Below are 56294 nucleotides of genomic sequence, written 5' to 3'. Positions count from 1 at the left end.
CGCTGACGGCCGGCGTCGAGCCCGGCGAGCGCGTGGTGGTGGCCGGCACACATTCCCTGGGCGAGGGTCAGACGGTCCGGCTCGCCGACGAGGCCCTCTAGATGCACGCGCCGCGCGACGCCTCCGCTGCCCGCACGGGCAAGGGCTTCAACCTCTCCGATTGGGCGCTCGGCCACCGCTCCTTCGTCTGGTTCCTGATGGGCGTCTGCCTGCTCGCCGGCGCGCTCGCCTACGGCAAGCTCGGCCGCGAGGAGGACCCGCCCTTCGCGATCAAGACCATGGTGGTCCAGGCCGTCTGGCCCGGCGCCACGATCGGCGACACGCTGGAGCAGGTGACCGACCGGATCGAGAAGGAGCTGCAGCAGATCAACGCGCTCGACTACGTGCGCAGCTACACGACGCCCGGCAACGCGACCGTGTTCGTGCAGTTCCGCGACACGACCAAGAAGGCCGAGATCCAGCCGGCCTTCTATCAGGTGCGCAAGCGCCTGGGCGACATCCAGGGCAGCTTTCCGCAGGGCGTGCAGGGCCCGTTCTTCAACGACGAGTTCGGCGACGTCTACGGCAACGTCTACGCCTTCACGGCGGACGGGCTGACCCACCGGCAACTGCGGGACTATGTCGAGGGCGTGCGCACCGAGATCCTGAAGGTGCCCAACATCGGCAAGACCCTGCTGCTCGGCACCCAGAAGGAGACGATCTACCTCGATTTCGCCACCCGCAAGCTCGCCGGCTACGGCATCGACATCCAGTCGCTGATCCGCACGCTCCAGGCGCAGAACGCGGTCACCGCCTCGGGCGTGGTCCAGGCGGGTCCGGAGCGCGTTTCGGTGCGGGTGAGCGGCCAGTTCGCCTCGGAGGAGTCGCTGCTCGGCCTCAATCTCCGGGTCAACGACCGCTTCTTCCGCCTCTACGACGTGGCCGAGATCAGCCGCGGCTACGAGGATCCGCCGGCCGCGATGTTCCGGGTCGACGGCAAGCCCGCGATTGGCCTCGCGATCGCCATGCGCCCCTCGGCCAACCTCCTGCATTTCGGCGACGACCTGAAGGCGCGCATGCGGCTGATCGAGGCCAAGCTCCCGATCGGCGTCGGCGTGCACCTCGTCTCCGACCAGCCCAAGATCGTCGAGGAGGCGGTCGGCGGCTTCACCAAGGCGCTGGTCGAGGCGGTGGTGATCGTGCTGGGGGTCAGCTTCGTCAGCCTGGGCCTCAGGGCCGGCCTCGTGGTCAGCCTGTCGATCCCTCTGGTGCTCGCCATCACCTTCGTGGTGATGCAGGTGATGGACGTGACGCTCCAGCGCATCTCTCTCGGCGCCCTCATCATCGCGCTGGGCCTCTTGGTCGACGACGCGATGATCACCGTCGAGATGATGGTGGCGCGCCTCGAACTCGGCGAGAACCTGCGCAAGGCCGCGACCTACGCCTACACCTCGACCGCCTTCCCGATGCTCACCGGCACGCTGGTGACGGTGGCGGGCTTCCTGCCGATCGGCTTCAACGGCTCGTCGGCGGGCGAGTACACCTACTCGCTCTTCGTGGTGATCGCGGCCTCGCTCCTGGTCTCGTGGATCGTCGCGGTGCTGTTCGCGCCGCTCATCGGCGTGACCATCTTGCCCAAGACGATGAAGAAGCACGGCCATGAGGGGCCGCACGTGCCCGGCCGGCTCGGCCGCGCCTTCCTGGCCGTGCTGCGCGTGGCCATGCGCTTCCGCTGGATCACGGTCGCGACCTGCGTCGCGCTGATGGGGCTCGCCCTGTTCGGCATGACCCACGTCCAGCAGCAGTTCTTCCCGGCCTCGGACCGGACCGAGATCCTGGTCGACATGACGCTGCCGCAGAACGCCACCATCACCGAGACCCAGTCCCAGATGGACCGCTTCGAGGCGATGCTCCGGGGCGATTCCGACATCGAGCGCTGGTCGTCCTATGTCGGCCAGGGCGCGGTGCGCTTCTACCTCCCCCTCGACCAGCAGCTGAACAACGCCTTCTTCGGGCAGATCGTCATCGTGACGAAGTCGCTGGAGGCGCGAGACCGCGTGTTCAAGCGCCTGGAGGAGATCGGCAAGCGCGACTTCGTCGGCACCGACGTGTTCGTGAATCCGCTTTCCCTTGGCCCTCCGGTCGGGCGCCCGGTGCAGTACCGCCTGAGCGGGCCGGACCTGCAGGTGCTGCGCGAGCACGCGCTCGATCTCGCCAACGTGGTGGCGAGGAACCCGCACGTCGCGGTGCCGACCTTCGATTGGAACGAGCCCGGCAAGGTGCTGCGGGTGGAGATCCTGCAGGACAAGGCGCGCCAGCTCGGCGTGACGAGCCAGGACATCGCGGGCATCCTCAACGGGGTGGTCGGCGGCACCACGATCACGCAGGTGCGCGACTCGATCTACCTCGTGAACGTGGTGGGCCGGGCGCGCGCCGCCGAGCGCACCTCGCTCGACACGCTCCAGAGTCTGCAGGTGACGCTCGCCAACGGCACCGCGGTGCCGCTCCTGGCCTTCGCCAAGATCGACTACGACCTCGAGCAGCCGATCGTCTGGCGGCGCAACCGCGTGGCGACGATCACCGTTCGCGCGGCGATCACCGACACGACGCAGCCGCCAACCGTGGTGGCGGCGCTGCAGCCGGACATCGACGCCTTCGTGAAGGCCCTGCCCGAGGGCTACACGCTGGAGACCGGCGGCGCCGTCGAGGAGGCCGCCAAGGGCCAGGGCCCGATCGCCGCGGTGGTGCCGGTGATGCTGCTGACCATGGCGGTGTTTCTGATGATCCAGCTCCAGAGCTTCGGGAAGTTGCTCCTGGTCTTCTCCGTGGCCCCGCTCGGCCTGATCGGCGTGGTGCCGGCGTTGCTGCTCTTCGACAAGCCGATGGGCTTCGTGGCGATCCTCGGCATCCTGGCGCTGATCGGCATCATCGTGCGCAACGCCGTGATCTTGGTGAGCCAGATCGAGGAGTGCGAGGCCGAGGGCTTGGCGCCCTGGGACGCCGTGGTGGAGGCCACGCGCCACCGCATGCGGCCGATCCTGCTCACCGCGGCGGCAGCGAGCCTCGGCCTGATTCCGATCGCCCGCGAGGTGTTCTGGGGCCCGATGGCCTACGCGATGATCGGCGGCATCCTGGCGGCGACGGCGCTGACGCTCCTGTTCCTCCCCGCGCTTTATGTCGGCTGCTACCGCATCCGGCCGCCGGCGCGGGAGGCGTGAGGGCGTCTCACTGTCCCACCGGCCCGCAGATCTCGGCTTCGAGCGTCCGCATCGCCGGTCGATAGGCCGCGATGTGCAGCCCGTTGCCCATCGAGCCGGGCTTAGCGAAACCGGTTTCCCCGTCCCGCAGCGTCGCGTAGGGATCGGTGACACGGCAGCCCAGGCGAGAGCAGACGGCGCGCAGGAGCGCCGTGTAGGGCGCGACCGAGCCCGCATCGAGTCGCCCGCCGAGCTCGCGCCCGATCGGCGGCAGCGCCGCGACGACGACGCTGTCCGCGTGCCGCATGAGTACGGTCAGGATCCGTTCGCCCGCCGCCTCGAACTGCGCCCCCTGCGCGGCCGAACTCGGATGGTTCTTCGCGATGACATCGTTCGTCCCGATCGCCAGCACAGCGGCGCGGGCACGATGGGGAAAGCGCAGGCTCTCGAGGAATTCGGCATAGGCCGCGGCATTCGCGCCGCTCACCCCGCCATTGACGAGTTCGAGCCCGCATGGGCGCTGCGCGGGGCTCTGCAACTCGGCCTGGCTGTCGCCGGCCAGGAACACGAAGCCGGCGGGCGCCTCGTCGAGATGCTGCTGGACCGCGACACGGCGGCCCTGACCGTAGAGCCGCGCGTCCATGACGGGCCCGTGGAGGCCCCCTCCGAGGATCCATCCGAGTCCGACGAGGAGGCTGGCCGCCACGACGGCCAACGCAGCCCGCCTCACCGCGTGCCCGCGCGGTCGACGGTCGCCTGCGGCCGCGCATCGGTGGAGGCGTAGTACGGCTTGATGTCGAGGAGCGGCGTGCCGTCGAGGCAGTCGAGGCCGCGTACCCGCAGGGCGTCTCCCTCGCGCCCGAGCAGTTCCACCACCGCCAGCGCGATCGGGTTTGGGCGGGCCGGCGAGCGCAGCGAGAAGGTGCCGCGGCTGCCCTCCGCGTGGCGCGGCTGCTGGCGCACCAGCGTGCGGTCGGCCCGGTCCATCCAGTAGAGCAGGATCAGGTGGCTGGCGCCCGTGACGTTCTGGAGCGCGGGAGCGAAGAGCGGATCGACCACGGCGGTGCAGACCGCATCGCTCTGCGTCCCGTTCTTGGGGCAGTCGGCGCGCCGGGTCCAGGGCGTGCGCAGACGCCCGATGAAGTGGAGGCCCGCGTCGAAGCGCTCCGGCAGCGTCACGCTCTCCTCGCCGGGCCGGGGTCCGAAATCGTCGTGCTGGCTCACGGGAAACCTTTCCGAGTCATGCGTCGCGCCCGCCTTTCTGCCAAGAGCGGTCGCGCCGCAAGCCGCGCGCGGAGTGACCCCACGCGGTATAAGGGGTGCGGACGTGTTGGAAGGAGAGCGGCTTGGTCGAGGAATTGCGGCCGATGGAGGCCATTGCCGAGGTCGGCGTCGCGGTGGAGCGGCTGATCGCCCTGCACGCTGAGGCGACCCAGGCCCTTCAGGCCGCGCTGGCGCGCTACCTCGATGGCGGGCCTCCGCCGGACGCGGCCGAGCGGCTGAAGTTCCGCTACCCCGAGATCCGCGTCACCTACCAGCCGAGCGGGCCGATGCCGCGGATCAGCCGGGCGACCGGCAAGCTCCAGGCGCCCGGCACCTACGCCACCACGGTGACCCAGCCGGCGCACTTTCGCGAGTACCTGATCCAGCAGCTGCGTCCCCTGGTGGAGGATTACGGCGTCTCCCTGGAGGTCGGTCTGAGCGCCCAGGAGATCCCGTACCCCTATGTGCTGGAGGCCGGGATCGGCTCGAGCCGGCGCGCCCCGGACGGGGCGGATCTCGCGGCGTGGTTCCCGGTGCCGCTGCTCTCCGTCGTCGGCGACGAGGTGGCGGACGGGCTCTGGGAGCAGCGCGGCGACGCCCCGCGCCCGCTCGCGCTCTTCGACGCCGTGCGGGTGGACTACTCGCTCCGCCGCCTCGTGCACTACACCGGCAGCGACTGGGCCTGCGTGCAGCCCTGGATCCTGCTGACCAACTACCATCGCTACGTCGATCAGTTCGTGCGGCACGGGCTGGAGCGGCTGGCCTCGGGCGCGGAGGGGTTCGAGGAACTGATCCTGCCCGGCGGCGTGCGGGTGACGCGGGGCGAGGCGGCCTCGGCCGACCCGGCCGCCCTCATCGCGGCCTCGCCCTGGCACCGCTTCCAGATGCCGGCCTACCACCTCGTGGCGCGGGGGCCGGACGGCGCGATGCAGGGCACGACGCTCGTCAATATCGGCGTCGGCCCCTCCAACGCGAAGACGATCACCGATCATCTCGCGGTGCTGCGTCCGCATTGCTGGCTGATGGTCGGCCATTGCGGCGGCCTGCGGCAGTCGCAGCGCATGGGCGACTACGTGCTGGCCCACGGCTATCTCCGGCGCGACCGCATCCTCGACGCGCTGGTGCCGCCGGACGTGCCGGTGCCGGCGCTGGCCGAGGTGCAGCTCGCCCTCCAGGCCGCCGCCGCCGAGGTCACGGGCGAGGACGGCGACGCCCTCAAGCGGCGCCTGCGCACCGGTACGGTGGTCACCTACGACGACCGCAACTGGGAGCTGCGCTTCACCCAGGAGCGACGGGTGATCAACCTCAGCCGCGCCATCGGCGTCGACATGGAGAGCGGTACGATCGCCGCGCAGGGCTACCGCCTGCGCGTGCCCTACGGCACGCTGCTCTGCATCTCGGACAAGCCGCTCCACGGCGAGATCAAGCTGCCGGGCGCCGCCAACGCCTTCTACGAGCGGGCGGTCGGCGAGCACCTGCGCATCGGCCTCGCCGCCCTCGACGTGCTGCGCGCCGACCGGAATGGCCTGCACTCGCGCAAGCTCCGCAGCTTCGACGAGCCGCCGTTCCGGTAGGGCTCAGACCAGCGCCGCGCCCCGCCGGTTGACGTAGATCGCCATCAGGCTGTGCGAGACGCAGAGGAACAGGCGGCTGCGGTAGCGCCCGCCGAAGCAGAGGTTCGACACCGTGGCCGGCGTCCGGATCTTGCCGATCAGGTCGCCGCCCGGGTCGATGACGTGCACGCCGTCGCCCGCGCTCGACCAGACATTGCCCTCCTCGTCGCAGCGGAAGCCGTCCGCCATCCCGGGCGCGACCGTGTGGAAGATCCGCGGGTTCGACAGCCGCCCGTCGTCGCCGACGTCGAAGACCCGGATGTAGCGCGTCGGATTCTCAGCGAACTGCAGGCCCGTCTCGGCCACGTAGAGCCTGCGCTCGTCGGGCGAGAAGCAGAGCCCGTTCGGCCCCTCGAAATCGCCCGCCGCGACCGTGAGCGAGCCGTCGCGCGGGTCGAAGCGGTAGAGGTTGGCCGGCAGCTCCGATTCCTGCTTGCCGCCCTCGTAGTCGGTCTGGATGCCGTAGGGCGGGTCGGAGAACCAGATCGTGCCGTCCGACTTGCAGACGATGTCGTTCGGCGAATTCAGGCGCTTGCCCTCATAGGAGTCGACCAGCACCGTGACGCTGCCGTCGAGCTCCGTCCGGCTGATCCGGCGCAGCCGATGCGAGCAGGAGAGAAGCCGCCCCTGCCGGTCGCGGGCATGGCCGTTCTCGAACCCGACATGCGCTCGGTAGACGCTCAGGCCTCCGCCCTCGCTCCAGCGCATCACCCGATCGTTCGGCAGGTCGGAGAACAGCAACTCGTCCCGGTCCGCGAACCAGACCGGCCCCTCGCACCAGCGGAAGCCCTCGGCCAGCGTCTCGAGAGGCGCGTTGGGCAGGACGAAGCTCTTGAAGCGCGCCTGCGTGACCTCGAAACCGTCCATGCGGACCGCTCCTACGTGAAGCGGCCCGGCCGGTTCACCGTCGGCTCCACGTCGAGTCCGGTGACGATCATGGTGCAGGGCTCGTCCCCCACCGTTCCCGAGAGATGGCCTTTCCGGCCGTCGCGCGCGCGCGTGTTCTGGTCCTCGCCGAACATCAGCTCTCCGGGGCCCATCTCGACCCGCTTGCCGTCCATCGTCTCGACGAACCAGCGGCCCGAGAGGATCGCGATCCACTGGGGCTTGGGGTTCTCGTGCCAGTCGCCGATCCAGCCGACCGGGAGCACCGTGAAGGTGACGCCGGCCTGCGACGGATCCATCTTGTCGTTCCACTGCGGCGCCACACCGGGGCCGATGCCCTGGAACTGGAACGCCGTGAGTTCGAACCGCGCCTGGCGGCTCACGCCCTCGTCGTCGGTGTAGACGTGCCAGTAGGGCATGGCCGGGGGCTTCGGGTCGGCTTTGGGCTCGGACATTGTCGGATCCTTCAGGGCTTGGCGGGCGCGTCGGCCGCGTAGGGACCGGAGGAGAGCGGGTGGCGCGCGACATCCGAGGCCGGCGCGTAGCTGCCGCCGATCACCACGAGCAGCAGTCCGCCCACGAGGCCGAAATTCTTGAGGAAGTCCCAGAAATGGGCCCGGCCCGCGCCGTTGCGCGACCAGAAGCCCGGATATTCCCAGAACCGGTGGAACAGCACGGCGGTGACCGCGCAGAAGCCCATCAGAACGAAGGCGGCGGCACGATCGTACCAGCCGATCACGATCAGCACGGGCGTGACGGTCTCGACCACGATGCCGAGCACGAGGAGGAGGGCCGGGAAGGGCAGGGGGCCGGAGCGCGCCTGCTCCATCGCCTCGTCCCAGTGCACGATCTTGTCGAGCGCGCTCGGTGGGAACATGCCGACGAGGCAGATCTTCGCCACGAGCGGTACCGCCACGAGGTTGAGCCAGGTCGAGAGGTCCATCGCGGCGGGCGGGCTCCGGTACGGCGGGTGCGGGGTGTCCGCACGCCGTGGCGGCAACGTCCGCACCGGTCGGCGGTTGCGGACGCGTACCCCACCGGGCGGCTTTCATCGCGCGGCCACGTGCACGATTCCGTGACGCACCCGGCCGGAACGGCTGCGGACAGGCTACGTTGCCGCGCTGTTCTCCCATGCTGCGCCGCGGAATCACCCGATGCAGGACCATTACGACATCATCGTCATCGGCTCCGGCCCGGGTGGCGGCTCGCTGACCGCGCGGCTCGCCGAGACCGGCAAGCGCATCCTGCTTCTGGAGCGCGGGGATTACCTGCCGCGCAGCCAGGACAACTGGAATGCCCGGACGGTCTTCGTGGAAGGCAAGTACCAGGCGACCGAGACGTGGTACGGCGGTGACGGCCGCGCCTTCCATCCGGGCCTGCACTACTATGTGGGCGGCAACTCGAAGGTCTACGGCGCGGCCCTGCTGCGCCTGCGCGAGCGCGACTTCGAGGCGGTGCGGCACGTCGACGGCATCTCGCCGGCCTGGCCGGTCTCCTACGCCGAGTTCGAGCCCTACTACGCTCAGGCCGAGCGCCTGTTTGCCGTCCACGGCAACCGGGGCGAGGATCCGACCGAGCCCTGGGCGAGCGGTCCCTACGACCACCCGGCGGTCAGCCACGAGCCGCGCATCCAGAAGCTCTCCGACGACTGGGCGCGGCACGGCCTGCACCCCTACCACCTGCCGCTCGGCATCAAGCTCGACGAGCGCAACGGGCGTCCGACGCCCACCAGCATCTGCATCCGCTGCGACGCCTTCGACGGCTTCCCCTGCCTCCTCAACGGCAAGGCCGACGCGCAGGTGATGACGGTGGACCCGACGCTCGCCGCCCACGACAACGTCACCCTCCTCGTCAACGCCTACGTGTCGCGGCTGGAGACCGATCCGTCGGGCAAGAGCGTGACGGGCGTGCGCGTGACCCGCGAGGGCCGGGAAGAGCGCTACAGCGCCGATATCGTGGTGGTGGCCTGCGGGGCGCTGTCCTCGGCCCTGCTCTTTCTGCGCTCGGCCAGCGACACGCACCCGAACGGGCTCGCCAACGGCTCGGATCAGGTCGGGCGCAACTACATGCGCCACAACATGTCGGTGCTGATGGCGCTTTCGAAGGAGGCCAACGACACCGTCTTCCAGAAGACGCTCGCGCTCTCGGACTTCTACTTCGAGTCGAAGGCGTGGGAATACCCGATGGGCCTCATCCAGATGTGCGCCAAGACCCATCCGGACCAGATCCGCGGCGAGGAGTTCCCGAAATGGACCGGCTTCCTGCCGGACGCGCCCTTCAACATGGTGGCGCGCCATGCGATGGACTTCTGGCTTCAGAGCGAGGACCTGCCGCACCCGGACAACCGGATCAGCATCGACCGCGACGGGCACACCATCCTCGACATCCGGGAGAACAACCGCGAGGCGCACGACCGCCTCCGCGCCAAGCTCTCCGACCTCCTGGAGCCGGCCGGCGCCTACACGTACCTCTTCGAGCGCTCTCTCTATCTCGGCAAGAATATCCCGCTCAGCGGCACGGCACATCAGGCCGGCACCCTGCGCTTCGGCACCGATCCGCGCGCCAGCGTGCTCGACCTCGACTGCAAGGCTCACGAGCTCGACAACCTCTACGTCACAGACGCGAGCTTCTTCCCCTCGATCGGCGCTGTGAACCCGACGCTGACCATCGTCGCCAACGCCCTCAGGGTGGCCGACCGCATCGCCGAGCGGATCGGCTGAGCGCGATACGGCGTCGCAGTCTCCGGCTTGCCTGTTCGGGGCGAATCCTGTTACAGGGGCCGCCTTTCCGCGATGCGTTGCGCCGCCATCGCAGGGGGCCCTTCGGGCTTCCCGCCCCCGAAACCCGTGCATGGACGGCAGGCACGAGCCCGCCGAAGCAGAACATGAAGATCCGCAACTCCCTCAAGTCGCTCCGCGGCCGTCACCGCGACAACCAGCTCGTGCGCCGCAAGGGCCGGGTCTACGTCATCAACAAGACCCAGAAGCGCTTCAAGGCCCGTCAGGGCTGAGGCCCACCGCCCGCGGCGGCGGGCATCCGATCGGACATTCGAGAGGCAGGTACCGAGCGCGGTGCCTGCCTTTTCGTTTTGGCGCGGCGCTCCGGCGCGTTGACGGGGCGCGCGGGCGCGTACAGGCTCGCGCCATGCTGCGCTCCGTCGTCTCCGGCCTGCTCGCCGCCCTGATCGCGGGCCACGCGCTCGCCGCGCCGCCCGGTCTTGCTGGACGGAGCGAGGGGGAGCCGCCGACCGAGCGCAAGAAGCCCGCGCCCCCCGCCAGTCTGGACGAGCTCTTCGGACGCCTGCGCGAAGCCGAGGACGATGAGGAGGCCAAGGGCATCGCCAAGCTGATTGAGCGGCGCCTCGACCGCTCGGGCAGCGCCACGGCGGATCTCCTCACAGACCGGGCCCGGCAGGCGATGAGCGCGAAGGATTTCGCTCTCGCGGCCGAGTTGATGGACCGGGTCACCGCTCTGGAGCCGGCTTGGTCCGAGGGCTGGAACCGGCGCGCCACGGTGTTCTGGCTGCTCTCCGACAAGCAGGGTGCGGTGGCCGACCTGCAGCGCGCGCTGGTGCTCGAGCCGCGCCATTTCGAGGCCTGGGCGGCACTCGGGCGAATCTACCTGTCGATGGACGACAAGACGCGGGCGCTGAGCGCCTTCCGGCGCGCCGCCGCGCTCTATCCGCGCATGGCCAAGGTGAAGGACGCGATCGATCGTCTCGCCCCCGACGTCGACGGCCGCGACCTGTGAGATTCGTCCTGGTGGTGCTCGCCGTTCTGGCCGGAGCGCCTCTCGTGCTCGCGTTCTGTCTCCTGGCCATCGGTGCGGTCGCGAGCTTGCTGATCGGGTGGCGGGCCGGTGCTGCCTACCCGCCGGCGGGTCCCTTCGTGTCCGTCGAGGGCGGCCGGCTCGCCACGCTGCAGGCCGGGCCAGAGACGGGAGCCCGCGGCACGGTGGTGCTGATCCATGGCGCTTCGGCCAATGCCGCCGACCCGATGGAAGGCATTGGTCGCACGCTCGCGGCGCAAGGTTTTCGCGTGATCGCCTTCGACCGGCCGGGCCACGGCTGGAGCGACCGGCTCGGCGCCGGAACGCCCGCGTCGCAGGCAGACCGGATCGCCACGGCGCTGGCCATCCTTGATCTCGGGCCGGTGATCGTGCTCGGGCATTCCTGGGGCGGCGCCGCAGCCCTGGCACTGGCGCTCGACCATCCGGAGCGCGTCTCGGCGCTCGCCCTGGTGGCGCCCGTGGCGCTGCCCTTTCCCCAGCGGATGACGCTGCCCTGGTACTGGCGGCTCGCCGCGAAGCCGCCCGTCGCGTGGCTGCTCAGCCGGACGCTCGGGCCGCCCCTCGCCCTCTATCACCTTCGCGGCGCGGCCGCCCACGCCTTTCGGCCCCAGCCCGAGGCGGCGGATTACCTCGACCGGGCCCGGGTGCCGCTGGCGCTCCGGCCCGGCGCGCTGTTCGCGAATGTCGAGGATCTGATGGGGCTGCCCGCCGCGCTCGAGCGGCAGAACCCGCGCTACGGTGACTTGCGCCTGCCCGTGCTGGTCGTCTCAGGGGACGCAGACCCCTTGGTGCGGATCGATGCCCAGGCCGGGCCGCTGGCAGAGCGTATCCCCGGCGCGCGGCTCGTGCGCCTGCCCGGCATCGGCCATATGGTGCCTTGGGTGGCAGGCGATCGCCTTGCGGAGGCGGTCGCCGATCTCGTGCCCGTCGCGGCGACGACGCGCTGAGCCCTCAGTGCTGCAGGGCGGTGGTGAAGGCGCCGCCGCGGATGCGCTCGGGAAAACCTTCAGCGTAGCGCGCGGTCGCTTCCTCACCGTAGGTCGTGACGAGTTCCTGGAAGGCCGCGAAGAGGGCGGCCTGGGCCATGCAGTCGGCGTCCAGACCGTCGAGACATCCTTCGGCGAAGGCTTCGGAGACGTAGCTCAACGCGACGCGCTTCTCGTCCACATCGGCCTCGATGGGAGCGGCGGTGTGAGTCGGATTGAGCATGGCGTTAAACATCCTTCGCGCCCGGCCGGAGGCCGGGCGTTCCCCAGGATGATAGGCGGCTCGACCCCGGGCGGCCAGCCAGGAATTGCGAAGCGGTTAACGCGACCGGTCGATTTGAAGGGATTCTTGAACTCGCCTCCCGCTGTTGCCCGCCTGCATCAGCCCCCGAAACGGCCGGCCAGCGCCTGCGACAGCCGCTCGCCCTCGGCGACGAACCGTGAGGCGGCCTCCCGGGCAGAGGGGGTGCAGATCCGGTAGGTCACCGCGTAGCTGCGGTAGCCACGGTTGAACGCTCCGGCAAGGCGATCGCGCCGCGCCTGCGTGATGCCCTCAGCATCGATCAGGGCCTGCATCCGTTTCTGCCACTCGCCCGCGTCCGGCTCCGCGCAGAGACCGCGCAGAAGGGCGAGCGAGCCGATGATTTCGGCGAGGCGCATCAAGTCCCGGTCGTAGGGGGCGGGCTGTTCCGGAGGTGGTGCGGGCTCCTTCTCCTTCTCGGGCGCCTTCGGTGCCGCGCGGGAGGGCGCCCGCTGCTGAGCGAGGGTGGACGCGGGGGCGAGCGGCGCGCAGGCGGCGAATAGGCAGAGCGCCAGGGCCACACGGCGCAAGCTGCCGCCGCTCTCTATGGAACGTCCTCCAGGCCGATCCATGCCGACGCAGAGATCAGCCTTCGCCGCGGAGGGGTATGGGAGGAGCGCGCGCGAAGACCGCTTTGGCCTGTCAAGAAAAACCTTCACAGTACCGGCTCCAGGGCGCTCACCCGTGCGAAGGCCTCGGTCAGGGTACCGACCAGACCGGGCGTGGTCGCGAGTCCCGGCACCTCGTCGAGACGGGCCCAGCGCACGGCGAGCGCTTCGGGGCCTGCCGTCGGCTCGCCGCCCTGCCAGAGCGCCGCGTGCGGGTGCACCACGTAATGGTGCCGGGCGCGGCCCTCGGCGTCCCGGTCGATGATCTCGGTCGGCGAGAGTACGCCGACGACCCGGGCCTCCAGGCCGACCTCCTCGCGCAGCTCGCGGAGCGCCGCTTCGGCCAGGGTCTCGCCGGCCTCCACGAGGCCGCCCGGCAGGGTCCAGACGCCCCGCATCGGCGCGTTGGCGCGCGCGGCGAGCAGGACCCGGTCGCCACGGATCACCGCGATCGAGGCGCCGACGAAAGGGCGCGCCGGGAACAGGCGGCTCTCGGTCTCGCTCACGGCCTCGCGCCCTCCGGTGCCACCACGGCCACGCGCCCGTCGGCGAGGCCGACGAGGATCCGCGCGCCCGCTCCGCGCCCCAGCACCGCGACGCCGTGCTCGGCCGGGGCCGGCAGTGCCGCCCGCAAACGCTCGGAGACGCCGCCCTTCAGCGACACCAGCGCGAGCGCCTGCCCACCCGCGATCGGCAGCGCGAGCTCGGCCGGGCCGTCGCCCTCCGGTTCGACCGGTGCGGCGATGTCGGCGTCGGCTGCGCCTGCACCATAGCCTGAGGCCTCCGCAGCGAGCGTCAGCGCATCCGGTCCAAGTGTCCAGAGCTGGAGCACGCCGTCGCCCCGAACGGTCGCCGCCTGCGGCGCGCCGGAGCGGGTGAAGTCCGCCACCGCGGCGATCCGCGTCGGCGCTACGGGCTGGATTGGCGCGCGCGCGCGCACGCTCCAGTCGGCGCTTCCGTCGCGGTGGCCGATCAGCGCGAGACCCGAGCCCGAGGCACCATCGAGCGTGGCGGCGAGGAAGGCCGGGCTGCCAGAGAGGCGCAGGGCCCGAGGACGTGCGACCGCGAAGACGGAATCTGCCCCGGCCGAGACCGTGGCGGTCGCCACCGGGACAGCTTTCGGTTCGGCCGTCACACCCAGCGGCTGCCGCTCGCGGATGGTGAGGCCGGCCGCTCCCGGGACGCCTGCCGCGCGGGTCGGCCCGGTCAGGTAGGCCGAGAGCCCCCCGGAGACGGCCCGGCGCGAGCCGGGCAGCGACCCGCGCGGCGTCTCGGCGGCGGCCAAGCCCTCGATCGCATCGGCGCCGAGCAGGGTGGTGCGGATCGCCCCGTCCGCGAGCCCGAGCGCGGCGCCGCCGCCCTCGCCCCAGACCACGACGAGGGGCGCGCTGTCCTCTTCGCCGGTCTCCAGCGCCGGCCCACCCGCGCGGGGCCTGGCCATCGGCAGCAATCCGGACGTGGCGACCGAGACCGCGACCTCACTCGCCGGGCCGCGCACAGCGGTGACCCGGAAGGGCAGGTCGAGCACCGTGACGGCGGGCTGGGCCGTGGCCGGCGCGGCAGCCAGCGCGGCGAGCAGACCGAGCAGCGGGCCGGCCCTAGACTCACGAACCCCGCAGGGGCCGTCAGACATGCTGGCCGCCGTTGATGTGCAGTTCGGCGCCGTTCACGTAGGACGAGGCCTCGGTGCACAGGAAGTAGATCGCCTTGGCCACCTCGTCCGGGGTGCCGAGGCGGCGCTGCGGGATCTGCTCGACGAGCTTCTCGGTGCCGGGCGAGAGGATCGATGTGTCGATCTCGCCGGGCGAGATCGCGTTCACCCGCACGCCGAGGGGGCCGAAATCCGCCGCCATCTCGCGGGTCAGCCCGGCGAGCGCCGCCTTCGAGGTGCCGTAGGCCGCACCCGCGAAGGGGTGGACCCGCGAGCCCGCGATCGACGTGACGTTGACGATCGAGCCCCGGGCGCGGGCGAGCTCGTCGCACAGGCCCCGTGCCAGCAGGATGGGGGCGAAGAAATTGACTTGGAACACCCGCTGCCAGTCGGCCCAACCGGTAGCGATCGCCCCGAGCCGCTCGCCCTCGGGGCCCTTCGGCGAGATGCCCGCATTGTTGACGAGCGCGTGCAGCACCCCGCCCTCGGACCGCAGGCGCTCGGCCACCTCGCGCACGCCGCGCATCGTGTCCTCGGCGTCGGAGAGATCGACCTGCAGGTGGTCCTCGGGGCCCATCTCCCAGGGGCAGTTCTCCGGGAAGGGATGGCGCGAGCAGGTGATGACCCGCCAGCCGGCGGCGGAGAACCGCTTCACCGTGGCGTGGCCGATGCCGCGGCTCGCGCCCGTGAGGAGCATGATCCGGCGACGTTCGTTGTGGATTGGGGCCACGGCCATGCCTCGCTGAGCGGCCCGGCGCGGGCCTGCCGCCCTGTCGGCGACCGCCCTGCTGACGGACTGACCTCTGGGTCTAAGCGCTGCGGCGGCGGAAATCCAGGGTTGCCGCCGCGGCGCAGCACGGACGCGGCAGCCTCACGGTACGCTCAGCTGAGGCCCGGACAAGCAGCCTTCACGGATAGAGGCGCGAGCGCGTCCAGCCGTCCTCCGTCCGGGTGAAGCGCACCCGGTCGTGCAGGCGGAAGTCGCCGTTCTGCCAGAACTCCAGACTGACGGGCTCGATCCGGAAGCCGGTCCAGTGCTCCGGCCGCGGCACCGGCGCGTTCTCGTAGCGTGCGGCGAGGTCGGCCACCGCCGCCATAAGGGTCGCTCTATCCGCGAGCGGGCGCGACTGGCGGCTTGCATGGGCGCCGAGGCGGCTCTGCGGGTGGCGGCTGGCGAAATAGGCGTCGGCCTCCTCGGGGGTGACGGGCGTCACCGGGCCGCGGGCGCGCACCTGCCGGCGCAGGCTCTTCCAGTGCAGCACGAGGGCGGCCTGTGGATTCTGGGCAAGCTCCTCCCCCTTGGCCGATTCCGCGTTCGTGTAGAAGACGAAGCCGCGCGCGTCGAAGCCCTTCAGCAGCACGATGCGCACGTCCGGCAACCCGTCCGAGCCGGCGGTTGCCAGCGCCATCGCGTTCGGATCCTCGGGCTCGGCGGCCTCCGCCTCCTTCATCCACGCCGCGAACAGGGCGAACGGATCCTCGGCAAGAGTGAAGTCGGCCGGCACCGCCCCCGGCGCGTGAGCGGAATCACCGATCGTTAACGGCTCCACGGCTTAGTCCTCTCTCATGGCATCCGGTCGGGGGCACCGATGGGGCGCTTCAGCGTTGGGCCTCACGCGGTGGCGGAGAGTTCAGGTGTAATGCGGCAGGGCGTGTGTAAAGACCCCCGGGGCACTCCCGTCGGCAGGGTGGGCGGGCTCGTGCTTGGTGCCGGACTCCTTGCGATCCTGTGCGGGTGCAGCCAGCCGCTCCTGGTCTTCCGTCAGAAGGCCGAGGAGCCCGCCCGCGCGGAAAGCGTGGAGGCTGTCTCCGACCCGGTCGTGACCGGCAGCATCTCGAAGCGCCCGGCGAGCTTCGGCCCCGATCTCGGCGAAGAGGATTGGCGCCGCGCCCGTGCCGCGCTCGGCGTCGCCCTCGATCCCCAGGGGAACGGCCGCCCGGTGAAGTGGGATAACCCGGAATCGGGTCTGCGCGGCTCGATCAACCCGACGGGTCTGCCATACGTCTCCAACGACCTGATCTGTCGCGACTTCCTGGCCTCTGTGATCGCGCCCGAGCGAAGCCGTTTCGTGCGCGGGACCGGCTGCAAACCGTCGGGTGGTTCCTGGGAGCTGCGCCACCTGCGGGCCTCGAAGCAGGCCTGACGGACCGCCGCGCGCAACCATGACCCGGGCCGCTTGACGGCACGCGGAAAGGAGCCGACTTTCGTCGGTCAGGTCGTTGCGAAAAAGCAACACAGGTCCCACATGCGGGCCGAGATCGCCGGGCTGGCGCATAGCGCTGGCCCGACAACCGTGCACGACAGCAAGTCTCCAGAGGCCATGCGCAATCCCTACGACGTGCTGGGCGTTCCCAAGAACGCGAGCGAGGCCGACATCAAGAAGGCCTATCGCAAGCTGGCGAAGGCCTACCATCCCGACCGCAACAAGGACGACGCCAAGGCGAAAGACCGCTTCGCCGAGGCGAACAGCGCCTACGAGATCATCGGCGACTCCGACAAGCGCAAGCAGTTCGACCGCGGTGAGATCGACGCCGACGGCAAGCCGCGCGCGACCGGCTTCGAAGGGTTCGGCGGTGGCTTCGGCGGTGGACGTGGGGGCGGCTACGACTTCGACTTCTCCAGCCGCGGCGGGCGCGGCGGCATGGGCGGTGGCGGTGGAATGGGCGAGGACATCTTCTCGCACATCTTCGGCGAGGCCTTCCGGGCGGGCGGTGCCGGCCCGGGTGGCGGTGGCCAGCGCCAGGCCGCGCGCGGCGAGGACGTCGCCGCGGAACTCAGCGTGACCCTCGAGCAGGTCGGCGGCGAGGAGAAGCTGCGCCTCGTGCTCCCTACCGGCCGCGAGGTCGACGTGGTGATCCCGAAGGGCGTGGTCGATGGCCAGACCATCCGGTTGCGCGGCCTCGGCCAGCCCGCGATGCGCGGGGAGCCCGGCGACGCGCTCCTGACGATCCGCGTGTTGCCGCACCCGCGCTTCACGCCGGAAGGCGCGGACCTGCGCGTCAGCGTCGACGTGCCGCTGGAGGACGCGATCCTCGGCGGCACGATCCGGGTTCCCACGCTGACCGGTGCCGTCGAGATGAAGATCCCGGCGATGACGAGTTCGGGCCGCACCTTCCGCCTGCGCGGCAAGGGCCTGCCCAAGAAGGACGGCACCCGCGGGGACCTGCTCGCCACCAGCGCCATCGTTCTGCCGACAGCCGACGAGGCGGCGCTGACCGAGTTCGCGCAGGCGCGCCGCGCCGCCAAGGCGGTCTGAGACCGCCGGGGCCCGGCCCGCGCCGTCATCCCTCAGGCTTCCGTCCCCGGTCCGCCTCCGCTAAGGAGACCCGCGGCGCAACGGGCCGCCCGGTTCCCGGACCGGGCGCCCGGCAGGCGTCGGCGGCATTCTTCTCGGGTGGGTCATGGCGGATATCGGCGCGGGTGAGGATCGCGGGGCACGCACCGGGACCGGTCTCCTCGCCGGCAAGCGCGGCGTGGTGCTGGGCGTCGCCAACAACCGCTCGATCGCCTGGGGCATCGCCAAGAGCCTGCATCAGCACGGCGCCAAGCTCGCCTTCACCTACCAGGGCGAGGCCCTGAAGAAGCGCGTCGAGCCGCTGGCCCGCGAGGTCGAGGCCCACGTCGTCGGCCACTGCGACGTCACCGACCCGGCCTCGATCGACGCCGTCTTCGCCGAGACCGCGCGCGTCTTTCCCGAGGGCATCGACTTCGTGGTCCACTGCATCGCCTTCTCGGACAAGGACGAGCTGACGGGCCGCTACATCGAGACCTCAGAGGGCAACTTCAGCAAGTCGCTCCTGATCTCGTGCTACTCCTTCACGGCGATCGCCCAGCGGGCCGAGAAGCAGATGCGCGAGGGCGGATCGCTCCTCACGCTGACCTATTACGGCGCCGAGAAGTGGATGCCGCACTACAACGTCATGGGCGTGGCCAAGGCGGCGCTCGAGGCCTCCGTGCGCTACCTCGCGGCCGATCTCGGCCCCTCGAACATCCGCGTCAACGCGATCTCGGCCGGACCGATCAAGACGCTGGCCGCCTCCGGCATCGGCGATTTCCGCTACATCCTGAAGTGGAACGAGTACAACGCGCCGCTGCGCCGGACCGTGACCATCGGCGAGGTCGGCGAGACGGCGGCCTATCTCGTCTCCGACATGAGCAAGGGCATGACCGGCGAGATCCTGCACGTCGATGCGGGCTACCACGTCGTCGGCATGAAGAACCCGGACGCGCCGGACCTCAGCCTCGACAAGGATTGATCGTCCGGGCTCGACGTTCCGGCACAGCGCCACAGTTTCGGCTCCCGACGCCCAATCGCGGAGCGGGAGCCCGGATCCTTGCCCTCACAGGTCGTGTTCTACCTCGCTGCGGCACTCGCCGGCTGCGCCTTCGTCGTGCAGCAGGCGGTCAATGCAGGCCTGCGCGGCGCGCTCGGCTCCGGCATCTGGGCCGGGATGACGAACTTCGTGGTCGGCGGCGTCGCGATCGGTCTCGTTGCCCTGGCGCTGCGCGAGCCGCTGCCCGCCTGGGAGGCCGCTGCGAAGGCACCCTGGTACGCTTGGGCTGGGGGCATGCTCGGCGCGCTCTACATCGTCGGCTCGGTCTTCATCCTGCCGCGCATCGGCGCCGCCTCAATGGTGGCGCTCATCATCCTCGGCCAGATGCTGACCGCGCTCGCCTTCGATCATTTCGGACTGTTCGGCGTTCCCCTCCACGTGGCGAACTGGCCGCGTCTGGCGGGTGCGGCCCTGCTCGTCGTCGGCGTGGGACTGCTCTGCGCGTTCTGAGCGCCCTAATCGGGCACCTTCAGGTCGGCGATGCCCTTCGGGGCCGCAGGGAACTGCGGATCCATCGCCTCCAGGGTGTCGGCGACGGTGCGGGCGATCACGAGATTGCGGAACCATTTCCGGTTCGCCGGCACCACGTGCCAGGGGGCGTGCGGCGTCGAGCAATGGTTCAGCGCGTCGTTGAAGGCGGACTGATACGCATCCCAGGATTTGCGCTCGACAAGGTCGGCCGGGTCGAACTTCCAGTGCTTCTGCGGGTCGGCGATGCGCGCCTCCAGCCGCTCCCGCTGCTCGTCCTTCGAGATGTGCAGGAAGAACTTGAGGATGGTTGTGCCGGACGCCGCGAGAAGCCGCTCGAAATCGTTGATCAGGTCGTAGCGCATCCGCCAGACCGGCTCGGGCACGAGGCCCTTCACCCGCACCACGAGCACGTCCTCGTAGTGGCTGCGGTTGAACACTCCGATCATGCCACGGCCCGGCGTGCGGGCGTGATAGCGCCAGAGGAAGTCGTGATCGAGCTCCTCCGCGCTCGGCACCTTGAAGGAGGCGACCGCGCAGCCCTGCGGGTTCACGCCCTCGAGCACGGCGCGGATCGTGCCGTCCTTGCCGCCGGTGTCGATCGCCTGCAGCACGATGAGCAAGCTGCGCCGGCGCTCCGCGTAGAGCCGCTCCTGCAGGTCCTGGATGCGGGCACGCTCGGCGGCGAGCATGGCCTTCGCCTCCTGCTTGTCGAGGCCGCCATCGGCATCCGGATCGACCGCGGCGAGGCTGAAGGGGCGCCCCGGCTCGACCGTTGCGATGCCCGCTGCGGCCCGGATCGTCGGCAACGCGATCTCCGGACCCTGGCGCTGCTCGATCCGCTCCGCCGCGCCCACCCAGTCGGCGGAGGTTGGCGGGTGCGGGTCGGGAGCGGACGAAACGCGCAGCTTTGTTGCGGGCGCGGGCTCGTTGCGGGATGCGCGGCGGTGCGGTCCGTGCTTCTTCGGCATGAAATTCTCGTCGTTCGGACAAAGACCGTCGGGGCAGGCATTTGAGGTGGATTCGTGAGCTTGGCAACGACCGGCGCGCCACCGCGTTCCGAAACCGGCGAGGACGCAGCCTCTCCGTCCATCCGGGCTTCCATGCGGACCATCTACTTCATTCGGCACGGCCAGACTCCGTGGAACGCGGAAGGGCGGCTCCAGGGGCAGCGTGACATCGACCTCAACCCGACCGGCGAGGCGCAGGCCCGCGAGGTCGCCGACCGCCTTGCGGCGGTGGCCGGCGGCGACCTCGCGGGCGCCGACTTCGTCGCGAGCCCGCTGACGCGCACCCGCCGCACCATGGAAATCCTGCGGGCGCGCCTAGGCCAGGATCCCGTCGCCTACCGGATGGATGATCGGCTCCGGGAGATCAGCTTCGGCGCCTGGGAGGGCTCGACCTGGTCGGAGATCCGGCGGCGCGATCCGGGCGGGGCGCATGCGCGCGACCGCGACCGCTGGGGCTACCGGCCGCCAGGGATCACGGGCGAGAGCTACGCCATGCTGACCGAGCGTGTCGCTCCGGTCCTGGCCGACCTCGGCCCCACGACCGTGATGGTGGCCCATGGCGGGGTCGCCCGCGCGGTGCTGGTGGCGCTCGGCCACCTCGACAGCTACGGCGCGCCGCGCATCGGCATCCGCCAGGGGTCGGTTCTCGTGTTGGATGCCAAGGGCTGGCGGTGGGCCTGAGCCTGGGTATGCATGTCGGAACCTCGGCGTTCCACCCGGATTCATCCGCGCCGCCCTATGGTGCAGGAGGATAGGCGGATCTATCTCCGGCCCCGCCCTGATCTCGGCGCGATCCGGGGCTAGAGCGCGGCCGCGCCTCGCATCGTGCGTTCCCGACGCGCGTGCGGCGCCTCACCGGGCACATCTGACAGGGTCTCCGGCCGATCGGGGCCGGAAGCGGAGCAGCGTATGAGCAGTCTCGCCGAGGGGATCCGGATCGAGACGGGCGGAGGCGAGGCGGACCGGCGCGAGCGCGACCGGGCCGTCCTGCGCGGCCCGTCGCGGCCCGACCTGATCCGCGACGAGGTCCTCCCCGAGATCTTTCGCGATACGGCGCGTCTGCGGAGCGGTCATCCCGCGCTGATCGATGGTACGACCATCGTCGCCGGCGGGCGTCATCCCCGCCTGACCTACGCCGAGGTTTTGGCGCGCGCCGAGCGTATCGCCGCCGGCCTCGCCCATCGCGGAATCGGGCCCGGCGACGTCGTCGGGCTCTGGATGGCCCGCGGGCCGGACCTGCTCGTCGCCCAGATCGGCATCACCCTCTCGGGCGCGGCGTGGTTGCCCTTCGACGCAGAGGCGCCGTCCGACCGCGTCGGCGTCTGCCTCGGCGATGCCGCCGCCAAGGCCCTGCTCGTTTCGGAGGCGCTCGCGCCGCAGGCGCCGGACGCGGCGCCCGCCTTCACGCCTGCCGCCCTCGACGCGGGCACGCCCGCGAAGGCGCACGTGCCCGACCCACGCGCCGCCGGCCTGACGCCGGAGCACCCCGCCTACCTGATCTACACCTCGGGCACGACCGGCATGCCGAAGGGCATCGTCATCAGCCACGCCAACATCTGCCACTTCCTGCGCGCGGCCAACGCCCTCTACGGGATGCGGGCCGACGACGTGGTCTTCCAGGGCGCCTCCGTCGCCTTCGATCTCTCGATGGAGGAGATCTGGGTGCCCTACCTCGTCGGGGCGACGCTCTTCGTCGCCTCGCCGACCATGATGGGCGACGTCGAATCGCTGCCGGGCATCCTGGAGGCGGAAGGCGTCACGGTGCTCGACACCGTGCCGACGCTGCTCGCCATGATCGCGGGCAACCTGCCGAAGCTCCGGCTCGTTCTGCTCGGCGGCGAGGCTCTGCCAGAGCCGCTGGTCGCGCGCTGGGCCACCCCGGGCCGCCAGCTCTTCAACACCTACGGGCCGACCGAGGCGACCGTGGTTGCGACCGCTGCCGAGATGCGTCGGGGCGAGCCCGTCACCATCGGCGGGCCGATCGCGAACTACACCGTCTACGTCGCCGACGAGGCGCTAAACCTGCTCGGCCCCGGCGAACAGGGCGAGTTGCTGATCGGCGGCCCAGGCGTCGCGGCGGGGTACCTCAAGCGGCCCGAGCTGACGGCGGAGAAGTTCGTCCCGAACCCCTACGACCCGGACGGCATCGACCCAGTGCTCTACCGCTCGGGCGACGCGGTCTCGCTGGACGCGGCCGGCAACATCCTGTTCCACGGCCGCATCGACGATCAGGTCAAGGTCCGGGGCTTCCGGGTGGAGCTCGGCGAGATCGAGGCGCGCATCCGGGCCGAGGCCGGCATCAACCAGGCCGCGGTGGTGCTGCGCGCCGACGACGGCGTCGACCGCCTCGTCGCCTTCCTGGTGCCCGAGCGCGGCGCTGAGATCGACCGCGCGGCCCTGCGGCGTGCGCTCTCCGAGCAGATGCCGCCCTACATGGTGCCGGCCCATTACGAGGTGACCGAGACGCTGCCGAGGCTCACCTCCGGCAAGGTCGACCGCAAGGCGCTCCGCGTCGCCCCGCTGACGGTCGTGGCGGCCGAGGCCGACCAGGAGCCGCCACGCAACGACACCGAGGCGGCCCTGCTGGCCGCCGCCCGGCAGGTCTTCGGCAACCAGCCGATCGACCTCGCCGGCGACTTCTTCGCTGATCTCGGTGGCCACTCGCTGCTCGCGGCCCGCTTCGTCTCGGCGGTGCGCGAGGTGCCGGCGCTCGCCGGCATCACGCTTCAGGACGTCTACCGGGAGCGGACGCTCCGGGCGATGTCGGACGCGCTGATCGCCCGTAACGGTGGCGTCGGTGCCGAGGCAGCGATCCGGGACCTCGCCTTCGCGCCCCCGCCGCTGCTGCGCCGGGCGCTGTGCGGCCTCGCCCAGGCCGCGGCCCTGCCGTTCGTGATCGCCCTCGCCACATCGCAGTGGCTCGGCATCTTCGTGACCTACCTGCTGCTCACCGGCGGCGGCCTCGGCTTCTTCGGCGAGATCGCGGTACTGCTCGCCGTCTATGTCGGCATCAACGCCATCACCGCGACGATCGCGGTCACGGCCAAGTGGCTGGTGCTCGGCCGGACCCGGCCCGGGCGCTACCCGCTCTGGGGCGTCTACTATTACCGCTGGTGGCTGGCCCAGCGCCTCGCGCCCCTCGTCCACGTGAAGTGGCTCCAGGGCTCGCCCGCCATCGCGATCTACCTGCGCCTGATGGGAGCCAGGATCGGGCGCGACGTACTGATCTCGGACATCGAGATTGGGGCGCCGGACCTTCTCAGCATCGGCGACCGCGCCTCGCTCGGCGGTCGCCTGGTCGTCGCCAATGCCGAGATCGTGGGCAGCGAACTGGTGATCGGTCGCGTGGCGATCGGCGCGGAGGCCGCCATCGGCACCTCCTGCGTGCTCAGCCACGACACGGTGATCGGCGAGTTCGCCGAGATCGCCGACCTCACCACGGTCCCGACCGGCACCCGCGTGGGCCGGGCCGAGCGCTGGGACGGCTCGCCCGGTCGCAAGGTCGGGATGACGGACCCCACGGCGCTGCCCGATCAGGCGGAGGCTACGCCCGGGCGGCGCGGCCTGTTCCTAACCCTCTACGTCGCCCTGCTCGCGGCGATCCCCGCGGTCGGCCTGCTGCCGATCTTCCCGGCCTTCTACATCTTCGACCAGATCTCGGATTCGCTGAGCGACCTCACTGACATCGACTACCACTTCTACCTGCCGCTGCTGACTTGGCCGACCGCCATGCTGATGACGGCCGGCACGGTGCTGCTGATCACCGGGATCCGCTGGCTCGCCCTGCCGCGAACGCGCTCGGGCACGCACTCGGTCCATTCCTGGTTCTACTTGCGCAAATGGTCACTGGCGCTCGCCGTCGAGGTGACCCTGGAGACGCTCTCCTCGCTCTTCGCCACGGTCTACATGCGGGCGTGGTACCGGCTGATGGGTGCCCGGATGGGGCAGGGGGCCGAGATCTCCACGAACCTCGCCGGGCGCTACGATCTCGCCGAGATCGGCGCGAAGAACTTCGTCGCGGACGAGGTGGTCTACGGCGAGGAGGAGATCCGCCGCGGCTGGATGCATCTCGCCGAGACCCGCACGGGCGCGCGCGTCTTCGTCGGCAACGACGCCGTGGTGCCGCCGGGCGCGGTGATCCCGGACGACGTGCTGATCGGCATCAAGTCGAAGCCGCCGGAGAACGCCGCGATGGCGCCGGGCGAGACGTGGTTCGGCTCGCCCCCGATCCGGCTGCCAGCCCGCCAGAAGGTCGATCTCGGCTCGACGGCCCAGACCTACGAGCCGGGCCTGTGGCCGAAGCTGCGCCGCGGTATCTTCGAGGCCTTCGCGACCTCGTTCTCGCCGATGCTCTACATCACCCTCGCGATCACCGCGATCGACTGGTACTTCTACCCAGCGATTCTGGAGCGCGACTGGTGGGGGCTGGCCGCTTCCTTCGTCGTGGTGAGCGTCGTCATCGCGCTGATCCAGTCCTCGGCCGTCATCGCGATGAAATGGCTGCTGATGGGCGTCTACAAGCCCGGCATGCGGCCGATGTGGTCGTGGTGGGCGATGCGCACCGAGGCGATCGCCGTGGCCTACTGGGGCTTGGCCGGCAAAGTGCTGCTGGAGCACCTGCAGGGCACGCCGTTCCTGCCATGGGTGCTGCGGCTCTTCGGCGTGAAGGTCGGGCAGGGCGTCTGCATGCTCACCACCGACGTCACCGAGTTCGACTGCGTGGAGATCGGCGATTTCTCGGTGATCAACCGGACCTCGGCCCTGCAGACGCACCTCTACGAGGACCGCATCATGAAGATCGGCCGGGTGAAGCTCGGCCGCGGTGTTTCCGTCGGCGCCTTCGCGACGGTGCTCTACGACACCAAGGTCGGCGACTACGCGCGGCTGCGCCCGCTCACCATCGTGATGAAGGGCGAGTCGATTCCGGGCAGCACGGAGTGGGAAGGTGCGCCGGCGGTGCCGGTGGTGCACGCCCCGGAGGCGCAGAAGGCGGCGTGATGGGCAGCCGTCACCGAGCGGGGTGCATCGGACGAGCGAGTCAGTCAGGATCGGGCTGAAACCGCGACCGGCCCCCTCTCCTCTCGGAGAGGGGGCCTGCGCACATCCGGCGTCGGGTCCGCAGAGCGCTTCGCGCTACGCCACCTCGTCCCGCGCACCCAGGCGCTTGTCGAGATAGGTGTCGACGGTCTGGGTCAGCTCGTCGACCTTGCCGTCGAAGAAGTGGTTGGCGCCCTCGACCATCTGGTGCTCGATGATGACGCCCTTCTGGGTCTTCACCTTCTCGATCACCGGCATCACCTCGCGGGCCGGGGCCACACGATCCTCCGAGCCGTGCACGAACAGGCCCGAGGACGGGCAGGGCGCCAGGAAGGTGAAGTCGTAGCGGTTGGCCATCGCGGCAATCGAGATGAATCCCTCGATCTCGGGACGGCGCATCAGCAGCTGCATGCCGATCCACGAGCCGAACGACACGCCCGCGATCCAGCAGGATTTCGCTTCGGGGTTCACCGACTGCACCCAGTCGAGCGCGGCCGCCGCGTCGGAGAGCTCGCCCGAGCCGTGGTCGAACGAGCCCTGGCTCCGCCCGACCCCGCGGAAATTGAAGCGCAGGGCTGCAAATCCGCGATTGGCAAAGGTGTAAAAAAGATTGTACACAATTTGATTGTTCATCGTACCCCCGAACTGGGGGTGCGGGTGCAGGATGATCGCGATCGGGGCGCCGCGCTTCTTCGGCGCCTGATAACGGCCTTCCAGGCGGCCGGCCGGACCGGTGAAGATGACCTCGGGCATACGCGTCTCTGACTCCTGTGGCCGACGCCGGATCGAGCCTGCGTCACGCCGTACGACGTCCAGTCACCGCCTTGACTCGGCTCGCGCCCGACTTACAAGCGCTCTTAGAATGGTTCTAGGTGATTAGAACACTTCTAAATTGGGATTGGGTGAATCGCCGCGCCAGTGCGCGGTTCCTGCCAAATCCCTCGTGCGTCGTCGTTCTCAGCCGTAATCATGCGGGTTCCGCGGGGGCTTAGCACGAGGCCTGGGGCGAAAAGCAAGGAAATGTCACACCCGAGGATGACGGAGTGCCGATGAGCCTGGAGCGCGCCTATCTCGACCACAACGCCACCTCCCCGGTTCGGCCCGAGGTTGCGGCGGCGGTCGCGCGCGCGCTGGCGCTGCCCGGCAACCCCTCCTCGGTCCACGCAGAGGGGCGCGCCGCCCGCGCCGCGCTGGACGAGGCCCGCGCCCGGCTCGCCCGGCTCGTCGGGGCGCCGGCCTCGCGCGTCGTGTTTACCAGCGGCGGGACCGAGGCGGCCAACGCCGTTCTGTCTGGCGCGCTGCGCCGGGTCGGCTCTCCGGCGCCGACCCGCCTCCTGATCGGTGCGACCGAGCATCCCTGCGTCTCGGCCGGCCACCGCTTTCCGGAAGCGGCGATCGAGGTCTTGCCGGTGACGGCTGCGGGCGTGCTCGACCTCGACGTGCTCGGTTCCCGCCTCAATGCCCTACGTGGCGAGGCGGTGCTGATCTCCGTCCACGCGGCCAACAACGAGACCGGCGTCGTGCAGCCGCTCGGCGAGATCGTCGCCCTGGCCCGTCGGCACGGCGTCGCCCTGGTGCACAGCGATGCCGTGCAGGCGGTGGGCAAGATTCCGTTGGATTTCACCGCCCTCGGCCTCGACGCCCTGACGCTCTCCGGACACAAGTTCGCCGCGCCGAAGGGCGTCGGCGCTCTGGTGCTTGCCGAGGGCGTGACGCTGGACGCGGCCTTTGTCCGCGGCGGCGGCCAGGAGGCACGGCTGCGCTGCGGCACCGAGGCCCTGCCGTCCCTCGTGGGGATGGGCGAGGCGGCTGTGGTCGTGGAGCAGGCCCTTGCTGAAGAAGGCGTGCGATTGGCAGGCCTGCGCGATACGTTGGAGGCCGACGTTCTGGCGCGGGCGCCCGACGCCGTGGTGTTCGGGGCCGCCGGGCCACGCCTCCCGAATACGCTGAGCTTCGCCGTGCCGGGCCTCGATGCGCCGACCGCCCTGATCGCCCTCGATCTCGCCGGGGTCGCGGTCTCCTCGGGCTCGGCCTGCGCCTCGGGCAAAGTGGCGCGCTCGCCCGTGCTCGCGGCCATGGGCGTGAGCCCTGCGCTCGCCGCGGGGGCGTTGCGCGTGAGTTTCGGCTGGAATTCGGGCGCCGAGGACGCATCGCGCTTCCTCGGTGCCTTCGAACGGGTGATTCACACCCTATATAAGCGGCGAGGGGTAGCGGCCTGAGCCGCGTAGAACCCAAGCCATCCGTGAGACAGCCCCGGTCCTTGAAACCGGTGATGCTTAGGAGACGCTGATGCCTGCTGTGCAGGAAACCATCGACCGGGTCCGTTCGATTGACCTGGACCAGTACAAGTACGGGTTCGAGACCGTGATCGAGATGGAGAAGTCCGAGAAGGGCCTCTCCGAGGACGTGGTCCGCTTCATCTCGGCCAAGAAGAACGAGCCCGAATGGATGCTGCAGTGGCGTCTCGACGCCTACAAGCGCTGGCTCACCATGAAGGAGCCGGAGTGGGCGCGCGTCTCCTATGACCGGGTCGACTACGACAACATCTACTACTACGCCGCGCCGAAGCGGAAGGGTCCCGAGTCGCTCGACGAGATCGACCCGGAGATCCTGAAGACCTACGAGAAGCTCGGTATCCCGCTGCGCGAGGTCGAGGTGCTGGAGGGCATCGCGCCGGAGCGCCGCGTCGCGGTCGACGCCGTGTTCGACTCGGTCTCGGTCGCCACGACCTTCAAGAAGGAGCTCGAGAAGGCCGGCGTGATCTTCATGCCGATCTCCGAGGCGATCCGCGAGTACCCGGATCTGGTGCGGAAGTACCTCGGCTCGGTCGTGCCGGTGACGGACAACTTCTTCGCCACCCTGAACTCGGCCGTCTTCTCGGACGGCTCGTTCGTCTACATCCCGCCGGGCGTGCGCTGCCCGATGGAGCTGTCGACCTACTTCCGCATCAACGAGCGCGATACCGGCCAGTTCGAGCGCACGCTGATCATCGCCGACAAGGGCAGCTACGTCTCCTATCTCGAGGGCTGCACCGCCCCGAAGCGCGACGACAATCAGCTCCACGCCGCCGTGGTCGAGCTCGTGGCGCTCGATGATGCCGAGATCAAGTACTCGACCGTCCAGAACTGGTACCCGGGCGACAACGAGGGCAAGGGCGGCATCTACAACTTCGTGACGAAGCGCGGCGATTGCCGCGGCGCCCGCTCGAAGATCTCGTGGACGCAGGTTGAGACCGGTTCGGCCATCACCTGGAAGTACCCGTCCTGCATCCTGCGCGGCGACGAGTCCCGCGGCGAGTTCTACTCGATCGCGGTGTCGAACGGCATGCAGCAGGTCGATTCCGGCACCAAGATGATCCATCTGGGCAAGAACACGACCAGCCGGATCATCTCGAAGGGCATCTCGGCCGGGCGCTCGCAGAACACCTACCGGGGCCTCGTCTCGGCCCACAAGAAGGCCAAGGGCGCGCGCAACTTCACGAATTGCGACTCGCTCCTGATCGGCGACCAGTGCGGCGCGCACACCGTGCCCTACATCGAGTCGAAGAACGCCTCCGCGGTCTTCGAGCACGAGGCCACCACCTCCAAGATCTCCGAGGAGCAGAAGTTCTACTGCCAGCAGCGCGGCCTCTCCGAGGAGGAGGCGACCGCGCTCATCGTCAACGGCTTCGTCCGCGACGTGCTGCAGCAGCTGCCCATGGAGTTCGCGGTCGAGGCCCAGAAGCTGATCTCGATCAGCCTGGAAGGCTCGGTGGGCTGATCGCCTGAACGATCCTTACGACGAAGGCGTGCTGCGGGCGGCCCATCGGCACGGCGCGCGGCACGCCGACGAGGTGAGAAGCGGCACCGCGTGCGGCTGCTTCTACTGCCTGGAGATCTTCGCGCCGGACGAGATCGAGGAGTGGATCGCCCCTGAAGGCACCGCCCTCTGCCCCCGGTGCGGCATCGATGCGGTGATCGGCGACCTCTCCGGCTTTCCGGTGGCGCGCCGGGCCTTCCTGCAGGCGATGCATCGGCTATAGTTTTGAAGGACTTGGACTAGAATGCTTGAGATCAAGAACCTCGTCGTGCAGATCGAGGACAACCGCATCCTGAACGGCCTGAACCTCACCGTGAAGGACGGCGAGGTCGCCGCCATCATGGGCCCGAACGGCTCGGGCAAGTCGACGCTCTCCTACGTCATCGCCGGCAAGGAGGATTACGAGGTCCTCGACGGCGAGATCCTGCTCGACGGCCACAACCTGCTCGAGATGGAGCCCGACGAGCGCGCCGCCGCCGGCGTGTTCCTGGCCTTCCAGTACCCGCTGGAGATCCCGGGTGTCGGCACGATGACCTTCCTGAAGGCCTGCCTCAACGCGCAGCGCCGAGCCCGGGGCGAGGGCGAGATCTCGACCCCCGACTTCATCCGCGCGGTCAACGCCGCCGCCGACCGGCTCGAGATCAACAAGGAGATGCTCAAGCGCGCGCTCAACGTCGGCTTTTCCGGCGGCGAGAAGAAGCGCATGGAGATCCTCCAGATGGCGCTGCTCTCTCCGAAGTTCTGCGTCCTCGACGAGACCGATTCGGGCCTCGACATCGACGCGCTGCGCATCGTCTCGGAGGGCGTGAACGCGCTGCGCGCCGAGGGCCGCTCCTTCCTCGTCATCACGCACTACCAGCGGCTCCTCAACCACATCGTGCCCGACACCGTGCACGTCATGTCGAAGGGCCAGATCGTGAAGACCGGCGGCAAGGAGCTGGCGCTGGAGCTCGAGGCCTCCGGCTACGCCGAGTACCGCACGAGCGAGGCCGCCTGAACCATGGCCGAGATCGCAAACCTCCGCTCCCCCGCCGAGGCCGGCCTCTCGAAGCTGTTCGAGTCGGCCCGCCGGAGCTTCGCCGCCGAAGAGGCAATCAGCCGCGAGGAAGCCTTCCGCTTCTTCGAGGCGACCGGCCTGCCGAGCCGCCGGGTCGAGGCCTTCAAGTACACGGACCTGCGCGCTGCGATCGCCGAGGCCGCGCCGCCTGCCGAGGCGCCGTCCCTCGACGCCGCCAAAGCGGCGGTCGGCGTAGCCCGGGGCTTTGCCGGCATCGAGGCCGCGCGCCTCACCTTCGTCAACGGCCATCTCGTGCGCGAGCTGTCCGACCTCGACCGGATCCCCGAGGGCGTCACGGTCGTGCCGATGGGCGAGGCCCTGGCCAAGGGCGATGCGGCCCTGAAGCGGCTCGCCCCCGTCGAGCAGGCGCGCGAGAACCCGGTCTACCAGCTCAACACCGCCTTCCTGGCGGACGGCGCGCTGATCACGGTGGCGCCCGGCGTCAAGCCGCAGACGCCGGTGCACCTGCGCTTCGTCGGTACCGGCGAGACGCCGTTCTCGACCGCGACCCGCGTGCTGGTGCAGCTCGGTGCCGATGCCGAGTTCTCGCTGCTGGAGAGCCACGAGGGCCCGAACGGCGTCACCATCCAGCCGAACGACGCGCTCGACGTGGTCGTCGGTGAGCGGGCCGCTTTCCGGCACACCCGCCTCAACATCGAGGGCGATGCCACGATCGCGCTCTCGACGCTGTCGCTGAAGCTCGAGACCGAGGCGAGCGTCGAGACGGTGAATCTGGTCACCGGCGCGGTGCTGTCGCGTCACCAGATCTACGTGCACATCGCGGGCGACGACACCAACGTGGTCGTCAACGGTGCCGCCATGCTGCGCGCCGGCCAGCTCGCCGACTCGACGCTGCTGGCCGACCACGCGGCGGTGGGCGGCGTCGGCCGCGAGCAGTTCAAGACGGTGATCGACGGCGACGCCACCGGCGTGTTCCAGGGCAAGATCATCGTCCGGCAGGTCGCGCAGAAGACCGACGGCAAGATGAAGTCCGACTGTCTGCTCCTCACCGACGAGGGGCAGATGATGAACAAGCCTGAGCTCGAGATCTTCGCCGACGACGTCGCCTGCGGCCATGGGGCCACCTGCGGCGCGCCGGACGAGGATCTGCTCTTCTACCTGATGGCCCGCGGCCTGCCGCGTGCCGCCGCCCAGAGCCTGCTTGTGCAGGCCTTCGTCGGCGAGTCGGTTGAGGCGGTCACGCACGAGGGTGCCCGCGCAGCGCTGATCGGCGAGATCGAGGCTTGGCTGAAGGCGCGGGGCTGACGCGCTACACAAACCCTCCCCCCTTTGCGGGGGAGGGCGCCGAACGGAGTGAGGCGGGAGAGGGGACACCGCTTCAGCTACGAGCGGAGCAGATGTGCAGGCCAAAGCCTCGCCTGCGCCGTCGCTCCCCTCTCCCGACCCCTGCTGACCCAGGGGCCACCCTCCCCCGCAAAGGGGGGAGGGAGATTTGCGAGCGTGACCCGATGAACGCACCCGTCCTCACCCAAGGCTACGACATCGAGGCGATCCGCCGGGATTTCCCGATCCTCGCGCAGCAGGTCTACGGCAAACCGCTCGTCTATCTCGACAACGCGGCCTCCGCCCAGAAGCCGCGCCAGGTCATCGACGCGATGGTCTCCTGCATGGAGACCGGCTACGCCAACGTCCATCGCGGCCTGCACTACATGGCCAACGCCGCGACCGAGGGGTTCGAGGGCGCGCGCGAGACCACGCGCCAGTTCCTCAACGCGGCCTCCACCGACGAGATCATCTTCACCCGTAACGCCACGGAGGCCTACAACCTCGTGGCCTCGTCCATGGGCTGGGCCGGGCTGATCGGGGAGGGGGACGAGATCATCCTCTCGATCATGGAGCACCACTCCAACATCGTGCCCTGGCACTTCCTGCGCGAGCGCCGCGGCGCCGTGATCAAGTGGGCGCCGGTGGACGACCAGGGCAACTTCCTGGTCGAGGAGTACGAGAAGCTCTTCTCGGCGCGTACCAAGATGGTGGCGATCACCCACATGTCGAACGTGCTGGGCACCGTGACGCCCGCCGCCGAGATCGTGCGCATCGCCCATGCCCACGGCGTGCCGGTGCTGCTCGACGGAGCGCAGAGCGCTGTGCACCAGCCGGTGGACGTGCGCGCGCTCGATTGCGACTTCTTCGTCTTCACCGGCCACAAGGTCTACGGCCCGACCGGGATCGGCGTGCTCTACGGCAAGAAGGAATGGCTGGAGCGCCTGCCGCCCTACCAGGGCGGCGGCGAGATGATCCGCACCGTCAGCCAGGACGCGATCACCTACAACGACCCACCGCACCGCTTCGAGGCCGGCACGCCGGCGATCGTCGAGGCGGTCGGCCTCGGCGCGGCGCTGGAATACATGATGGCGCTGGGGCGCGAGAACATCGCGGCGCACGAGGCCCGGCTCACCGCCTACGCGCAGGAGCGCCTCGGCGCGATGAATTCCGTCCGGCTGATCGGCACGGCGCGGGGCAAGGGCGGTGTCGTCGCCTTCGAGATGAAGGGCGCGCACGCCCACGACATCGCTACCGTGATCGACCGGCAGGGCGTGGCCGTGCGGGCCGGCACCCACTGCGCCATGCCGCTGCTCGAGCGGTTCGGCGTGACCTCGACCTGCCGGGCCTCGTTCGGCCTCTACAACACCACGGCCGAGATCGACGCGCTTGCGGAGGCGCTCGCGAAGGCCGAGATGCTGTTCGCCTGAGTTTCTTGATTCGGCCGGAACGCCCGTGGGGCGCGACCGGAGGAGGTTTCGATGAGTACCGATGCGACGATCACCGGCGGTGCCAACACCCCCAAGGTCGAGGGCGCCTCGGCGATCCCCCCGGCTGAGCTCGACCGGCTGACCGACGAGATCGTGGTCGCCCTGAAGAGCGTCTACGATCCCGAGATCCCGGCCGACATCTACGAGCTCGGCCTGATCTACCGGGTGGATATCGGCGATGACCGCGCCGTGGCGATCGACATGACCCTGACCGCGCCGGGCTGCCCGGTGGCCGGCGAGATGCCGGGTTGGGTCGAGAACGCGGTCTCGGCGGTGCCGGGCGTGCAATCCTGTACGGTCACCATGGTGTTCGACCCGCCGTGGGACCAGAGCCGGATGTCTGATGAGGCCCGTGTCGCTCTGGACATGTGGTAGCGTCCCGGCCTCGTCGGTCCAGGAACGGTGGACCCGTGCGCGGCGGATGCTTATCTGTCTGGCGTACCGAACACGCACCCGCCCGGGCCTTGAACCCGGAGGCAGGAGAGCGAGAACGATGTCAGGTTTCAAGGTGATGTCGCTGACCGATGCGGCGGCGACCCGGATCAAGGCCATCATGGCTGATGCCGACCGGCCCATCGCGGGTCTGCGGGTCGGCGTGAAGAACGGCGGCTGCGCCGGCATGTCCTACACGATGGAGTATGCCGAGGCGCGCAACCCCGGCGAGGACATGGTCGAGGACAAGGGCGTCAGCGTCTTCATCGATCCGAAGGCGGTGCTTTTCCTGCTCGGCACCGAGATGGATTTTCAGACGACGAAGCTCGCCTCGCAGTTCGTGTTCAACAACCCGAACCAGACGTCGGCCTGCGGATGCGGTGAGTCGGTCGCGATCACGCCCGCGAGCCCGGAGCGCCTTGGCGCTCCGGCTTGAGGCACCCGCTCAGGCGACGTGCTGGAGGGCGTCCGCGCCGACGGAATCGTCGATGGTCCGGTTGCGGCCCGCGCGCTTGGCCGCGAACATGCAGAGGTCGGCCCGTTCCAGGAGCGAGACAGGCGAATCGCCGGCCTTGTAGGCGGCGACACCGACCGAGACGGAGACCCGGCCGAGCGACTCGCCGGTCGAGCGCTTGACGAGGTCGCGGCCCATCACGTTCTGACGGACGGCTTCCGCGATCCCCCGCGCCTCTGTGCGATCGAGACCCGGCAGGACGATGCCGAATTCCTCGCCGCCGAAGCGGGAGAGCGTGGCGTGGTTGCCGGCCGATTCGCGCATCACGATCGCCACGAGGCGCAGGACCTGATCGCCCGTGAGATGGCCGTAGAGGTCGTTGAAGCGCTTGAAGAAGTCGATGTCGAGGACGATGAGGCTCATCGCCGTCCCGGTCTGGGTGGCGGCGTCGACGCAGGCGCGCAGCATCTCCTCGAAATGTTTGCGGTTCGACAGTCCGGTGAGCGGGTCGGTCAGGCTCTCGAGCCGGGTCGCCTCCAGCTTCTCGCGCAGCATTTCGATCTCGGCACGGCTCTCGCGCATCCGGGCCTCGAGGACGCGGTTGCTGGTGGCGACCTCGCGAGTCTTGGCGACGACGCTGCCCACGATCTCGCGCACGCGCTCACGGGTGACCGCGTTGTGCGTCAGGTCCTGGCTGATGCTCGACAGTGAGGCGTTGTAGGCAGCGGCCGAGTCGACGGAGAGATCGAGCATCTCCATCACGCCAGCGATCTCGCTCAGCATGGTCGCGCTGGTCTCGCCCGCCATGTGGGCGAGGCGGCCGCCTGCGAGGTGCTGCTCGAACAGCGTGTCCGTATCGGTCTCGGTGAGGGTCTGCTTCTGCGTGATCAGCCGCTTGATCGCGTCGTTCATCAGCGGATGCTCGCCCGCGACGTAGCTGTACCAGACCGTGTAGGCGCGCGGCGTGGCCGATGGCCCGTAATCGCGCATCAGCTCCTGCACCCTCTGCGCGAGGGCGAAGCTGTAATCGCGATCCGCGTGGCGCTCCTGGTTCATCCGAGTCCTGTCGCTGCCCGGGCTTGCGCCGCGTCGGCACCTGCCAGCCCAAAGGCACCGTAGAGACGATGGATGGATGGAGTGTTAAGGCCCGCGCGCCGAGAACTAACTTATGTCTAAGACTCGACGGTCGGAAGGTTGCACATCCAGCCGCGATCGAGGCGCGAATGCAGAACCGGCTTCAAGAGGACAGTCGAGCGCAGAAATATCGGCCGTCAAGCGGCCTGCGGCCTTCAAGCTGGTCTCACGACTCCCGCTTGACGGGTACCGGCCGCAGAAGGAAGGCCGGGACGTGTGAGCCGAGGCCGATCGGCGTGTCGCCGTCCGCTTCGGGCCGGCGAGGCGGGCGACGCTCGTCGCGCACGCGCTCCGGCGCGGCGGCGCGGGCGGCAGGCTCAGGCGCGCGCGGAGGGGTTTCGCCGCGCTCGCGCTGCGGCGTGGCCCGGCGACCTCCGCGCCCGTCGGCGCGTCCCTCGCCGCGCGTCTCCGCGCTCTTGCTGCGGCTCCGGCGCTCCGTGCCGGAGCGGGAGCCGCGATGGCGCGTGCGGGTCTCCTCAGCGCCTGCCTCGTCCTCTGTGACAGAATTGAGATCGCCGTCGAGCCAGGGGATCGGCTGACCGATCAAGGCCTCGATCGCCTGGAGCGAGCGGTCGTCGCCGCGGCCCACCAGCGTGAAGGCGGCGCCTGCGCGCCCGGCCCGGCCGGTGCGGCCGATCCGATGCACGTAATCCTCGGGATGGTGCGGAACGTCGAAGTTGAAGACGTGGCTCACAGCCGGGATGTCGAGGCCGCGGGCGGCGACGTCCGAGGCGACGAGGAGCGGCGTCTCGCCGTTGCGGAAGCCGTCGAGCGCGGCCATGCGGGCGCGCTGATCCATATCGCCGTGGAGCGCGGCAGCGCCGAAGCCGTGCTTGACCAGAGATTTCTGCAGAAGCGCCACGTCGCGCTTGCGGTTGCAGAAGATGATGCCGTTCTTCAGTTCCTCCGCCCCGCGGATCAGCCGGCGCAACCGGTCGCGCTTGGCGTGGCCCTCGGAGCCCGTGGCGACGAGGCGCTGCACGATGGTCTCGGCAGTCGAGGCAGGGCGGGCCACCTCGATGCGCTGCGGATTGTGCAGGAACACGTCGGCCAGACGCTCGATCTCCGGCGGCATGGTCGCCGAGAAGAACAGCGTCTGCCGCGTGAAGGGCACCATCTTCACGATGCGCTCGATGTCGGGGATGAAGCCCATGTCGAGCATGCGGTCGGCCTCGTCGATGACGAGGAGCTCGACGCCGGTCAGCAACAGCTTGCCGCGCTCGAAATGGTCCAGGAGCCGGCCCGGGGTCGCGATCAGAACGTCCGTGCCGCGGGTCAGCTTCGCGTCCTGGTCGGCGAAGGAGACGCCGCCGATGATCAGGGCAACGTTGAGCTTGTGGTTGGTGCCGTAACGCTCGAAATTCTCCTCGACCTGCGCGGCGAGTTCGCGCGTCGGTTCGAGGATGAGCGTACGGGGCATCCGGGCGCGGGCGCGTCCGGTCTCGAGCAGGGTGAGCATCGGCAGGGTGAAGGCCGCGGTCTTGCCGGTCCCGGTCTGGGCGATGCCGAGCACGTCGCGGCGGGCAAGCACGTGCGGAATGGCCTGGGCCTGGATCGGGGTCGGTTCGGTATAGCCGGCGGCCGAGACGGCCTGCAGGACCTTGTCGCTCAATCCGAGGTCGGAGAAGGGCATCAGATATGTGAACCGTTGCGCGCGGGATCGGACCAGCCGGCGCGGAGGGGTCGGTCGCGGCAACGGCTAGCGGGTCGGCACCGGCCTGAAGTGAAGCACTGTCAGCTGACTCGTCGGGAACCTGGTCGGGAACCCACCTTGCACGCGAGTGTGTCGGACACTTAGGACGTTGCTGCGTCTTGTCAATCTAGCGCCCGCGTGACGGCTCTGTTTTCCGTAGGGAATTCGCCCTGCGTCCCATTCGGCCACGCGGATCCGCGGCTCCCAACCGAGGGCTGCCCTATCGGACGCGTTCGGCTGCCGGCCGCTGGGTTGGACCAGAATTAGAAGTAAAACGCCGGTCTCCGGATATTCTGCCGGTCGTGAACGCGGCTGCGAGTGTCGCCAGCAGGTCTGCCGCGTTTCCGCCATCATTGAGCCGACGCGTGATCGCAGAGTAATCAGCTTCCCGCTTGCTATATCCTCGGTGTGCGCCGGAACACATCGGCTCCAGCTCTCGGCTGCGGGCAGCGTAAACTTCACCTTTCGTTGAGAGCTTGGGTTTTATCTGGCCGAGCTTGTTGCAGGAAAGCGACAGACCCCTCGGCCAACAGGACCTACAAGCGGCCCGGCTTTGCCACACAGGACCCAGGACCCAATGAAAAAGCTTCTCCTCGCTTCGACCGTGCTCGCCGGCCTGACCGCTGCCGCTTCGGCCGCCGACCTTCCGCGTCGCGCTGCCCCGCCGCCGGTCTTCACCCCGGTTCCGGTCTTCACCTGGACGGGCTTCTACGCCGGTTTCAACGCGGGCTACGGCTTCGGCACCGGTGACGACCGTCAGGCGCCGACCGTGGTGGTGGTCAACGGCGCCAGCGGCCTCGTCGCCCCCGGCACCTCGGCCGCTCTGGGCTTCAGCAACAACCGCTCGAACACCGACGGCTTCGTCGGCGGTGGCCAGATCGGCTACAACTGGCAGCTGACCCCCGGCTCGGGCGTGGTGTTCGGTGTCGAGGCCGACGCCCAGTACGTCGATTTCGGCCGTGAGCGGAACCGCTTCGCCCAGGCCGGCGCCGGCCTGCTGCCGGGCGTGGGCGTGTTCAACCCGAACGGCCTGTCGAGCCTCGACTACTTCGGCACCGTGCGCGGTCGCCTCGGCTACGCCTTCGACCGCACCCTCGTGTACGCCACCGGCGGCTTCGCCTACGGCTCGGGCGGCGGCCGCGAGTTCGGCCTGCCGAACTCCTCGCGTGACGAGTTCCAGACCGGCTACGCGGTCGGCGGCGGTATCGAGTACGCCCTGCCCACCGACTCGTTCCTGAACTTCTTCCGCTCCTCGGCCGTGACGCTGAAGGTGGAAGGTCTCTACGTGAACCTCGACCAGGGCAACCGCAACAACGGCTTCTTCGCCACCACCCCGGCCGGCGCCCCCGTCAGCGTCACCTCCCCGGGCGTCGCCCTCGTCTCCGGCGTCACCAACAGCCGCCGCGACACCGAGTTCGCCGTCGTCCGCGCCGGCCTGAACTACAAGTTCGGCTCGTACTAAGATCGACCAACCGGGTCGCGCCAGCGACCCGGTCCGGTCATCGCGGAAGCCCGGCCTCACGGCCGGGCTTTCTGCGTTTCGGGGCCGCCACTCATGGGACCCGACCCGAGACGCGGTCGCCCGCCTGCCGGTCTGCGGAGAGGTGAAGGCCGCCCCAAAAAGAAAGCCCGGCCGTTCGGCCGGGCTTTGTCGCCTCGGAGCACCGCGGCCGGGCGTCAGATGTCGAGATCCGCCCCTTCGGCGAAGGCCGCCCGCTCGGTGATGAAGGCGAAGCGGGCCTCGGGCTTGTTGCCCATCAGCCGGTCCACGGTGTCGCCGGTCGATTCCCGCGCCTCGTCGAGCACCGCGACCCGGAGCAGCGTGCGCTTCTTCGGATCCATGGTGGTCTCCTTTAACTGGCCCGGCATCATCTCGCCCAAGCCCTTGAAGCGGCCGATCTCGACCTTGCCGTTCTTGAACTGCGTCTTGATCAGCTGGTCCTTGTGCGCGTCGTCGCGCGCATAGGCGATCTTCGTGCCCTGCTGCAGCCGGTAGAGCGGCGGGATCGCGAGGTAGAGGTGCCCGCGGTCGATGAGCTTCGGCATCTGCCGGTAGAAGAAGGTGATCAGTAGCGAGGCGATATGGGCGCCGTCCACGTCGGCGTCCGTCATGATGATCACCTTGTCGTAGCGCAGGTCCGCCTCGCGGAAGTTCGCGCCCGTGCCGCAGCCGAGCGCCAGTGTCAGGTCCGAGATCAGCTGATTGGCACCGAGCTTGTCCCGGCTCGCCGAGGCCACGTTCAGGATCTTGCCGCGCAACGGCAGGATCGCCTGGGTCGCGCGGTCGCGCGCCTGCTTGGCCGAGCCGCCGGCCGAGTCGCCCTCGACGATGAAGATCTCCGAGCCCGCGGTGCCGGCCGCCGAACAGTCGGCGAGCTTGCCGGGCAGCCTGAGCTTGCGCGTCGCGGATTTCCGCGCGACCTCCTTCTCCTGGCGCCGGCGCAGACGCTCCTCCGCCCGGTCGATCACCCAGTCGAGCAGCTTGTTGGCCTGGGCGGGCGAGCCGGCGAGCCAGTGGTCGAAGGCGTCCCGGATCGCCGTCTCGACGATGCGCGAGGCCTCCACCGTGGCGAGCTTGTCCTTGGTCTGGCCCTGGAACTCCGGTTCGCGGATGAAGACCGAGAGCATGGAGGCGCAGGTCGCCATCACGTCGTCGGTGGTGACGGCCGTCATGCGCTTCGCTTGGTTCACGCGCTCGGCGTGCTCGCGCAGGCCCCGGAGCAGCGCGACGCGCAGACCCGATTCGTGGGTGCCGCCCTCGGGCGTCGGGATCGTGTTGCAGTAGGAGTGGGAGACGCCGTCGTCCGCGACCGTCCAGGCGACGGCCCATTCGAGCGAGCCGTGCGAGCCCGGCTTCGTCACCTTGCCGGAGAAGATCGCGTCGGTGACGAGCTCCTTGCCGTCGATGTCGCGGGCCAGATAATCGCGCAGACCGCCGGGGAAGCGGTGCACGGCTTCCGGCGGCACGTCCGCCAGCCCCTCCAGCAGGGCGGGGGCGCAGCGCCAGCGGATCTCGACGCCGCCGAACAGGTAGGCCTTCGAGCGTGCCATCTTGAACAGGCGGCGCGGGTCGAATTTCAGCGAGCCGAAGATCTGCGCGTCCGGGTGGAAGCGCACCCGCGTGCCGCGCCGGTTCTGCACCCGGCCGACCGGCTCCAGGGCGCCCAGGGCCAAGCCGCGCGAGAAGCTCTGGCGGTAGAGGGTCTGGTTGCGCGCGACCTCGACCTCCAGCAGGTCGGAGAGGGCGTTCACCACCGAGATGCCGACGCCGTGCAGGCCGCCGGAGGTCTCATAGACCTTCGAGTCGAACTTGCCGCCCGCGTGCAGCGTGGTCATGATGACCTCGAGCGCGGATTTGCCCGGGAATTTCGGGTGCGGGTCGACAGGGATGCCGCGGCCGTTGTCGGTGACGACGAGCGCCCCGCTCTCCTCCAACTCTACCTCGATGAAGCTCGCGTGGCCCGCCACCGCCTCGTCCATCGAGTTGTCGATGACCTCGGCGAAGAGGTGGTGCAGCGCCCGCTCGTCGGTGCCGCCGATATACATGCCGGGCCGGCGCCGGACCGGCTCCAGCCCCTCCAGCACCTCGATCGCCGAGGCGTCGTAGCCGCCCTCGGTCGCCTGGACGGCGGCGAGCGGCGGCACGGTGGCCGAGCCCTCCAGCTTGCGCCGCTCGGCCGGGCCGGGAAGGGGCGGCTTGCCGCCCGCGAAGAGGTCGCGCGCGGGGTCGCTCACGCGACCGCTCCGCGCGGGTGGGTTCGCGACTCGCGCCGCGGAGGAACGGGACCGTGCAGCATTCGCCTTCATCCTCTGACTGTACCGGAACAAACCGGAAACAGAAAGGGGCCATCGCACCGCAGGAGGCGGGGTTGGACCCCGTTTCCTGCGGTGCACACCACCCCATGACATGGGATGGGGTTGGTTAAGAAGGCCTGATCGCGGCGGGGCGGGGGCGCGAGTGGGTCAGGTCCCGACGCGGCCGCCCCCGCGCCGCGTGATCGCCACGACCGAGGGGCGCGGCGGCAGGTTCGGGTCGAAGTCCGGCCAGCGGGTCGCCGGTTTCTCGAAGGTGGCCGGCTCCGCCTTCGGATCCTCCTCGTCGGCTTCACCCGGGTGCTGCACGGCGACGAAGAAGGTGGTGTCGTCGGGCGTGAAGTAGGGCCCGCACATCTCTGCGCCGGCCGGGACCTGGAAGAAGTGCTTGCCCGTCCCACGGCCTGCACCCTCGGTCTCCATTGCCCAGATGCCGTCGGTGCGGCCGGTGCGGCCGGCGGAGTTGCCGTCCGTCGCCACCCAGAGCCGGCCCAGGCCGTCGACCGAGCAGTTGTCGGGCATGCCGAACCATCCGTCCTTCGTCGTCGCCGACGAGAAGGTGGCACCGACCGCGGCGATGTTCGGGTCGCCGCAGCGCACCAGAACCTCCCACCCGAATCCCGGCGCGGCGTAGTCCCGCCGGTCCGGGCTGATCTCGACGATGTGGCCGAAGCGGTTGTCCGGCCGCGGATTGGCGGCATCGACCTGATCGGTCTTCCGCTTCGCGTTGTTGGTCAGCATCACGTAGACCTTGCCCGTCTTCGGGTTGGCCTCGACGTCCTCGGGCCGGTCCATCTTGGTGGCGCCGAGAAGATCGGCGGCGCGCCGCGTCTCGACCAGCACGTCGGCCTGATCGCGGAACCCGTTCTCCGGGGTGAGCGGACCCTCTCCGAAGACGAGCGGCAGCCAGGTGCCGCGCCCGTCCGCGTCGAAGCGGGCGACCGACAGCGTGCCGCGGTCGAGGATGTCGCGGTTGGCGGCCTTGTCCTGCAGATCGACCTTCGCCTCGGTGACGAAGCGGTAGACGTAGTCGAAGCGCTCGTCGTCGCCCTGGAACACGACGTAGCGCCCGTCTCCCGCCAGGATGCCGGCTGCGCCCTCGTGCTTGAACCGGCCCATTGCGGTGCGCTTCTTCGGCACGGAGCTCGGATCGAACGGGTCGATCTCCACGACCCAGCCGAAGCGGTTCGGCTCGTTCGGCTCGGCCTCGAGATCGAAGCGGTCGTGGAATCTACCCCAGGCGTAGAGATTGCCCGGCATGCCGAGGCGCTTGTGGTTGCGCGCCTCCGGCGAGTCCCCGGCGAGCTTGCCGCCGAAGTAGTAGTTGATGTTCTCCTCGCAGGTGAGCCACGTGCCCCAGGGCGTGGTGCCGCCCGCGCAGTTGTTGATCATGCCGAGGACCTGTCGGCCCTCCGGGTCGGCCTTGGTGCGCAGGCGCTCCGAACCCGCGGCGGGGCCGGTGAGCGTCATGGGCGTCGTCGCGGTGATGCGGCGGGCGTAGCGCGAGTCCGGCACCACCTGCCAGCGGCCGTCGACGCGCTTCACCTCGAGCACCGAGCCGCCATGCGCAGCCATCTCGATACCGACGAGATCCCGCGACATACCCGCGAAACCCGCCTTGCCATCCTGTCGGCCGAGGCCGGGGAACATGAGTTCCTCGTTGGTGTACTCGTGGTTCACCACGAGCAGGCCGTGGCCGGCCGGATCCTGCGCGCCCGGCATCGGGAAGAAGCCGATGAAGTCGTTGTTGTAGCCGAACTGCTGCGCCTGCGCCTCCGGCGTCTGGTTGCGCGGGTCGAAGACCGGCGCGCCGGGTAGGACGGGGTCGCCCCAGCGGATCAGCACCTCGGCCTCGTGCCCCTCCGCAACGTGGTGACGCTCGTCGGAGCCTGCCGGTAGTTCCCGGAACGGGAAGGGAGAGGTTTGGCCCTGCGCCGCCGCGAGGGCGCGCGGCGCGACCACGGCGCTGATCGCCCCAACCGCGAGCGCCCCCCGGAGCAGGTCGCGCCGGTGGAAGCGAGCGGCCACCACCTCGCCGAGCGTCGGGTTGGGGCTCGCGTTCGAGCCGGCATCCTCGGCGGCCTCGGCAGCCTGCGAGCGGTTGAGGTTCGTCATCGGACACTGTCTCCGGATCGTCGCAGAGGCCCGCTATAGGGCGGACATGGCACTGCGATGACGCGGCCGACCGGAACCCGGAGCGGGCTGTGCGCGTTTTATCCGACAAAGCTTCGCCGTATCCGCACTGTGCGGACGGCAGGGGCGCGGGACGGGAGCCGGACGCCATGACGAAGACCGACGTCGATACGCGCCACGCGAGCCTTCAGCGCGCCGAGCGCGCGGCGGGCGAGGCCTTCGGTTGGCCGGAGACGCCCGTCGAGGCAGCGCGTCGCTTCCTGCTCTTCAACCCGACCACGATCGCCGCCGCAACGGCGGTGACGACAGTCGCGGCGACGCTGACCTACTTCGTCTGAGACCACGCGACCCGGACCCTCGCACACGGCGCGGTGATCGCCTATCTGCGTTCCCATGAGCGACGATGTGACAAGCGACTGGCTCGGCGATGAGCCCGGGCGTGCGGATCCGATGCGGGCGGTGCGGGCCCAGACGAAACCCGCCCTGCCGAAGCGCTTCTACAAAGAGGCGGGCTTCACCGAAGGGGAAGGCGGCTTCCGTCTTACCCTCGACGGGCGCCCGGCCAACACGCCGGGACGCAACCCGCTCAGCGTGCCGAGCCGCGACCTCGCGAGGGCGCTGGCGACTGAGTGGGGAGCGCAAGGCGCGTTCATCGACCCCGCCACCATGCCGGTCACGCGCATCGTCAACACGACGCTCGATGGCGTGGCGCCGCGGCGCGAGGCGGTGGCGGAGGATCTGGCGGCCTATGCGGGCACCGACCTCGTCGCCTACCGGGCTGACGCGCCCGAGCGCCTCGTGGCCGATCAGGCCCGCGCCTGGGATCCAGTGCTCGAATGGGCCCGCACGGCGCTCGGCGCCCGCCTGATTCTCAGCGAGGGCGTGATGCACGTGACGCAGCCCGAGGAGACCGTCGCGGCTCTGCGGCAGGCCGTGTTCGCGGTGGAGAATCCCTACCGGCTGGCTGCCCTTCACACGCTGACCACGCTGACCGGCTCGCTACTGATCGCGCTCGCGGTGCTGCATGGGCGCCTCACGCCCGAGGAGGGCTGGGCGGCCGCGCACGTGGACGAGACCTACCAGGCGGCGGTCTGGGGCCAGGACGCGGAGGCCGAGGAGCGCCTCGCCAAGCGCCAGGCCGAGTTCCACGCCGCCGCGACCGTGGCCGCGCTCGCCGGCTGACGGCGGGCGTCTCGGCCGAAAGGCCCGTTTTCGCCCGGAATTTCTCTGTGCTAAGGGGCAGCGACGGCCGACCGCCAAGCTCGCCGCGAGAGGGGCAGGCGGATCGAAGCCGACAACGCCAGCACCAGCCCCGAGGCGCACCCCATGAAGGACATTCTCGAGACGCTTGAGCAGCGGCGCGCTCAGGCCCGCCTCGGTGGTGGCGAGAAGCGCGTGGAGGCGCAGCACAAGCGCGGCAAGCTCACGGCGCGCGAGCGCATCGAACTCCTGCTCGACCATGGGTCGTTCGAGGAGTTCGACATGTTCGTGCAGCACCGCTCCACCGATTTCGGCATGGAGAACCAGAAGATTCCCGGCGACGGCGTCATCACCGGCTGGGGCACGGTGAATGGCCGCACGGTCTTCCTGTTCTCGAAGGACTTCACGGTGTTCGGCGGCTCGCTCTCCGAGACGCACGCGGCCAAGATCGTGAAGGTGCAGGACATGGCGCTGAAGATGCGCGCTCCGATCATCGGCATCTTCGATGCCGGCGGCGCGCGCATCCAGGAGGGGGTGGCGGCGCTCGGCGGCTACGGCGAGGTCTTCCGCCGCAACGTCGCGGCCTCGGGCGTGATCCCGCAGATCTCCGTGATCATGGGCCCCTGCGCGGGCGGCGACGTCTACTCGCCGGCCATGACCGACTTCATCTTCATGGTGCGCGACACGAGCTACATGTTCGTGACCGGGCCGGACGTGGTGAAGACCGTGACCAACGAGGTCGTGACTGCCGAGGAACTCGGCGGCGCCAAGGTTCACACCACCAAGTCCTCGATCGCGGACGGCTCGTTCGAGAACGACGTCGAGGCCATTCTGCAGATCCGTCGGCTCCTCGACTTCCTGCCCGCCAACAACATCGACGGCGTGCCGGAGATCGAGAGCTTCGACGATCCGCTGCGCCTCGACAAATCCCTCGACACGCTGATCCCCGACAACCCGAACAAGCCCTACGACATGGGCGAGCTGATCCGGCGCGTCGTGGACGAGGGCGATTTCTTCGAGATCCAGGCGGCGTATGCCCGCAACATCATCACGGGCTTCGGGCGCATCGAGGGCCGCACGGTCGGCTTCGTGGCCAACCAGCCGCTGGTGCTGGCGGGCGTGCTCGACTCGGACGCCTCGCGCAAGGCCGCACGGTTTGTGCGCTACTGCGACGCTTTCTCGATCCCGATCGTCACCTTCGTGGACGTGCCGGGCTTCCTGCCGGGCACCGCACAGGAGTACGGCGGCCTGATCAAGCACGGCGCCAAGCTGCTCTTCGCCTACAGCCAGGCGACGGTGCCGCTCGTGACGGTGATCACACGCAAGGCCTTCGGCGGCGCCTACGACGTCATGGCCTCGAAGCATGTCGGCGCCGACGTGAACTACGCCTGGCCCACCGCCCAGATCGCCGTGATGGGCGCCAAGGGTGCGGTCGAGATCATCTTCCGGGCGGAGATCGGCGACGAGGCCAAGATCGCCGAGCGCACGAAGGAGTACGAGGACCGCTTCCTCTCGCCCTTCGTGGCGGCCGAGCGCGGCTACATCGACGAGGTGATCATGCCGCACTCCACCCGCAAGCGGATCGCCCGGGCGCTCAGCATGCTGCGCACCAAGGAGATGGAGCAGCCCTGGAAGAAGCACGACAACATCCCGCTCTGAGGGTGCCGCGCCGGAGCTAATTACTCCGGCGCGAAGATCGTGATGTTGGAGTTCAGCTGGTAGGCCGCCGTGGGCTTCGTATTGACGAAGCGCAGACGGATCGGGCTCTCGCCGAGGATCGCGCCGAAGCTTGGGCTGACCGGCACGGGCAGGCAGGTCTCCAGAGCCCTGGCGGCGGCCTCCTCGTAGAGGCGCTGCGTCTCCTTGTCGCCGGTGAGGCGGCGGGCAGTGACGAGCGGCTTGCCGCGCAATGCGCCCGCCTTGTCGAGGCCGAACCGGAAGGCGATGAGCGAACCTTCGCTGCCGGCTGGCGCCTGCCAGCAACCGGTGAGTCGTGCCCGGAACGTCGCCCAGTCGTTGACCGCGCCCTCCTGCGCGAGGGCCGGAGCCGCGGAGACGATCGCGCCGGCCAGGACGCCAGCGAGCGCGCCGATCAACTCCGGTCGCTGCTCTCGATGACGGCGCATAGGGTGAGGTCTCCGGTGTCCTTGTGCGTCACGGAGCAGGTGACCGCCGCGCCTCCAGCCTCCACCTTGCTGTGGCGCAGCCGGCCCGCTGCCTCCTGGGCCCGGTGCGCGGCCGCCGCGACCGTGCCCGCCTCGATGCCGGTCACCGCGTGACCCGCCTGCCCGAACAGCGTGTAGAAGGCCTCCGGCGGGTTCGCGCCACGGAACTGCGCCCCGACCGAGGATGGGTGGGGCGCCGCGCACGAGAGCGTCAGGCTGGTCTCGGCATCGGCGGTGAAGCGGGCGTAGTCGCTGCTGCGATCATCGAGCCGCGCCCCGGTCTCAGCGGCGACGCGATCGATCAGGTTGCCGCACTCGTCGGCGCAGGCCGGATCGGCGACGCTGAGGGCAAGAGCGAGGACGAGCGCACGCATAAGGCGCAAGATAGCGCGCCGGTTCTGCAGGGCGAGCGTCCGGTCAGTCGTTCGCTGCGGCCTCGGCGGCCGGCGCCGCGTCCCGTCCGAGATCGAGCCAGACGATCTCCGGCGGCACGCCGATCCGCACCGGCACCCGGCTGACGCCGAAGCCCCCCGACACGATGATGTGCCGGCCCTTCGACACCACGTGACCGTAGGAAAGATCGAGGCCCGCGACGCGCCGGATCGCGGGCGAGTGACCGAGCAGTCGGATCTGGCCGCCATGGGTGTGCCCGGAGAGGGTGAGGGAGAACCGGTCCGGCACGTCGGGGAAGATGTCGGGCTCGTGCGCCATCAGGATCGCGGGAGCGTCGTCGGTGATCTTGGCCAGCGTCGCGGGCAGGTCGTCGCGCCATGCCACGACGTTGCCGGCCCGGTCCAGGAAGGATTGCTGGTCGCCGAGCCCGGCAAGCCAGAAGGGCCGTCCCTTGTGAACGAGGCGCACCGCGTCGTTCTCCAGCACCGGGATGCCGCGCGCCTCGAGAGCCCGCTGCGCCTCTGGCGGCCCGGACCGGCGCATCTGCGCCTCTTGGTCGTCCCACCAGTCATGGTTGCCCAGCACCGCGTGGATGCCGAGCGGCGCGCGCAGGCGCTCCACCGTGCGGGCGAAGGCATCGAGCGGCACCCGCCGCCACGCGATCCGCCCGGAGGCCGGATAGTCGCCGAGCAGTAGCACGAGATCGGGCTTCAGCGCGTTCGTGGCGTCGACGATCTCGGCCACGCGGTCGAGGGGCATGAAGGGCTCGCAGACGTGGAAATCCGCGAGCACCGCCACCTTGAGGTGCAGACCCGGCGTCCAGCCAGGCAGCACCGGCGCGTAGCGGGTCACCACGAGGCCGTGCATCGCCTCGACACCTACGCCGTAGGCCGCCGTACCGGTGAGCCCGACGGCCGAGGCGTAGCCGAGGCCGGTCAGAACCTGGCGCCGGGTCGGGAGGATCAGCATCGGAGGTTCATCGCGGCCGAAGGTAGCGGCCTCGATGGCCCCGGGCGCGCAGAATGCGCGCGCAGTATGGCCGAATTGGCCCGCGCCGGGGGCGCCTCAGGCTGCCCGTCGGGCCTCGCTCAGGCGATCCGCTCAGGTTCGCCCAAGCGAGGAACTTCGGCTCGCTCAGGCGAGGGGCTCGTCCTCGTGGACGAGGCTGAGGATGCCCTGCCGCCCGGTTGCCGGTACGGTGGGCCGGGCTTCCCGCTTCTTGGGGCGAGCTGCGGCGGCGAGCGCCGGCAGCGCGAGGGGGCGGAAACCGTAGAGCGACTCGCCCTGGTCCATCTGGCGACGCTCGCTCTCGGAGGCGCTGACCTGGGTCTCGCTGGGGGCGTACATGGGAGGGGTTCCTGTGCGACGGGGCCGGTGCTCGGCCGCCTCGCCCGTCGCCGCCGGGTTCGGCGGCCTCGGGGCTTCCTCGGGGCGCCCGCCGGGTTGGGCGGACGAACCGATACAAGGCCAATCGAGCTGAACGCTTGCTTAAGGCTCGCCCGGTGCGACGTGATACTGACTTTCGGCACTACCTCCGGCGACGCGGGCGTTGCACGAAGGACTCAGGCAGGCCCCGAGGCACGCTCAGGCCGCGCCGAGGCCCTCGGCCCGGATCCAGTCCCGGGTGCGGTCGAGGGCCCGGGTCAGGCGGTCGAACAGGACGTCGATCTCGTCCGGGGTGATGATCAGCGGCGGGCAGACCGCGATCCGGTCGCCCGTGAGGAAGCGCACGATCAGCCCCTCGTCCTGCGCGAAGGCGACGCAGCGGGCGGCTACGCCCGCCTTCGGGTCGTACTGCGCCCTGCTGCGCTTGTGGGCGACGATCTCCAGCCCGCCGATCAGCCCGATGCCTCGGGCCTCGCCGACGATGTCGTGCTCCGCGAGGCCCGCGAGTCGGGCCTGGAAGTGCGGCGCCTTCTCAGCCGCGCCCTCCACGATCCGGTCGCGCCGGTATATCTCGATCGCCTTCAGCGCCACCGCGCAGGCGACCGGATGGCCCGAATAGGTCGTGCCGTGCCCGAAGGTGCCGAGCTTCGCGCTCTGGTCCACCATCGCCGCGTAGAGCGGCTCGTCCACGGTGATCCCGCCCAGCGGCACGTAGCCCGAGGTCACGGCCTTGGCGAAGGAGAGCGTCTGGGGCGCCATCCCGAGCGCCTCCGAGCCGAACCACGTGCCGAGCCGCCCGAAGCCGCAGATCACCTCGTCGGCGATGAAGCGCACGTCGTAGCGGGCGAGCACAGCCTGGATCGCCGGGAAGTAGCCCCGCGGCGGCACGATGGCGCCGCCCGCGCCCATCACGGGCTCGGCGATGAAGGCCGCGACTGTTTCGGGATCCTCGCGCAGGATCAGCTCTTCCAACTCGGCGGCCAGGCGCGTGGAGAAGGCTTCCTCGCTCTCGCCGGGTTCCGCGAAGCGGTAATGGTGCGGGCAGGCCGTGTGGAGGAAACCCGGCAGGGGCAGGTCCCAATCGGCGTGGTTGGCCTGAAGCCCGGTGAGCGAGGCGGTCGCGACCGTGACGCCGTGATAGCCGCGCTGCCGGCCGATGATCTTCTTTTTCCGCGGGCGGCCGAGGGCGTTGTTGTAGTACCACGCCAGCTTGACCTGGGTGTCGTTCGCCTCCGAGCCCGAGGAGGTGAAGAACACCTTCGAGGTCGGGATCGGCATCAACTCCTTCAGCACCTCGGCCAGCTCGATCGCCGGATCGTGGCTGCGGCCGGAGAACAGGTGCGTGAAGGGCAGGCGGCTCATCTGGGCGCTGGCCGCGTCGACGAGTTCCGCGTTCGAGTAGCCGAGGGCCGTGCACCAGAGCCCGGCCATACCCTCGATGTAGGGGCGGCCCTCCGTGTCGTAGACGTAGACGCCCGCGCCGCGCTCCAGCACCAGCGGCCCCTTCGCGCGGTGCGCGTCGAGGTTGGTGTAGGGGTGGATCAAGGTCTCGACGTCGCGGGTCGCGAGGTTCGACAGCATGGCGGTCCGTCTCGGGCGTTTTGTCGGGTGGCGTGGCGCCGCCACACTACCGGCCCGATGCGAAGGCAGTAACCCCATGAGAGACCGGGCGGATCGCGGCCCGGCGCATGGATCGCGAGAATGCTCGACCCGGCCCAGATCGTCGCCGCCCCGGCGCCCGGCCGCGCCTGCGGCGCCTGCACCCTCTGCTGCAAGGTCTACGACGTGCCGGCGGTCGAAAGCCTCGCCGGGCAATGGTGCCGGCACACGCGGGCGGGCCAGGGCTGCAGGATCCACGCGACCCGGCCGGACCATTGCCGCAACTTCCACTGCCTCTGGATGACGGAGAGCTGGCTCGGGCCCGAGTGGAAACCGGATCGCGCCAAGATGGTGCTCGGCCTCGATCCCGTCACCCGCAACATGAACGTGCAGGTCGATCCGGGGCAGGCCAACGCGTGGCGGCGCGAGCCCTATTACGGCCAGCTCAAGCGCTGGGCCGCGGCTTCGATCCCGAAGGGGCGGACCGTGCTGGTCCACGTGAACAAGAGCACCACCGTGGTGCTGCCCGACCGCGACGTGGCGCTCGGCGTGCTCGGCCCCGAGGATCGCATCGTCTCGCGGCCCCGGATGACGCCGCAGGGCCCGACCCTCGACATCGAGACCGTGCGGGCGGCCTAGAGCCGTTTCCCGTCCGCCGTGCAACGGGACGGTCGCCCACACGCCTTGCTCTGACATCCGCTCGGGTGCCGAATTCGCATCCTCTTCGGACGAGGGCACCCAGATTAAGGAGCTCGGACTCAAGCTCGGCCGGATCGATCCGGTCTTTGCCTCGGATCCGTGCGGATCGTGATGAACTCCGGCTCCGGAGGCGCTTCTCCCACTCCGAGGCGCCACAGGCCGCCATCATCGCGGAAGCCGCAGCGCGACCAGAGATCTCGGCATAGCAGGTTGAGCTTCGTCTCAACGAGTGCGGCCGAGATTTCCCTCGCTCCGGCCGCGCGCAGGAGTGTCGTGAGCCGGCTCAGAGCCGCGAGTTCCACGTCGAGTCCGTTCACCCGGCAACTCATTACCATCTGCAGTATTTCCGCGCCGTCGACGAGGCTGACGCCCACCAGCCCGTAGTTGGTGAACCTGTCGCGGACATCGAACGCGAATGCGCGCATCCCCGCCTCCAGGCGCGTCCGCATGGCTTCTGCGGTCCAGCGCACGCCCGTTGTGTTGAATTGGTTCGTCTTGTTGAGGAGTTCGAAGGCGCGATCCCAGCGCGGATCGCCTCGGTAGACCTCGTATAGCTCGACTTCCAAAGACAGCGTGGTCAGGAACTCGGCTCGGCTCAGCCGCTTGCGTTGGCCCTCGCGCTCGAATTGCGCCCGCATCATCTCGGTTCGTGAGCCTGACTCCGTCGTGATCACGTCGACCTGTGTCTCGGCTGACCAGAGCAGGATACGGCGGAAGTACCATGGATGCCGGCCAAGAATCCGCATCTCCGGATAGGCCTGCTGCATTGCGGAGCGCTCCACCGGATTGTCGTCCAAGAACACGACGCTGCTCGGCAGAACGTTCACGACGTTCAGGATCTCGGTCATATTCTCCGGTTTCGATCGCCAGTTTATGCGGATGGCGGCGAAATCATTCAACGTTATGCGATTGTCGGTGATCGACGGCCAGATCTCACGGATGTGGCTCTCATCGTTCTTGCTGATGATCGCCAGCATGATGCCGCGCTTCTTCAGGTACATCAGCGCCTCGACGACGCCGGTCGGCCATCCTTCGTACATATGAATACCGACGTCGGCGATGTCGCCGCTCACACCCCGCCAGAGCGTGTCGTCGAGATCGATCACGACGAGCTTGACCGCGTCGACCTTCGTCAAAGTTCGGTGCAAGCTGACCATCTCAGCCCAGAGCGCACTGATGAATTCCCGCTGAGACATGAAATCGAAATGGGCAGAGAGCGGTCCCATCGGTTCGATCCGTTCGTCGATCGGCAGTTCCCACTGGTTGGAGCCGTGACTCGTCAGCAAGTACCCGTCGTCTTGCATGCGCCGACGGCCATAGGATGCTGCAATGCGATCCATGTCTAAGATGTAGGCATTCGAGAAGCGCCGGACACTCCGTTCTAGGTAACGATTGGTCTCCTCAATGAAGAATGCAACGTTGCGTAGATCATAGCGCGGCAGAAGATTTCCGATCGCGCCGTGCTGAGGGGTAAAGAAATTCGCTACGAAGGCCGGGATACCGTAGCGACGGTTCCAGTGCAGCAGGTTCTCGACCGCGCGATCGATCCGTTCGCAGCATTCCTCCAGCGCTTTGCGGTGTCCGGCGAGGTCGTCGTAGCCGAGTTTCCAGAGCGCATCGTCCGGCAGCACGGCTCGGAGCGTGAGCACGACGGCCATGAAATCGTACTCGGACGGCGGATGCGGCATCTCCTTCGGCGGCGGCGCCCAACCTGCCGAATTGTAGAAATCCGGCTCATGCTCGGCGTCGAGATCGGGGCAGTCCAGCCAAGCGGCAGCACTGCAAGTCCCGATGACCATCGTTCGGCGGAGGCGCGTCCGCGTCCGTCTCAGATCGGTTGGTGTGAGATAGCCGAGGCCGATATGAGAGGGGCGGACCTCTGCGAGGCCCCACGGATCTTCAGCGTATACCTGCTCCTGTGCGCCGGTGTCCGGACTCTCCAGGGCCGGCAATGCCTCTGCCTCCCCCGGGGGGGAGGTTTCAGCGGGCGGAGCGGACTCGGCGGGGGAGGCGGGAATTTCGGGGGCGGATGCTTCGACCACCGGTCCCGTAAGGCGACCCTCGGCATGGCCGAAATAGGCGTAATGCTCACGCGCCCCGGATATGTGGCCGGCCGCGATCGCTGCGGCGACATCCGGATAGGTCTCAAGGTACCACGTTTCGGCGAAATCCATCGGCTCGATGCGCCGATCCGAGCTGAGAGCCTCCGTTCCTGAGGCCTCACGCCCGAGCAATAGGTTGCGCAGACACCGTGCGCACTGGCGCAAATGCGTTCTCCAGCTCCCGCCCTCAGAGGGCGGCAATTGTAGTCCAACAGATTTAGCTGCAAATTTTCGGTCTGAAATCACTGATTTCATTATGTATAAGGATTTCAATGCGAACGAGAACCGAGGCGTGCGTATTCCATCGATCTCAAACCTTGGTGCGGGGAGATCGGAGCGGCGATGTCAGCATATCGATTTTCGGTTTCTCTGTCTGGTGTATTTTTGCATCACCAACCTAGACGGACGGACAATCAATAAAATTTCGGACCGTCATTATATACGCTTGATCTATAAATAACTGAAGAAGAAAAAGTTAGTATCCCTAAGAGTTTTTGGTAGATTGTTTTCGTGCATTCACTTTGGCTATGTATCGGATGATTTACTGAAGTCTGCGGTCATAGTTTCAAAGCTCAGCCGAGAGCTTCTGTGAATGCGGCCGGGGTGCGTCGGTGTGGGACGCTGAAGGCAAGGAAGTGTCATGGGTTCATGTCTCGATCCGCACCGCGTTCGCCGGTGAGGCCTTGATCGATACTGCCGGGAGTTAGGCTTTCGCCGGCCGTTCTTTGCGCGCAATCAGTCGGCTTGGGAAAGACGGCGCGATCATCGGTTTCGGCGGGTGTGACACGAAGCGAGAGAAGTAGCCGATCGTATCAAGCGCCACGTTCATTTTCGATCCGCGGGTACGCTCATGGCCATCCGGGTAACGCGAGCGCCACCTCCGCGCGTCGACCGGAGCATTTCGGCGGGACTGCATCCCTGTAGAGCTGGTACACTCACAGGACCACGACAGCTTCCGGATCCGCCGCGGTGCAGATCATCGACGCATCCAGCGGCCTGTTATAAAATTCAATCCGACCTTTCCTGAGCCGTGTCGGCATTGGTGCGGATAGCCGGCCATTGATGGGGTTGCCGATCCAGAACCCTGTCCGATCGCGTTGCTCGGGCGGGGTTCTAGGCTCTTGTTTTCGCGCGCTCTCGCGCCGAACCGGTATCCCCTTCGGCGACGAGCACTAATTCAGCCCGATCCGATCGAGCACGGACGCGAGGTCGTCCGGCGCGATCGTGAAGTCGCGCAGGTGATCCCGCCGCTCGCCGGGTGCCGCCGCCCCGTAGAGCGCGTGGTAGGGCTGGCCCCGGGCCGCCGCGATGTCGCGGTAATAGGGGTCTTGGAAGGTCTCGGGCGCGAGGTGCAGCACCGGCGTGCCGGGCGGGCAAAAAACCGTGTTGACGAGGCCCGCGCCCTTGATGCCGACCACCGCCTCGGCTGCGGCGAACAGCGCGACCTGGTCGGCCACCTCCAGGCGCTCCGTATCGACGACCGCGAAGCCGCGGGCCCGCAGCACGTCGAGAGCCGCGTCCCGGTTCAGAAGCTTGCGCTGGCGCAGCCGGTTGCGGTCGACGAACAGGCGCAGGCGGCCTCGTCCGCGCAGGCGCGCGGCGAGAAGCGGCGCCAGAGCGGCCGGCCGCAAGCGTCCCACCTGCCGCCGCAGCACTGCATCGAGATGGGCCAGCGCCTCCGGCGACTTCGCGAGCGCCGCATGGCGGATCGGCGTCACCCAGTGCAGCTGGGGGAACCGGTAGGCGCTCTGCGGGTCGAGGAAGCGCAAGGTCACGTCGCGGGTTCGTCCGAGCCAGAGCCGGACCGAGCGCTCGCGCATCCGGTTGTTGTGCCAGTCCTGGCGCGGCAGCAGCAGGGTGATGGTCTCGCCCGGGTACCGGGTTCTCAGGACGTCGATGGCGGCCAGTCGCGGCAAGTCCTCGCAGAGCCAGTGGCCATAATTGAATGAGCCCTGGTTGCCGACATAGAGGCAGGGGCCGGGCGCTGGCAGAATGTCCTGTGGCACCGCTTCCGGTTCGAGGGGGCCGGACAGCGCCCGCTCCTCCGGACGGTGGCTCTCGTAGACGACGCGCCGACTCCCCGCCTCGCCGACATAGAGCACGTTACGGAGCAGCGTCGCACGCTCCAGCCGCACCAGCAGGGCGGGGGGGGCGGCGCCGACGCCTTCCCCGGCGAAGCGGGTCTGCATCTCCGGCGGGGCGGGCGCGTCGCGCAGGTGCAGCGTCTCGGGCATCGGCCAATGGTAGCGCCAGGACGGGTAGAGGGTGCGGACGACCTCCGCGCCGTCACCCGCCGCCCGGAGCGCCGCGATTTCCGCGGGCAGGTCGACCGAGCCGTCGGCCGGGTAGAGCGCGCGCGGGGCGCAGGAGACGTAAGCGGTCATGCGGCGGCCTTCTGGCACAGCCCGACCCGCGCCGCATCCCGCCCATTCGCGGACGGTTAGCCCGCGCTTAACCCGCTCGAAACCATGAGGCGGAATAAATCATCGGGCCGGCGGCGCTCGGGTGCGCGCGGCAGCAGTGGCGTAACGGATGGCTCGCGCCGTGATGACGAGACGTGGATTCAACGCGGGCGCACGCCGCCCCACCGGACTGCGCTGGATCGGGGCCGCGGTCGCCCCCTGGATCGCCGGCACCGCCTTTCTGGTCTCCTTCACGGCCGATGCCGGCACCGGCGGACCCGGCATCCTGGGACCGGACCGCGACCTGATCCGCGCCCTTCCGGCCGATCTCGTGACGCTGGGCGCCCTGCGGCACTCCACCCTGCCGCCCTTCGACCGTTCCGGTGCCGCCGCCCGGCGCCCGGCCTCGCTGCTCGATCTCGAACTCACCGCCAATGTCAGCGGCCTGCTGACGCCGGGCTCCGCCACGTGGAACCCCGAGCTCGAACCTGATCAGGGCTTCGTGCCGGTGGCCGATCTCGGCCTGACCACGGGGGCCGGCAGCGCCGCCTCGACGGGGGCGGCGAGCGCCGACATCACGGCCGGCGACGTGCTGCGCCACGACGGCTCGACGCCACCGGTGCCGCGCGCCGTCGCGCTCTCCTCGACCACGCCGGCGCCCGCCGATGCGACGCCCGTCGAGGTCGCCGCCGCGAGCCTGCTGATGCCGGAGGTCCTGCGCTCCGAGCGCGCCGCCCCCGTGACGCCGGAGACCGCCCGCTCCCGCTACGCCGATCTCATCGCCCCCGAGGCGCTCGACAAGGAGCAGCGCTGCCTCGCCGAGGCGGTGTATTTCGAGGCGCGCAGCGAGTCCGAGGCAGGTCAGGCCGCCGTGGCGCAGGTCGTGCTCAACCGGGTGAAGAGCGGGCTCTACCCAGCCAACGTCTGCGGCGTCGTCTACCAGAACCGGCACCGCTACATGGGCTGCCAGTTCTCCTTCGCCTGCGAGGGCAAGTCGCTGCGCATCACGGATTCTTCCTCGTGGCAGACCGCGAGCCGAATCGCCCAATCTGTGATCGAGGGACGGACCTACCTCGCCGAGGTCGGCGCCGCGACGCACTACCACGCCGACTACGTCCGGCCCGGCTGGTCGCGGCGCCTGCGCCGGATGGACGTGATCGGCCGGCACATCTTCTACACCCTCAAGCCCGGGCAGACCTGATGTGCACAGGTTTTGATGGGGTCGATATACTTACGTAAGTGCAAATCCGCAGTCGCGACCGAGGGTTAATTTTACCGTGAGTCGCAATTAAGCTTGCGTAAACGGCAACCGGGACGCCTTCTGGACGTCGAGATGAGCGCTCCTTGAGAGAGCGCCGCATCCGTCCTTCTCCAAGCGTCCGAGGAAGCCCGCCCATGACCGCGCCGGTCACCCGTACATCCCTCACGATCGCCGCGCTCGCCGGCGCCGTCCTGCTCTCAGGCCCGGCCCTGGCCGGAGGCTGCGCCGGCACCGCGTGCTATCGCTACGTCTCGACGCCGCCGGTCTTCGAGACCGTGCAGGAGAACGTGCTGGTGCGCCCGCCGCGCACGGTCTACCGCACCGTCCCGCCGGTCTACGACACCGTCGCCGAGAAGGTGATGGTGGCCCCCGGCGGCCGGGTCTGGACGACCCGCCGCGGCCCCTACGGCGAGCTGGAGGGCTGCTGGGTCACCACCCCGCCGCGCTTCGCCATGCGCCACCGGCAGGTGCTGGTGCGCCCCGCCCAGGCGATCCCGGAGACGATCCCGCCGGAATACGCCTCTGTCAGCCGCCGCGTCCTCGTCGCGCCGGCGCGCGCCGGCTGGGTGCCGTCGGGCGGCGGGTACGGCCCTGGCTTCGGCCCGGGTCCGGTCGGCCCGCTGGTCGGCTCGATCCCGGACGCGCTCGGCATCGCGGGCGCGAGCGCCGCGGATCTC

At 69.4% G+C, this 56294-nt stretch carries 52 protein-coding genes (2 of these 52 running past the window's edge); 28 read left to right on the top strand and 24 right to left on the bottom strand.

The annotated features are described in order from the left end of the window. The coding region annotated (locus MFF54_RS09990; protein WP_238302454.1) for an efflux RND transporter periplasmic adaptor subunit crosses the window boundary (this coding region is incomplete at its 5' end): on the top strand, positions 1–101 show 101 of its 642 nt. The annotated region extends 541 nt beyond the left edge of the window. Next, positions 102–3197 (top strand): efflux RND transporter permease subunit, encoded by a 3096-nt coding sequence (locus MFF54_RS09985; protein WP_238302453.1) that lies wholly within the window; start codon positions 102–104, stop codon positions 3195–3197. Between the two features lie 7 nt (positions 3198–3204). Here the strand turns inward: MFF54_RS09985 and MFF54_RS09980 are convergent, their stop codons facing one another. Both MFF54_RS09980 and tsaA read right to left on the bottom strand, forming a co-directional pair. Next, positions 3205–3882: an SGNH/GDSL hydrolase family protein gene (locus MFF54_RS09980; RefSeq protein WP_238302462.1), complete on the bottom strand. Its 678-nt coding sequence runs from the start codon at positions 3880–3882 to the stop codon at positions 3205–3207. A 20-nt stretch (positions 3883–3902) separates the two neighbouring features. Beyond that, positions 3903–4400, bottom strand: a complete 498-nt coding sequence (tsaA, locus tag MFF54_RS09975) for a tRNA (N6-threonylcarbamoyladenosine(37)-N6)-methyltransferase TrmO (protein WP_238302452.1) — start codon at positions 4398–4400, stop codon at positions 3903–3905. Between the two features lie 143 nt (positions 4401–4543). Between tsaA and MFF54_RS09970 the strand changes: the two genes are divergently transcribed. Then, positions 4544–6013 carry an AMP nucleosidase gene (locus MFF54_RS09970; RefSeq protein WP_238302461.1) on the top strand — a complete coding sequence of 490 codons (1470 nt, stop codon included), beginning with the start codon at positions 4544–4546 and terminating at the stop codon, positions 6011–6013. Positions 6014–6016: 3 nt separating this feature from the next. Here MFF54_RS09970 and MFF54_RS09965 read toward each other — a convergent pair whose 3' ends face one another. The 3 genes from MFF54_RS09965 to MFF54_RS09955 are packed head-to-tail and all read right to left on the bottom strand — an operon-like array spanning position 6017 to position 7880. Beyond that, complete coding sequence (locus MFF54_RS09965; RefSeq protein WP_238302451.1) at positions 6017–6919, bottom strand: SMP-30/gluconolactonase/LRE family protein; 903 nt, start codon at positions 6917–6919, stop codon at positions 6017–6019. An 11-nt stretch (positions 6920–6930) separates the two neighbouring features. Further along, a complete protein-coding gene (locus tag MFF54_RS09960) occupies positions 6931–7392 on the bottom strand; it encodes a cupin domain-containing protein (RefSeq protein ID WP_238302450.1) in 462 nt (153 codons plus the stop codon). Between the two features lie 11 nt (positions 7393–7403). After that, positions 7404–7880: a DoxX family protein gene (locus MFF54_RS09955; RefSeq protein ID WP_238302449.1), complete on the bottom strand. Its 477-nt coding sequence runs from the start codon at positions 7878–7880 to the stop codon at positions 7404–7406. 211 nt (positions 7881–8091) lie between these two features. Between MFF54_RS09955 and MFF54_RS09950 the strand changes: the two genes are divergently transcribed. The 4 genes from MFF54_RS09950 (at position 8092) to MFF54_RS09935 (ending at position 11673) form a co-directional block, all read left to right on the top strand. Beyond that, complete coding sequence (locus tag MFF54_RS09950; protein WP_238302448.1) at positions 8092–9657, top strand: GMC oxidoreductase; 1566 nt, start codon at positions 8092–8094, stop codon at positions 9655–9657. Between the two features lie 164 nt (positions 9658–9821). After that, positions 9822–9947 carry a type B 50S ribosomal protein L36 gene (gene ykgO, locus MFF54_RS09945; RefSeq protein WP_003601867.1) on the top strand — a complete coding sequence of 42 codons (126 nt, stop codon included), beginning with the start codon at positions 9822–9824 and terminating at the stop codon, positions 9945–9947. 134 nt (positions 9948–10081) lie between these two features. Beyond that, on the top strand, positions 10082–10687 hold the full coding sequence (locus tag MFF54_RS09940) for a tetratricopeptide repeat protein (RefSeq protein WP_238302447.1): 606 nt from the start codon (positions 10082–10084) through the stop codon (positions 10685–10687). After that, positions 10684–11673 carry an alpha/beta hydrolase gene (locus tag MFF54_RS09935; protein ID WP_238302446.1) on the top strand — a complete coding sequence of 330 codons (990 nt, stop codon included), beginning with the start codon at positions 10684–10686 and terminating at the stop codon, positions 11671–11673. The genes MFF54_RS09940 and MFF54_RS09935 overlap by 4 nt, the downstream gene beginning before the upstream one ends. A 4-nt stretch (positions 11674–11677) precedes the next feature. Here the strand turns inward: MFF54_RS09935 and MFF54_RS09930 are convergent, their stop codons facing one another. The 6 genes from MFF54_RS09930 to pdxH form a co-directional block, all read right to left on the bottom strand. Then, positions 11678–11935, bottom strand: coding sequence for a hypothetical protein (locus tag MFF54_RS09930; RefSeq protein WP_238302445.1), 258 nt, complete (start codon positions 11933–11935; stop codon positions 11678–11680). Positions 11936–12093: 158 nt separating this feature from the next. Then, a complete protein-coding gene (locus tag MFF54_RS09925) occupies positions 12094–12543 on the bottom strand; it encodes a TIGR02301 family protein (protein ID WP_238302444.1) in 450 nt (149 codons plus the stop codon). Positions 12544–12668: 125 nt separating this feature from the next. Beyond that, positions 12669–13127: an NUDIX hydrolase gene (locus MFF54_RS09920; protein WP_238302443.1), complete on the bottom strand. Its 459-nt coding sequence runs from the start codon at positions 13125–13127 to the stop codon at positions 12669–12671. Then, positions 13124–14254 carry a hypothetical protein gene (locus tag MFF54_RS09915; protein ID WP_238302442.1) on the bottom strand — a complete coding sequence of 377 codons (1131 nt, stop codon included), beginning with the start codon at positions 14252–14254 and terminating at the stop codon, positions 13124–13126. The genes MFF54_RS09920 and MFF54_RS09915 overlap by 4 nt, the downstream gene beginning before the upstream one ends. Further along, positions 14247–14969 (bottom strand): SDR family NAD(P)-dependent oxidoreductase, encoded by a 723-nt coding sequence (locus MFF54_RS09910; protein ID WP_370880152.1) that lies wholly within the window; start codon positions 14967–14969, stop codon positions 14247–14249. Before MFF54_RS09910 ends, MFF54_RS09915 begins: the two co-directional genes overlap by 8 nt. A 211-nt stretch (positions 14970–15180) precedes the next feature. Continuing rightward, positions 15181–15777: a pyridoxamine 5'-phosphate oxidase gene (gene pdxH / locus MFF54_RS09905; protein ID WP_283206269.1), complete on the bottom strand. Its 597-nt coding sequence runs from the start codon at positions 15775–15777 to the stop codon at positions 15181–15183. A gap of 135 nt (positions 15778–15912) precedes the next feature. Here pdxH and MFF54_RS09900 point away from each other — a divergent pair, with 135 nt between their 5' ends. From MFF54_RS09900 to MFF54_RS09885, 4 genes are all read left to right on the top strand, one after another. Then, a complete protein-coding gene (locus tag MFF54_RS09900; RefSeq protein ID WP_238302440.1) occupies positions 15913–16416 on the top strand; it encodes an RT0821/Lpp0805 family surface protein in 504 nt (167 codons plus the stop codon). A 177-nt stretch (positions 16417–16593) separates the two neighbouring features. Further along, complete coding sequence (locus MFF54_RS09895; RefSeq protein ID WP_238302439.1) at positions 16594–17529, top strand: DnaJ C-terminal domain-containing protein; 936 nt, start codon at positions 16594–16596, stop codon at positions 17527–17529. A gap of 145 nt (positions 17530–17674) precedes the next feature. Further along, the gene (gene fabI, locus MFF54_RS09890; RefSeq protein ID WP_238302438.1) at positions 17675–18529 is read left to right on the top strand and encodes an enoyl-ACP reductase FabI; all 855 of its coding nucleotides are present in this window, start codon (positions 17675–17677) and stop codon (positions 18527–18529) included. A 78-nt stretch (positions 18530–18607) separates the two neighbouring features. Continuing rightward, complete coding sequence (locus tag MFF54_RS09885; RefSeq protein ID WP_238302437.1) at positions 18608–19057, top strand: DMT family transporter; 450 nt, start codon at positions 18608–18610, stop codon at positions 19055–19057. A 5-nt stretch (positions 19058–19062) separates the two neighbouring features. On the opposite strand, the gene MFF54_RS09880 is transcribed toward MFF54_RS09885, so the two are convergent. Next, entirely contained in the window at positions 19063–20046 is a 984-nt protein-coding gene (locus tag MFF54_RS09880; protein WP_238302436.1) for a polyphosphate kinase 2 family protein, read from the bottom strand. A 132-nt stretch (positions 20047–20178) separates the two neighbouring features. On the opposite strand from MFF54_RS09880, the gene MFF54_RS09875 reads away from it, so the two are divergent. Then, a complete protein-coding gene (locus MFF54_RS09875) occupies positions 20179–20766 on the top strand; it encodes a histidine phosphatase family protein (RefSeq protein WP_238302435.1) in 588 nt (195 codons plus the stop codon). 228 nt (positions 20767–20994) lie between these two features. Next, the gene (locus MFF54_RS09870) at positions 20995–25083 is read left to right on the top strand and encodes a Pls/PosA family non-ribosomal peptide synthetase (RefSeq protein WP_238302434.1); all 4089 of its coding nucleotides are present in this window, start codon (positions 20995–20997) and stop codon (positions 25081–25083) included. A gap of 135 nt (positions 25084–25218) precedes the next feature. Here the strand turns inward: MFF54_RS09870 and MFF54_RS09865 are convergent, their stop codons facing one another. Beyond that, positions 25219–25875: an alpha/beta hydrolase gene (locus MFF54_RS09865; RefSeq protein ID WP_238302433.1), complete on the bottom strand. Its 657-nt coding sequence runs from the start codon at positions 25873–25875 to the stop codon at positions 25219–25221. Between the two features lie 296 nt (positions 25876–26171). Between MFF54_RS09865 and MFF54_RS09860 the strand changes: the two genes are divergently transcribed. The 8 genes from MFF54_RS09860 to sufA all read left to right on the top strand — a co-directional run bounded on the left by MFF54_RS09860 (position 26172) and on the right by sufA (position 33619). Further along, positions 26172–27341, top strand: coding sequence for a cysteine desulfurase family protein (locus MFF54_RS09860; protein ID WP_238302432.1), 1170 nt, complete (start codon positions 26172–26174; stop codon positions 27339–27341). 70 nt (positions 27342–27411) lie between these two features. Further along, positions 27412–28881 carry a Fe-S cluster assembly protein SufB gene (sufB, locus tag MFF54_RS09855; protein WP_238302431.1) on the top strand — a complete coding sequence of 490 codons (1470 nt, stop codon included), beginning with the start codon at positions 27412–27414 and terminating at the stop codon, positions 28879–28881. Positions 28882–28909: 28 nt separating this feature from the next. Continuing rightward, complete coding sequence (locus MFF54_RS09850; RefSeq protein ID WP_238302430.1) at positions 28910–29143, top strand: cytoplasmic protein; 234 nt, start codon at positions 28910–28912, stop codon at positions 29141–29143. 21 nt (positions 29144–29164) lie between these two features. Next, complete coding sequence (gene sufC, locus MFF54_RS09845; RefSeq protein WP_238302429.1) at positions 29165–29917, top strand: Fe-S cluster assembly ATPase SufC; 753 nt, start codon at positions 29165–29167, stop codon at positions 29915–29917. A 3-nt stretch (positions 29918–29920) separates the two neighbouring features. Beyond that, positions 29921–31243, top strand: coding sequence for a SufB/SufD family protein (locus tag MFF54_RS09840; protein WP_238302428.1), 1323 nt, complete (start codon positions 29921–29923; stop codon positions 31241–31243). 203 nt (positions 31244–31446) lie between these two features. Next, the gene (locus tag MFF54_RS09835; protein ID WP_238302427.1) at positions 31447–32691 is read left to right on the top strand and encodes a cysteine desulfurase; all 1245 of its coding nucleotides are present in this window, start codon (positions 31447–31449) and stop codon (positions 32689–32691) included. A gap of 51 nt (positions 32692–32742) precedes the next feature. Further along, positions 32743–33126 (top strand): SUF system Fe-S cluster assembly protein, encoded by a 384-nt coding sequence (locus MFF54_RS09830; RefSeq protein WP_238302426.1) that lies wholly within the window; start codon positions 32743–32745, stop codon positions 33124–33126. Between the two features lie 118 nt (positions 33127–33244). Further along, positions 33245–33619 carry a Fe-S cluster assembly scaffold SufA gene (gene sufA / locus MFF54_RS09825; RefSeq protein ID WP_238302425.1) on the top strand — a complete coding sequence of 125 codons (375 nt, stop codon included), beginning with the start codon at positions 33245–33247 and terminating at the stop codon, positions 33617–33619. Between the two features lie 9 nt (positions 33620–33628). On the opposite strand, the gene MFF54_RS09820 is transcribed toward sufA, so the two are convergent. Together MFF54_RS09820 and MFF54_RS09815 are read right to left on the bottom strand one after the other, a co-directional pair. Further along, a complete protein-coding gene (locus MFF54_RS09820) occupies positions 33629–34693 on the bottom strand; it encodes a GGDEF domain-containing protein (protein WP_238302424.1) in 1065 nt (354 codons plus the stop codon). Positions 34694–34937: 244 nt separating this feature from the next. Continuing rightward, positions 34938–36404 carry a DEAD/DEAH box helicase gene (locus tag MFF54_RS09815; RefSeq protein WP_238302423.1) on the bottom strand — a complete coding sequence of 489 codons (1467 nt, stop codon included), beginning with the start codon at positions 36402–36404 and terminating at the stop codon, positions 34938–34940. Between the two features lie 637 nt (positions 36405–37041). Between MFF54_RS09815 and MFF54_RS09810 the strand changes: the two genes are divergently transcribed. Then, complete coding sequence (locus MFF54_RS09810; protein WP_238302422.1) at positions 37042–37926, top strand: outer membrane protein; 885 nt, start codon at positions 37042–37044, stop codon at positions 37924–37926. A gap of 215 nt (positions 37927–38141) precedes the next feature. Here the strand turns inward: MFF54_RS09810 and parE are convergent, their stop codons facing one another. Both parE and MFF54_RS09800 read right to left on the bottom strand, forming a co-directional pair. Beyond that, a complete protein-coding gene (gene parE, locus MFF54_RS09805) occupies positions 38142–40199 on the bottom strand; it encodes a DNA topoisomerase IV subunit B (RefSeq protein WP_238302421.1) in 2058 nt (685 codons plus the stop codon). A gap of 228 nt (positions 40200–40427) precedes the next feature. Beyond that, positions 40428–42392 (bottom strand): PhoX family protein, encoded by a 1965-nt coding sequence (locus MFF54_RS09800; RefSeq protein ID WP_238302420.1) that lies wholly within the window; start codon positions 42390–42392, stop codon positions 40428–40430. A 167-nt stretch (positions 42393–42559) separates the two neighbouring features. Here MFF54_RS09800 and MFF54_RS09795 point away from each other — a divergent pair, with 167 nt between their 5' ends. The 3 genes from MFF54_RS09795 to MFF54_RS09785 all read left to right on the top strand — a co-directional run bounded on the left by MFF54_RS09795 (position 42560) and on the right by MFF54_RS09785 (position 45269). Then, positions 42560–42748, top strand: a complete 189-nt coding sequence (locus tag MFF54_RS09795; RefSeq protein WP_238302419.1) for a hypothetical protein — start codon at positions 42560–42562, stop codon at positions 42746–42748. 55 nt (positions 42749–42803) lie between these two features. Continuing rightward, positions 42804–43592: an ATP12 family chaperone protein gene (locus tag MFF54_RS09790; RefSeq protein ID WP_238302418.1), complete on the top strand. Its 789-nt coding sequence runs from the start codon at positions 42804–42806 to the stop codon at positions 43590–43592. A gap of 144 nt (positions 43593–43736) precedes the next feature. Further along, a complete protein-coding gene (locus MFF54_RS09785; protein WP_238302417.1) occupies positions 43737–45269 on the top strand; it encodes an acyl-CoA carboxylase subunit beta in 1533 nt (510 codons plus the stop codon). A 20-nt stretch (positions 45270–45289) separates the two neighbouring features. On the opposite strand, the gene MFF54_RS09780 is transcribed toward MFF54_RS09785, so the two are convergent. From MFF54_RS09780 to MFF54_RS09760, 5 genes are all read right to left on the bottom strand, one after another. Next, positions 45290–45736: a UCP034077 family protein gene (locus tag MFF54_RS09780; protein WP_238302416.1), complete on the bottom strand. Its 447-nt coding sequence runs from the start codon at positions 45734–45736 to the stop codon at positions 45290–45292. Next, positions 45703–46149: an ABC transporter ATPase gene (locus tag MFF54_RS09775; RefSeq protein ID WP_238302459.1), complete on the bottom strand. Its 447-nt coding sequence runs from the start codon at positions 46147–46149 to the stop codon at positions 45703–45705. The genes MFF54_RS09780 and MFF54_RS09775 overlap by 34 nt, the downstream gene beginning before the upstream one ends. Before the next feature lie 43 nt (positions 46150–46192). Further along, positions 46193–47137: a metallophosphoesterase gene (locus tag MFF54_RS09770; RefSeq protein WP_238302415.1), complete on the bottom strand. Its 945-nt coding sequence runs from the start codon at positions 47135–47137 to the stop codon at positions 46193–46195. A 165-nt stretch (positions 47138–47302) separates the two neighbouring features. Then, complete coding sequence (locus MFF54_RS09765; protein ID WP_238302414.1) at positions 47303–47515, bottom strand: hypothetical protein; 213 nt, start codon at positions 47513–47515, stop codon at positions 47303–47305. 237 nt (positions 47516–47752) lie between these two features. Beyond that, a complete protein-coding gene (locus MFF54_RS09760; protein ID WP_238302413.1) occupies positions 47753–49135 on the bottom strand; it encodes an aminotransferase in 1383 nt (460 codons plus the stop codon). Positions 49136–49255: 120 nt separating this feature from the next. Here MFF54_RS09760 and MFF54_RS09755 point away from each other — a divergent pair, with 120 nt between their 5' ends. Further along, positions 49256–49792 carry a hypothetical protein gene (locus MFF54_RS09755; protein WP_238302412.1) on the top strand — a complete coding sequence of 179 codons (537 nt, stop codon included), beginning with the start codon at positions 49256–49258 and terminating at the stop codon, positions 49790–49792. A 119-nt stretch (positions 49793–49911) separates the two neighbouring features. Here the strand turns inward: MFF54_RS09755 and MFF54_RS09750 are convergent, their stop codons facing one another. After that, the gene (locus MFF54_RS09750) at positions 49912–52026 is read right to left on the bottom strand and encodes an HAD-IIIC family phosphatase (RefSeq protein ID WP_238302411.1); all 2115 of its coding nucleotides are present in this window, start codon (positions 52024–52026) and stop codon (positions 49912–49914) included. Between the two features lie 1100 nt (positions 52027–53126). Next, a complete protein-coding gene (locus tag MFF54_RS09745; RefSeq protein WP_238302410.1) occupies positions 53127–54338 on the bottom strand; it encodes a glycosyltransferase family 61 protein in 1212 nt (403 codons plus the stop codon). Positions 54339–54579: 241 nt separating this feature from the next. Between MFF54_RS09745 and MFF54_RS09740 the strand changes: the two genes are divergently transcribed. Both MFF54_RS09740 and MFF54_RS09735 read left to right on the top strand, forming a co-directional pair. Then, positions 54580–55557 (top strand): cell wall hydrolase, encoded by a 978-nt coding sequence (locus tag MFF54_RS09740; protein WP_370880153.1) that lies wholly within the window; start codon positions 54580–54582, stop codon positions 55555–55557. Positions 55558–55751: 194 nt separating this feature from the next. Further along, positions 55752–56294: the 5' portion of a hypothetical protein gene (locus tag MFF54_RS09735; RefSeq protein ID WP_238302408.1), read on the top strand. 48 nt of this gene lie beyond the right edge of the window; 543 of the gene's 591 nt are visible here — the first part of the coding sequence; it begins with the start codon at positions 55752–55754; the stop codon falls past the right edge of the window.

This window comes from Methylobacterium gregans (genome assembly GCF_022179245.1).
GTDB classification, from domain to species: Bacteria; Pseudomonadota; Alphaproteobacteria; order Rhizobiales; family Beijerinckiaceae; genus Methylobacterium; species Methylobacterium gregans.
Note: the sequence above shows the minus strand (reverse complement) of the source record. Positions and strands in the feature narration are given on the sequence as shown.

Bases quoted from the DNA above. Each gene is read 5' to 3' on its own strand.
- MFF54_RS09985 (WP_238302453.1), top strand. From the start codon at position 102: ATGCACGCGCCGCGCGACGCCTCCGCTGCCCGCACGGGCAAGGGCTTC.
- MFF54_RS09970 (WP_238302461.1), top strand. From the start codon at position 4,544: ATGGAGGCCATTGCCGAGGTCGGCGTCGCGGTGGAGCGGCTGATCGCC.
- MFF54_RS09965 (WP_238302451.1), bottom strand. From the start codon at position 6,919: ATGGACGGTTTCGAGGTCACGCAGGCGCGCTTCAAGAGCTTCGTCCTG.
- MFF54_RS09960 (WP_238302450.1), bottom strand. From the start codon at position 7,392: ATGTCCGAGCCCAAAGCCGACCCGAAGCCCCCGGCCATGCCCTACTGG.
- MFF54_RS09955 (WP_238302449.1), bottom strand. From the start codon at position 7,880: ATGGACCTCTCGACCTGGCTCAACCTCGTGGCGGTACCGCTCGTGGCG.
- MFF54_RS09950 (WP_238302448.1), top strand. From the start codon at position 8,092: ATGCAGGACCATTACGACATCATCGTCATCGGCTCCGGCCCGGGTGGC.
- ykgO (WP_003601867.1), top strand. From the start codon at position 9,822: ATGAAGATCCGCAACTCCCTCAAGTCGCTCCGCGGCCGTCACCGCGAC.
- MFF54_RS09940 (WP_238302447.1), top strand. From the start codon at position 10,082: ATGCTGCGCTCCGTCGTCTCCGGCCTGCTCGCCGCCCTGATCGCGGGC.
- MFF54_RS09930 (WP_238302445.1), bottom strand. From the start codon at position 11,935: ATGCTCAATCCGACTCACACCGCCGCTCCCATCGAGGCCGATGTGGAC.
- MFF54_RS09915 (WP_238302442.1), bottom strand. From the start codon at position 14,254: ATGTCTGACGGCCCCTGCGGGGTTCGTGAGTCTAGGGCCGGCCCGCTG.
- MFF54_RS09910 (WP_370880152.1), bottom strand. From the start codon at position 14,969: ATGCTCCTCACGGGCGCGAGCCGCGGCATCGGCCACGCCACGGTGAAG.
- MFF54_RS09900 (WP_238302440.1), top strand. From the start codon at position 15,913: ATGCGGCAGGGCGTGTGTAAAGACCCCCGGGGCACTCCCGTCGGCAGG.
- MFF54_RS09895 (WP_238302439.1), top strand. From the start codon at position 16,594: ATGCGCAATCCCTACGACGTGCTGGGCGTTCCCAAGAACGCGAGCGAG.
- fabI (WP_238302438.1), top strand. From the start codon at position 17,675: ATGGCGGATATCGGCGCGGGTGAGGATCGCGGGGCACGCACCGGGACC.
- MFF54_RS09880 (WP_238302436.1), bottom strand. From the start codon at position 20,046: ATGCCGAAGAAGCACGGACCGCACCGCCGCGCATCCCGCAACGAGCCC.
- MFF54_RS09875 (WP_238302435.1), top strand. From the start codon at position 20,179: ATGCGGACCATCTACTTCATTCGGCACGGCCAGACTCCGTGGAACGCG.
- MFF54_RS09870 (WP_238302434.1), top strand. From the start codon at position 20,995: ATGAGCAGTCTCGCCGAGGGGATCCGGATCGAGACGGGCGGAGGCGAG.
- MFF54_RS09865 (WP_238302433.1), bottom strand. From the start codon at position 25,875: ATGCCCGAGGTCATCTTCACCGGTCCGGCCGGCCGCCTGGAAGGCCGT.
- MFF54_RS09860 (WP_238302432.1), top strand. From the start codon at position 26,172: ATGAGCCTGGAGCGCGCCTATCTCGACCACAACGCCACCTCCCCGGTT.
- sufB (WP_238302431.1), top strand. From the start codon at position 27,412: ATGCCTGCTGTGCAGGAAACCATCGACCGGGTCCGTTCGATTGACCTG.
- sufC (WP_238302429.1), top strand. From the start codon at position 29,165: ATGCTTGAGATCAAGAACCTCGTCGTGCAGATCGAGGACAACCGCATC.
- MFF54_RS09840 (WP_238302428.1), top strand. From the start codon at position 29,921: ATGGCCGAGATCGCAAACCTCCGCTCCCCCGCCGAGGCCGGCCTCTCG.
- MFF54_RS09835 (WP_238302427.1), top strand. From the start codon at position 31,447: ATGAACGCACCCGTCCTCACCCAAGGCTACGACATCGAGGCGATCCGC.
- MFF54_RS09830 (WP_238302426.1), top strand. From the start codon at position 32,743: ATGAGTACCGATGCGACGATCACCGGCGGTGCCAACACCCCCAAGGTC.
- sufA (WP_238302425.1), top strand. From the start codon at position 33,245: ATGTCAGGTTTCAAGGTGATGTCGCTGACCGATGCGGCGGCGACCCGG.
- MFF54_RS09820 (WP_238302424.1), bottom strand. From the start codon at position 34,693: ATGAACCAGGAGCGCCACGCGGATCGCGATTACAGCTTCGCCCTCGCG.
- MFF54_RS09815 (WP_238302423.1), bottom strand. From the start codon at position 36,404: ATGCCCTTCTCCGACCTCGGATTGAGCGACAAGGTCCTGCAGGCCGTC.
- MFF54_RS09810 (WP_238302422.1), top strand. From the start codon at position 37,042: ATGAAAAAGCTTCTCCTCGCTTCGACCGTGCTCGCCGGCCTGACCGCT.
- MFF54_RS09800 (WP_238302420.1), bottom strand. From the start codon at position 42,392: ATGACGAACCTCAACCGCTCGCAGGCTGCCGAGGCCGCCGAGGATGCC.
- MFF54_RS09795 (WP_238302419.1), top strand. From the start codon at position 42,560: ATGACGAAGACCGACGTCGATACGCGCCACGCGAGCCTTCAGCGCGCC.
- MFF54_RS09790 (WP_238302418.1), top strand. From the start codon at position 42,804: ATGAGCGACGATGTGACAAGCGACTGGCTCGGCGATGAGCCCGGGCGT.
- MFF54_RS09785 (WP_238302417.1), top strand. From the start codon at position 43,737: ATGAAGGACATTCTCGAGACGCTTGAGCAGCGGCGCGCTCAGGCCCGC.
- MFF54_RS09780 (WP_238302416.1), bottom strand. From the start codon at position 45,736: ATGCGCCGTCATCGAGAGCAGCGACCGGAGTTGATCGGCGCGCTCGCT.
- MFF54_RS09775 (WP_238302459.1), bottom strand. From the start codon at position 46,149: ATGCGTGCGCTCGTCCTCGCTCTTGCCCTCAGCGTCGCCGATCCGGCC.
- MFF54_RS09770 (WP_238302415.1), bottom strand. From the start codon at position 47,137: ATGCTGATCCTCCCGACCCGGCGCCAGGTTCTGACCGGCCTCGGCTAC.
- MFF54_RS09765 (WP_238302414.1), bottom strand. From the start codon at position 47,515: ATGTACGCCCCCAGCGAGACCCAGGTCAGCGCCTCCGAGAGCGAGCGT.
- MFF54_RS09760 (WP_238302413.1), bottom strand. From the start codon at position 49,135: ATGCTGTCGAACCTCGCGACCCGCGACGTCGAGACCTTGATCCACCCC.
- MFF54_RS09755 (WP_238302412.1), top strand. From the start codon at position 49,256: ATGCTCGACCCGGCCCAGATCGTCGCCGCCCCGGCGCCCGGCCGCGCC.
- MFF54_RS09750 (WP_238302411.1), bottom strand. From the start codon at position 52,026: ATGGATTTCGCCGAAACGTGGTACCTTGAGACCTATCCGGATGTCGCC.
- MFF54_RS09745 (WP_238302410.1), bottom strand. From the start codon at position 54,338: ATGACCGCTTACGTCTCCTGCGCCCCGCGCGCGCTCTACCCGGCCGAC.